Source organism: Ruegeria sp. CH10 (assembly GCF_056537125.1).
In genome coordinates this window covers 335,167-388,904 of the sequence record NZ_JBQFQY010000002.1, presented here as the reverse complement: position 1 = coordinate 388,904, position 53,738 = coordinate 335,167, and the positions used below count along the sequence as shown (strand labels likewise).

Below are 53,738 nucleotides of genomic sequence, written 5' to 3'. Positions count from 1 at the left end.
TGTAGCCGCTGTTGGCGAGATGAATGACGAGATCGTGCCGGAGCTTGCGCACATGATGGGACGCCCCGTGCGGTATGGTGGTGAGTTTGGCGGCTTCAATGAACGCGCCAGTCACATGGCTGAGATTGCCGAGGCATCGCTGGCCGAAATTGAAGTGGGCGAGGATGAGACTTTCAAGCGTTACATCAAACGTATCCCGCATGGGGTGGTGTTTGTGGTGGCACCCTGGAACTACCCCTATATGACGGCGATCAACACGGTGGCGCCTGCGCTGATCGCGGGTAACGCTGTGGTGTTGAAACACGCCACGCAGACCTTGTTGGTGGGCGAGCGGATGGCACGGGCCTTCCATGCGGCGGGCGTGCCCGAGGATGTGTTCCAGAACGTGTTCCTCAGCCATGATGTGACCAATGATCTGATCGCGGGCAAGGCGTTTGATTTCGTGAATTTCACCGGCTCGGTCGGTGGCGGGCAGGCGATGGAGCGTGCGGCCGCGGGCACCTTTACGGGTGTGGGAACCGAGCTGGGCGGCAAAGACCCGGGCTATGTCATGGACGACGCCGATCTGGATGCGGCGGTGGATACGTTGATCGACGGGGCAATGTTCAACTCGGGTCAGTGCTGCTGCGGGATTGAACGGATTTATGTGCATGAGAGCCTTTACGATGACTTCGTCGCCAAGGCCGTTGAAGTGGTGAAAGGCTATAAGCTGGGCAACCCGCTGGACGCCAAGACGACGATTGGTCCGATGGCCAATATCCGCTTTGCTGATGAAGTGCGCGCGCAGATTTCTGAGGCGGTCGCTGCGGGTGCCGTCGCCCATATCGAGACCTTCGCCGAGGATGATGGCGGGGCTTATTTGACCCCGCAAATTCTGACCAATGTAAATCACAATATGCGCGTGATGCGGGATGAGAGCTTTGGACCCGTGGTTGGCATCATGAAAGTGACCTCGGACGAAGAGGCCATCGAGTTGATGAATGACAGCGAATTTGGCCTGACCGCCAGCCTCTGGACCAGCGACGTGGATCGCGCGGCGCGGCTGGGTGATCAGATCGAAACCGGTACTGTGTTCATGAACCGGGCCGACTACCTTGATCCGGGCCTGTGCTGGACCGGCTGCAAGAACACCGGGCGCGGCGGCGGCTTGTCCGTCATTGGATACCACAACCTGACACGTCCCAAATCCTACCACCTTAAGAAGGTCACAGGCTAAGGACGACCGGCCTGCTCTGGACACACCCCCTCGCCAGAGCAGGCCTCAAACGACAAAGGAACGCTGACATGACACTTGTTGGAAACTGGTCCTATCCGACCGCGATCAAATTCGGCGCTGGCCGGATCAAGGAACTGCCCGAGGCCTGCGCTGCCGCTGGGATGAAACGCCCGCTGCTGGTCACGGATAAGGGTTTGGCCGATCTGCCGATCACCAAAGCCACATTGGACATTATGGAAGCCGCAGGGCTGGGCCGGGGTCTGTTCAGCGACGTGGACCCGAACCCAAATGAAAAGAACCTCGACGCCGGGGTTGCCGCCTACAATGCGGGCGGCCATGACGGGGTGATCGCGTTCGGAGGTGGCTCAGGGCTGGATCTGGGCAAGATGGTGGCCTTCATGGCTGGTCAGACGCGCCCGGTCTGGGATTTCGAGGATATCGGTGACTGGTGGACCCGTGCTGATGCCGATGTCATCGCGCCCATCATTGCGGTGCCGACCACTGCCGGGACGGGGTCCGAGGTGGGGCGCGCGAGCGTCATCACCAATTCGGAAACCCACGCGAAGAAGATCATCTTCCATCCCAAAGTGCTGCCGACGGTCGTGATCTGCGACCCGGAGCTGACGGTGGGCATGCCCAAATTCATCACCGCAGGCACCGGTCTGGACGCCTTTGCCCATTGTGTCGAGGCGTTCAGCAGCCCGCATTACCACCCCATGTCGCAGGGCATCGCGCTGGAAGGGATGCGGCTGGTCAAGGACTACCTGCCGCGCGCCTACGCAGATGGCAGCGACATCGAAGCGCGTGCTCAGATGATGAGCGCGGCGGCGATGGGGGCGACGGCGTTCCAAAAGGGCCTCGGCGCGATCCACGCCATGAGCCACCCGATTGGCGCGGTGTTCAACACCCATCACGGCACCACCAACGCGGTCTGTATGCTCACCGTGCTGGAGTTCAACGCCCCCGCCATCGCCGACCGGTTCCAGCAGGCGGCGGCCTATCTGGGCATCGACGGTGGCTTTGATGGCTTCCGCGCCTTTGTGCAGGAGTTCAATGACAGCTTCGCCATCCCACACAAGCTGTCCGATCTGGGCGTGACCGAGGCATCGATCCCCGAGCTGGTCAAAGGCGCAATCATCGATCCGTCCTGCGGTGGCAACCCGATTGAACTGACCGAAGACAACCTGACCGCGCTGTTCAAAGCCGCCCTGTAACAGGCTTGCCGAACGTATCCCTCACCTCGCATACTTGTGCTGAGGTGAGGGAGATTTTCATGACCAAAGACATTGTTCTGATCCACGGGGCCTTTGCCGGGCCGTGGTGTATGGAAAACTACGCCGGGTTCTTTCGCGCGCTTGGCTGGACGGTGCACACCCCCGCGCTGCGCTATCATGGCGGAGACCCTAAGGCCGAGCCCGATCCCGGCCTGACTGACACCAGCGTCATGGATTACGTCGACGATATCGCTGCGTTTGTGCAGGGGCTGGACAGCAAACCGGTTCTGCTCGGCCATGCCATCGCGGGTGTGGTGGCGCAGCAGGTGGCCTCGCGCGGATTGGCCAGCGCAATTGTCCTGATCAACCCAAACGCGGCCTGGGGGACGTTGCCCGAAACCGATGACGAACGCGCCGTGCCGCGTGCGTTGATGGAGGGCGGGGCGTTCTGGAAACAGCCCATGCGCGTCGATTTCGACCTGATGGCCCCCTTTGCGCTGAACAAGATGCCCGAGGCGCAGCAGCATGAGGTCTTCGACCAGCTTGGCCCGGAAAGCGGGCGGGTGATGTTCGAGATGTTCTTTTGGATGTTCGACGACCACCACGCGATGAAGGTCGATATCGACAAGGTCGACTGCCCGGTTCTGATCGTGTCGGGCACCGAGGACCGGGCCGTGAACCCCAACACCTGTCGGGCGTTGGCGAAGCTCTACGGAGACCGCGCGACGTTCCTGCCCGTCGATAACCACGCGCATTTTCTGTTCATGGAGCCGGGGTGGGAGGAGCCAGCGGGGCAGATCGCCGACTGGCTGGGTCAGAAATTGGACGCTAGCGGCTGATCTGAAAGCTGCTTTGGGGCTTCCAGCTCATCGTGCCATCGTCGTTTTTGACGCATCGCAACAGATGCTCCTCGCGCGCGCCAGAAGTGGCGGTGACAGTGTTGTCGCCAAAGATTACCACAAACGCATCCATCGAATACGCCATGCCCGCGTAATAGCAGAACTTGGTATCAGCCCCGTCAGGGATCGGGGAGGCGGTGGTCAGGGTCTGCTGCGCGGTCACTTGGCTGGCCAGCAGGGTCAGAGCCAGCCCGAGGGTAAGTGTGAACGAGATCAACGGGTTAGGCAAGGGTTTTGAGTGTGCAGCGATCAGGCCCGTAAGCCTGATGGTCACAAGGAGAGCTGGTATCTTTGTGTCAAGTTGCGGGCAATTGAATGTTTTTTCAATTCGCTGGGTAGCTTGATGGTTGTGTTGCGAAAACGATCATAGGTTTCATCAACTTGACTGGAAAAACTGACTTGAAAGCCTTCAGGTGAAATTTTCATCAAATCGCGGTCGAATAGCCTATGCAGATCAATTCTGAGTAATATTCCGTTGTCAGGATCGTCACACCCGTCAGCGCCTACAGGTATGATATGAGCTGCCTCGAGAGCTGGTAAGGTCCTGCATTGAGTAACGGGGCAAACCCCGCGCCAAAGCGAAATAGCTTCAGCACGAAACTTTGCCTGATTAGGTCTCGCTAAGGTGGGTTGAAGTTTTCTGTAGCGTTCGCAATCTCTTATGATGCTGTCTGCTCTGTGCGGAAGTTGAATCCATTTAAAGTCCAAACCTTCCAGCCAGGCACGTCCATTGTGTGATGTAAACTCACGCCTTACCGGATCTTGAGGATTTATTCCTCTTAGCTCCATTGCCTTCTTGATTAGCGCTTTTAGCGGGAAGAACTCGCCATCCGAAATCACAAAGTGATCTTTTGGCTTGCCTGCGCCAGCGGTGATCTCGTGTAGTTCTTTACCCTCTATTCTGGCTTTCTTAGCGATCTCGATTGCGTCTTCAATTGCAGATTTGTCAATGCCGTCGAAATACTTGCTCAAACATCCAACTCCTCCACAAACCGCGCGTTCTCCTGAATGTACTGGAACCGCAGTTCAGGCTTCTTACCCATCAGGCGCTCGACGAGGTCGCCGGTTTCTCCGGGTTCGTCCTCATCAATCGTGACGCGGATCAGTTTGCGCGAGGCGGGGTCCATCGTGGTCTCTTTCAGGTCCTTGGCGTCCATTTCACCCAGACCCTTGAAGCGGGACACGTCGATTTTGCCCTTGCCGCCCAGACCTTTTTCCAGCCACTCGTCGCGCTCGGCCTCGTCCAGACAATAGACGCGTTTGGCGCCCTGGGTCAGGCGATACAGAGGCGGGCAGGCCAGATACAGGTGGCCCGCGTCGATCATCGGCCGCATCTGGGTGAAGAAGAATGTCATCAACAGGGACGCGATATGCGCGCCGTCCACATCCGCGTCGGTCATGATGATGATCTTGTCATAGCGCAGGTCGTCGACGTTGAACTTGGTGCCAAGGCCCACACCCAGCGCCTGCGTCAGGTCGTTGATCTCGGCGTTGGTGCCCAGCTTGGAACTGGCCGCGCCCAGCACGTTCAGGATCTTGCCGCGCAGGGGCAGCAGCGCCTGCGTTTTGCGGTCGCGGCCCATTTTCGCGGAACCACCGGCCGAGTCGCCCTCGACAATGAATAATTCGGTGCCGTAGCGTGTTGAACTACTACAGTCCACCAACTTGCCGGGAAGACGAAGTTTCTTAGTGGCGGATTTGCGTTGTGTTTCCTTCTCGGCCCGTCGGCGCAGGCGTTCCTCAGCCCGCAGTATGAGGAAATCCAAGATCGCGCCGGCGGATTTCGTGTCCGCGGCCAGCCAGTTATCGAAATGGTCGCGGACCGAATTTTCCACCAGCCGTTGCGCCTCGACCGTGGCAAGGCGGTCTTTTGTCTGGCCGACGAATTCGGGCTCGCGGATGAAGCAGCTGACCAGCGCGCAGCCACCGGTGATCAGGTCATCGCGGGTGATCTGCGCGGCCTTTTTGTTGTTGATCAACTCGCCATAGGCTTTGATCCCCTTGAGGATCGCGGCCCAGAACCCCGCCACATGGGTGCCGCCTTCGGGCGTGGGGACGGTGTTACAGTAGGATTGAATGAACCCGTCGCGCGAGGGCGTCCAGTTGATCGCCCATTCGACCTTGCCGGGGGTGCCGAATTTCTCGGTAAAGTCCACGGTGCCGGCAAAGGGCTGCTCGGCATAGGTGGACGAGCCGTTCATCGTCTCTTTCAGGTAGTCCGATAGGCCGCCGGGGAAGTGGAACGTGGCCTCGGTCGGGGTTTCGCCGTCGTCGATATGGGACTTCCAGCGGATTTCAACGCCCGAGAACAGGTAAGCCTTGGAGCGGATGGATTTGAACAGCCGCGCCGGTTTGAACCGGTGTTGGCCAAAGATGTCGGGGTCGGCGTGGAACGTCACAGTCGTGCCGCGCCGGTTGGGGGCGGCGCCCACCTTTTCAACCGGGCCCTGCGGAATACCGCGTGAGAACCGCTGCTCGAACAGCGTTTTGTCGCGCGCCACCTGAACGACCATCGAATCCGACAGGGCATTCACGACCGACGCCCCCACGCCGTGCAAACCGCCCGACGTCTGATAGGCCTTGCCCGAGAATTTACCGCCCGCGTGCAGGGTGCACAGGATAACCTCAAGCGCGGATTTGTCAGGGAACTTGGGGTGCGGATCGATCGGGATACCGCGCCCGTTGTCGCGCACGGTCAGGGCGTAATCCGCGTGCAGCTCAACCTCGATCCGGTTGGCGTGACCGGCGACCGCCTCGTCCATCGAGTTGTCGAGGATTTCGGCTACCATATGGTGCAGCGCGCGCTCATCAGTGCCGCCGATATACATGCCGGGGCGTTTGCGGACGGGTTCCAGCCCCTCCAGCACTTCGATGGAGGAGGCGTCGTAGGTCGTGGTCGCGCTGGGCGTCAACAGATCGTCGGGCATCGGTGCTGCTCTTGTTCTTGGGTTTGGTCCCATTATGGCAGGTGATGTGGTCCGGGGGAAGAGGGGCGCGAGGTGTTGTAGTTGGTTTAGTGGCGCAGATTATCATCTGCGCCAAAACAGAAACCTCTCCGAAGGCGTGACTTGATCTATTCTAGGACTTGCTATTCGTAGGCCCTTATTGCGGCTTTCAGCGCATCAGTGTGCAGATATAGGTCTTCAACCGATGAAATTTTGTGTTTTTGTTCATTCTTCATTTCATCAAAAATGACGATGAACTTATTTGTTGGAGAGTTAAAGAACAGACGGCAGACGGGGCGACGGTTGTTGTCATCCATCAGAATTGCACAGTAGCTTTTGGCATCGCGTATGGTAATGCGCTCGACCCCCACAATTTTGGCGCCTATCGCGCGAATGATCCTGTGTGCCTCAATCTCTTCTTCAGTTGTGTTGATGTCACTATCGGGTGCGGTTTCGTCCCGTATATCCTCTGAGGAGGGGTTGGCTTTTTCTCCGAGTGTTATTGACAGGCGGTCCTGTATTCGGTTTCGGATCAAATCATCCATTGCCGATTGGATCGCGGGTTTGAGTTGCTCGGCAACACTTTTCGTAATCGGACCATCGTGTATTTGACGGCCAACAAGGCGAATGAACTCGTCGTCGGGTTCATCAAGCTGTTTCTTGAGGTAATTAGAAGCCGAGCGTGTGTATTTCAAAGTGGAAGCAGCTTCAATGATCTGATCAATCGCGAAGTTTTTCTTTTGAAAGCGCGACAGTTCGTCAACCTGATTTGCGTCGTGGGACTGAAAGTCAAATTTGAAAAAAGGTCGTTTGTCCATCTTGTTTGGCGCGTCAGTGTCGGAGAAGAACCAAGCCTCGCGCCCATTGGTCAGAATGGCCAGCCGCGCCTCGGTTACCGAGAAATAGCGGAATAACTGGTTGAACTGCGCATCGCCGAGCTTGGAGGAAATTGGTTTGACTTCGACCAGCATGGCTAACTTTCCGTCGATCTTAACGGCAAAATCGACCTTTTCTCCTTTCTTCGTTCCGACATCTGCGACAAATTCTGGGATAACTTCACTTAGGTTAAATACGTCAAAGCCCCAAGCTTGCAATAACGGCAGCACGACGGACGTTTTCGTCGCTTCTTCTGTGATTGCTTGCCGCTCTGCCATTTTGGATCTTTGGGCAAGCTCTTCAATCTTTTGATAAAAATCACTCATAGTGTCACCTTGATATTATTTACTACACGTTCTGATGATCAAGGGGTGTAGGTCAAGGCAGTATTCTCCTTTGCATCGTTAAGAGCCAAGAGATGATGTGCAGCCGTCGGGACTCGAATTTCCAGTCCAACTGCGCTTACTGTGATCCCGATTTCAAAACGGAGAAGATACTACATGAGCTGGATCAAAACCGTGCCGTTTGATGAGGCGACCGACAAGTTGAAAAAGCTGTACGCGCGTGTGACCGGTCCCGACAACAACGTGGACAACATCATGATGGCACACAGCCTTCGGCCGCATTCGATGGAAGGCCATATGGTGTTGTACAAGAACGTGCTGCATCACTCGGCCAACAAGGTGCCGAAGTGGTTTCTTGAGGTGTTGGGGGTCTGGGTCAGCTCGCTGAACCGGTGCGGTTATTGCGTCGAACATCACTTTAGCGGGTTGCAGCGGCTCTTGAACGATCCCGCGCGTGGGAACGCCATTCGCGCCGCGATTGAGGCGGGTGCGCCCGACACCGCGCCGCTGGATGCAGCGCAGATCGCCGCGATGGGCTATGCCCGCAAGCTGACCGAGGCCCCGGCAGAGATGGTTGAGGCGGATGTGCAGGCCCTGCGGGATGCGGGTTGGGAGGATGGTGAGATACTCGAGATCAATCAGGTCTGCGCGTATTTCTCTTATGCCAATCGCACGGTGCTGGGTCTGGGATGTTCGACCAAGGGGGATATTCTGGGGCTGTCCCCAAACAACTCGGATGACCCGGACGATTGGGGGCACACATAATCAGGCCGCGATCCACTCCAGAATGGCCCGTGCCACGGCGTCGGGCCTTTGGTGATGCAGCCAATGGTCCGTATCGGGAATGTCGATGCGGGTCAGGTCGGGGGCGAAATCCTCTAGCCCGGCGGTGGACTCAGGCAGCAGCGCCTTGTCCTTCGGCCCCCAAAGCAGCAGGTGCGGGCAACGGACCATCAGGCGGTCCAACGGCAGGTCGGGCAGGTCGGTTCGTGGCGCTCCCGGTTCGGCGACGATCAGGGGTGAGGCGCGGTACCAGTTCAGCATGGCCTCAAGACGTCCGGGGCGGGCCCATTCGGTGCGGTATTCCTCCATCCGTGCATCAGACAGCCAGTCGACACCCATACCGAACCGAAAAAACTGTTGCAGCCGTGCGAAATTGTTGGCCGAGAACTGAGATGCGGCATCCGGCGCACGCAGCGCGTGGATGTATTGCGAGGCGGCGGACTGCGCGCCTCCGGTCGCCATGGCGCGCTGAAACGGGACGGGGTGGACCCCGTTTGCGATGATTAGCCGGCTGACCAGATCAGGCCGAAACATCGCCAGCCCATAGGCTACGGACGCGCCCCAATCGTGGCCCAGAACAGTCATCGGAGTGTCAAACCGCCCCGCCAGCTTTGCCATGTCCGACACCAGCTGAGACAGCGTGTACTGACCGACCCCTTCGGGGCACCAGCTTTGGCCATAGCCGCGCTGATCCGGGGCGATGCAATGGAATTGGTGGGCCAAGTGTGGGGCCAGATCGCTCCAGCCGCCGCCGTATTCCGGGAAGCCGTGCAGCATCAGCAGCGGTGGCAGGTCAGGGTTCCCCCAGCGGCGCAGAAAGAAGGGGTTGCCGTTCAGTGCGATGACCTCGGTGTCCACAAAACCCTCCTGACCATTGGCGAAATGATGCGTTTTTCGCGCATCAATTTGACACCAATCAAAGCGCAAAAATACCTCTTCTGCTAGCCGTGTCCGCAGAGAACGAGAAAAGGACAAATTGAATGGACGCAGCGATCAAAACCGAAGAAAAGAAATCCTCTGTCACACTGGTGCCGACGCCGAAACCTGAGCCGTCGCCGCCCAGCCATGAAAAGATCCGGCAGGCGTTTGAAAGCGGCAAATACCCCTATGGCCGCAAGATGGCGCGCAAGAGCTATGAGGTTGAAAAGGCGCAGCTGCAGGCCGAATTGCTGAAAGTTCAGTTGTGGGCGCAGGAAACCGGCCAGCGTTTTGTGCTGCTGTTCGAAGGCCGCGATGCGGCCGGCAAGGGCGGCACCATCAAACGCTTTATGGAGCATCTCAACCCCCGTCAGGCCCGCGTGGTCGCGCTGAACAAGCCGACATGGGAAGAGAAGGGACAGTGGTACTATCAGCGCTACATTCAGGAACTGCCGACTGTTGGAGAAATGGTGTTCTATGACCGCTCGTGGTACAACCGCGCGGGTGTGGAGCGGGTCATGGGGTTCTGTTCGCCCAACGAGTATCTTGAGTTCATGCGCCAAACCCCCGAGCTGGAGCGGATGCTGGTTCGCTCGGGCATTCAGCTTTACAAATACTGGTTCTCGGTCACGCAGTCCGAACAACAGCGCCGTTTCAAAAGCCGTGAAACCGACCCGCTGAAGCAGTGGAAACTGTCGCCCATCGACAAGGCCAGCCTGAATAAGTGGGAGGATTACACCGAGGCGAAAGAGGCGATGTTCTTCTATACCGACACCGCCGATGCGCCCTGGACCATCATCAAGTCCAACGACAAGAAACGCGCGCGGCTGAATACGATGCGCCATTTCCTGTCGACATTGGATTATCCCGATAAGGACCATGATATTGTCGGCGAACCCGATCCGCTGATCGTCGGGCAGGCGCATCACGTGATCCATCGGTCCGAGCATATTCTGGGCAATACCCTGCACCCCGAGGCGAAATAAGCGGCGGCTTTGACTGCCCGAGCGGCAGGTCTCATATTGAAATTTCATTGATCCCCTCTTGTCCCGGCCTCTGGCCGGGCATATGGCTGGGTCAATGAACAAGGTGATGACATATCGCGGCCATTTCCGGGCCATCGCTGTGCTGGGCTTTCCGCTGATAGGCGGGCATCTGGCGCAGTTTGCCATCGGTCTGACCGATACAATCATGCTGGGCTGGTATGGGGTCGAGGCGCTGGCCGCGGTAACGCTGGCCAGCAGCTATTACTTTGTGCTGTTCCTGTTCGGGGCCGGGTTTGGTTGGGCCGTCATGCCCATGGTCGCCACCGCCGCCGCCGAAGAAGATGAAACCAGCATTCGCCGCTCGACCCGCATGGGGCTGTGGCTGTCGCTGATTTATGCGACCTTGATGATGCCGCTTTTGTGGTGGTCTTACCCGATCTTGATTGCGTTGAAGCAAGACCCGCAAGTGGCTGAAACTGCTGCGCAATACCTGCGCGTGGCAGGGTGGGGACTGTTCCCGGCGCTGATCGTGATGGTGATCAAATCCTATTTGGCGGCGCTTGAACGGACGCAGATCGTTTTGTGGATCACTGTCACCGCCGCCGTGGTGAATGCGTTGACCAACTATGCGTTGATCTTCGGCAATTGGGGCGCGCCGGAACTGGGCGTGATGGGCGCGGCCATCGCGTCGGTCGTGACGCAGATCGTGTCGCTGGTATTTGTGGTCATCTACGCGGTGCGTATATTGCCCGAACACAGCCTGTTCCAACGCTTTTGGCGCCCCGATTGGGAGATGTTCGCCAGCGTTCTGCGTCTTGGCGTCCCCATCGGTCTGACCACGTTGGCCGAGGTCAGCCTGTTTGCGATGTCGGCCATTATGATGGGCTGGCTGGGGCAGGTGCCTCTGGCGGCGCATGGGATTGCGCTGAACCTGGCCTCGGCCACGTTCATGGTGCATCTGGGCCTGTCCAACGCGGCGACGATCCGGGCCGGGAACGCTCTGGGGCGCAAGGACCGGCCGCATCTGGAAAAGGGTGCGATTGCGGTGACGGGGATGTCGTTGGTGATGTCAGTGCTGACCGTGATCCTGTTCCTGACCTGCGCCGAGCCTCTGATTTCGCTGTTCATGGAGCCCGACGATCCGCAGCGCCCGCAGATTTTGGCCATTGGCACCGGGTTGCTGGCAATGGCGGCGCTGTTCCAACTGGTGGACGGGGCGCAGGTGATTGCGCTGGGCCTGCTGCGCGGGTTGCAGGACGCCAAAGTGCCGATGGTGATGGCCGGGCTCAGCTATTGGGTCGTGGGAATCCCGGCATCTTACTACTTTGGCTTTGTGCGCGGGATGGACGGAATCGGGGTCTGGCTGGGCCTCGTGCTGGGTCTTGCCTTTGCAGCCGTGCTGTTGATGGCGCGGTTCTGGCTGCGCTCGGTTCGGATAATCGCGGTGCCCGCCCAATAGGGGTGGCGCTAGCCTTTGGTCAGCCGGTCCGCCTTTTTGCGCACCAGAACCGTGCGCAGATCATGCATGGCCAGCAGCAGACGGTCCGTAACATCCTCTAGCTGATCATCCGTTGCCTTGGACTGGGCCCATTGCGTGGTCAGGTTCATGTAGTCGACGGCGCGGTGAATATCGTCGAGGTCGCGCTGCGCCAGCAAGGCTTTGCGCGCCTTCATCCAGCGGCTGATCTCGGCCTGATCGGCATCGGTGAGGGTACGCTGCCCTTGCGGCTTGACCTCACCGTTGCGGATGTTGATGACCGCGATCTGCTCCATCTCGATCCGCTGCTGACGGTTTTCAGTGTCGATCCTGAAAACCGCCGCGCCATTCTCGCGGATGCGAAAGTAATACTCGGGCAGATCTGCGGTCATATGGTCCTCCGGCGTCAGGTCAGCGCAGCGCAGAAGTTTTGGATGCGGGTGCAGGCCTCGGTCAGCGCTTCGTCCGATGTAGCATAGCTAACCCGAAAGTTCGGAGACAACCCAAACGCGGCACCAAAGACCACGGCAACGTCGGCCTCTTCCAGCAGGGCCGTGGCAAAGGCTTCGTCCGAGTCGATCACGGTGCCCGCCGGGGTGGTCTTGCCGATCAGTCCTGCAATGGACGGGTAGACATAGAATGCGCCTTCGGGCGTGGGGCATGAAATCCCGTCGATTTCATTCAGCTTGGACACCACCAGATCGCGACGGCGTTTGAAGGTTTCGGCGTTTGGCGCAAGGAAAGACTGCGTTCCATTCAATGCCTCAACCGCCGCCCATTGACTGACCGAGCAGGGGTTCGAGGTCGACTGAGATTGTATCTTGCGCATGGCCGCGATGATCTCAACCGGGCCCGCCGCATAACCGATGCGCCAGCCGGTCATGGCATAGGCTTTGGACACGCCGTTGCAGGTCAATGTGCGGTCATAAAGACCCGGCTCAACCTCGGCCGGGGTGCAGAATTCGAACCCGTCATAGGCCAGATGTTCATACATGTCGTCGGACATGATCCAGACCTGCGGATGGCGCATCAACACATCGGTCAGGGCCTTCAACTCGGCCCGGCTATAGCCCGCGCCGGTTGGGTTGGATGGCGAGTTGAAGATGAACCATTTGGTCTTGGGCGTGATCGCGGCCTCGAGCTGTTCGGGGCTGAGCTTGAAACTGTTCTCAAGCGTTGTCTCGACAACGACCGGAGTGCCCCCCGCCAGCAGCACCATATCCGGGTAGCTGACCCAATAAGGCGCGGGGATGATGACCTCATCGCCCTCATTCATGGTTGCCATCAGCGCATTGTACAGCGTCTGCTTGCCGCCTGTACCCACGGAAATCTGCGCAGGCGTGTAGTCCAGCCCATGATCGCGCTTCATCTTGGCGCAGGCAGCCTGTTTCAACTCGGGGATACCGTCGGGCGCGGTGTATTTCGTCTTGCCCGCCGCGATGGCCGCAACAGCCGCGTCCTTGATGTTTTGCGGGGTGTCGAAATCCGGCTCGCCCGCGCTCAGGCCGATGACATCGCGCCCGGCGGCCTTCAGCTCGGCCGCTTTCGCTGTCATGGCAATGGTCGGAGAGGGTTTAACGCGTGACAGTGTCGCAGACAGGAAACTCATGGTCGGCCTCGGTTTGTATGTTCAACTTGACTGTCATAGGGTGCGCCTGAACGACGATCAAGCTGTATGAATTTGAAACCAGGAGACCCCGATGAGCGACGAAACTGACTGGTACGGAGCCGAGGCTGCAACATTCGGGGACAGGCTGGCCGGTGCACGCGAGGCGGCAGGGATGACCCAGACCCAGCTTGCCCGCCGTCTTGGGGTCAAGAAGGCAACGATTGTTGCCTGGGAAAACGATCTGTCCGAGCCGCGTGCGAACCGGTTGTCGATGATGGCGGGCATGATCAACGTGTCGATCATGTGGCTGTTGACCGGCGAGGGCGAGGGCATGGACGCGCCTATCGACGAAAACGCGCCCGATATGGAGATGGGGGACGCCGTGGCCGAGTTGCGCGCAATCCGCGGCGAGATGCGCGCCTGCGCCGAGCGCGCCGCACGTTTGGAAAAGAAACTGCGGCTGATGTTGGAGCAGAGCCAGTGACCGAGACACGCGAGGTTCGGATCAAACGCATGCAGATGCGATCCATGCGACGCGGTATCAAAGAGATGGACTTGATCCTGTCCGCCTATGCCCAGCGCAACCTTGATCAGATGGATGCAGACGGTCTGGATGTGTTCGATGCCCTGCTGCATGAAAATGATCAGGACCTCTATCAATGGGTCACGGGGCAGGTGGCCCCGCCCGCGGTTTTTGGTGATCTCATCGCGGATATCGCGCAGACCTTTCAAAAATAAAGAAAATCCGGCTTAACCGATTTTTCGGGATTTCGATTCATGCTGCCTGAAACTGCGTGACTGAATCGGAGGATCGGATGAGTATGGAAATGCAGGTCTCCGGGCCGGAAACCAAGGGCTTCATGAACAGCTACCTTGAGGCACTGGCGCTGGTTGAGCGTTTGCACAGGCTGTTGCTGGACGTCATCAAGGATGAGTTTGAGCGGGTTGGCGTCTTGGAAATCAACGCGGTGCAGGCCCTGCTGCTGTTCAATATCGGCGATCATGAGGTCACGGCGGGCGAACTGAAAAGCCGGGGTTACTATCAGGGCAGCAATGTCAGCTATAATCTCAAGAAGCTGGTGGAAATGGGCTATATGCACCATCAGCGATGCGAGATTGACCGCCGCTCGGTCCGGGTGCGGTTGACGCCACGTGGGCGCGAGATTCGGGATATTGTCACACAGCTGTTCTCGCGCCATGCCGAAGGGCTACAGTCGCGCGGGGTGCTGGGGTTGGACGGGATCGACGACATTGCCACCTCGCTGCGCCGGGTTGAACGGTATTGGACGGATCAGATCAGATATATCTACTGATCAGCGTAAGGGGTGCCTGCGTCGGACAGGATCAGCCCCTCCAACTCGCGCAGCAGCTTGCGGGTCATCGCCTCCTGATAGGCTTCGAACCCCAGCGCGACCTCGACAAAGGCATCGGGGCCCAGAATGACCGAGGTTTTGTAGTAGGCGGACAGCTCGCTAATCTGCACAAACCGCATGTCGCCCGGTCGGGGGCTGTCTGTGCCAATGACAAGCCCGTTGATCGTGATACCCAAATGCGCCAGTTCGGCTTTGGTCGCATTGGGATGCGGGCCCAGATTGTGTTTCCCATCGCCAGACAGGTCCAGCGTGCGTATCCAGCAAAGCGGTTGCTGCGACAGCAGATCGGCCCCATAGGCCATTGCGGCACCGACAGCAGTGCCCTGCGGCGCCGCGCTGCGCAAGGTGGAGTTGAGCCGGGAGCTGATTAGATTCAGATCGTCAGAGGATCGGATTTCGGTCCAGTTGAGCAGCAATCTTTGATGGCCCGGTTCGCTCCATTCGAACACGGCCAGTCGCACGGGGGCCGACGGGTTGGACAGGATGAGCTGCGCCACCTCTGGGGCTTGCAACGCAGCGGCCAGACCATCCAATTGCAGACGGTATTCGCGGCTGTCGACCGAGCCTGACACATCCAACCCCAGCGCCAGGGCCTGCCGACACTCGGCCACGGCTGGCCCGGCGGTCAGGGCAAAGAGGGTTGCCAGCAGTCGGATCATTGCGGCGCGTTGTTCTGAAGGGCCCCGATCTGCAGACCCTGCAATTCACGCTCCAACTTGCGCCGCATCGCGCGTTCAAAGTCCTCGAACCCCTGCGCGATCTCAAGAAAGGCTCCGGGGCCGTGCAGCACGTTGTTTTCAAAGAAGGGGATCAGAAACAGCTCACCTTCGAAATCGGCGGCGTTGATCACCAGCCCATTGACCACGACGTCCTCAAAGGGGAAATGCCGATAGGCCGACTGGGGACCATAGCCGTCATTATTGGATCCATCCCCCGACAGATCGATGGTTTGGAACAGGCAGGGCGGGGCCTGCTGCATCAAGGTCGCGCCAAAGGCCAGCGCATAACCCATCGCCGTGGCCGACCCGCTGTCAGAGCGCACGGATTGCTGGATTGTAGTGGCCGCCGCAAGCAGATCAGCCTGCGTTTCGATCATGCTCCAGTTCAGGATAACATGCTGTGTGGACCGACCGCTCCATTCATAGACGGCCAGCGCGACCGGCATCTGGGATGAGAAAAACGCCTCGGTCACTTCGGGTGCGACCAGTGCTGCCGCCAGGCCCTGACGCTGTAGCGCGTCTTCGGCCGCATCGACCGAGGTCGAGATGTCTATCGCCAAAGCAAGGGCAAGGCGGCAGGTCTCGGCCCGAAGCGGGCTGGCCAGGACGGCCAGCCCCAATACTGTCAACCAGCGGATCACCAGTGACCGGTGCTTTCCATGCTGACCCAGGGTTCAGCTGGGTCCAGCGCGTCGCCGTTTTGCAGCAGTTCGACCGAGATATTGTCGGGCGAACGTACAAATGCCATCCGACCGTCACGCGGCGGGCGGTTGATCACAACACCATTGTCCTGCAGTTTCTGGCACATGTCGTAGATGTTATCGACGCCATAGGCCAAATGGCCAAAGTGGCGGCTGTCGCTGGGCAGGGCATCGTCGCCATCCCAGTTATAGGTCAGCTCGATCGGCCGATCCTCTTGCCGCGGAGGCGCCATGAAGATCAGCGAAAACCGGCCCTGTTCGCTGTCATAGCGGCGGGTTTCCTTCAGGCCCAGCAGTTCATAAAACGCCATCGACTTCTCCAGATCCTTCACGCGGACCATGGTGTGAAGATATGTCAGCCCCATTGCGGCTTCCTTTTTTGTTCAGGTGATGCCAAGCACCTTAGCGCGCGATTGATACGAGTCGAGGGGTCGCACGGACACAATTTGGCGCTTACGCGATCATGCGCACATATCGCGGTTCCTGTCTGTGTCTTGCCGATATATAGTGGTGCGCGACTCATTGCTGGAAAGGAAATTTCATGCCGCTGTCCCCAGACCAACTGGCCGAGATCGAAGCGCAACGGGCGCAATCGCATCCAACACGCCGCGTTGTGGCCGCCGGGATGGAGGATCATCTGTACACTGCCCATCAGGTTCTGGACCATGGTTTCGTGCGGGTCATCGACTATATGGGCGATGATGCGGCGATCTGTCAGGCGGCGCGGGTGTCTTACGGCAAGGGCACCAAATCGGTGCAGAATGACGAAGGGCTGATCCGCTACCTGATGCGCCATTGGCACTCGACCCCGTTCGAGATGTGCGAGATCAAGCTGCATGTAAAACTACCCGTTTTCGTGGCCCGTCAATGGATTCGTCATCGGACGGCCAATGTGAACGAATACTCGGCCCGTTATTCGATTCTGGATCGTGAGTTCTATATCCCCGCACCCGACCACGTGGCGGCGCAATCCGAGGTCAACAATCAGGGGCGGGGTGAGGCCCTGCAGGGGGAAGAGGCTGCGCGTGTGCTTGAGATGCTCAAGGCCGACAGCGTGCGGTGCTATGACAATTACGAGGCGATGATCAGCCAGAATGGTCAGCAGGGGTTAGCGCGCGAACTGGCGCGGATGAACCTGCCCGCGAATATCTATACGCAGTGGTACTGGAAGGTCGACCTGCACAACCTGTTCCACTTCCTGCGTCTGCGCGCGGACCCGCATGCGCAGTACGAAATCCGCGTATATGCCGACATGATGTGCAAGATCGTCGCCGACTGGGTGCCCTTTGCCTACAAAGCGTTCGAGGATTACCGCCTGGGCGCGGTCAACCTGTCGGCACAAATGGTCGACAGCCTGCGCCGGATGCTGGCGGGTGAGGCCGTGACGCAAGAGAATTCAGGCATGACCGCGCGGGAATGGCGCGAGTTTGAGGCCGTGATCCGCAAGGATTGATCGCATATCGTTTGTCTATACAGAGTGTCATGATTTCGTTACAATCGGGACATGACCCTGTTCTCTGCACTCCGCCCCGTTTGCCTGCTGGCCATGCTGGCGCCCGCCGTTCAGGCAAAATCCCCAATTGCCGAGGTTCTGTGTGAACCGACGTCGCGGATGCACGAAAAGCTGGAGCGGCAGTTCGGATCGGAACGGGCGGCGACGGGCATGCGCGGACCCGAACAAGTGATGGAGATCTGGACCAGCAAGTCAGGCGATTGGACGATGGTTGTCACCTATGCGACTGGCACGTCCTGTATCGTGGCGATGGGCGAAGACTGGTTCACTCATACCGGGCACGATCCGGCATAAGGGAAAGGTCTTGGAACCTTGGGGAATTGGTCAACGGCCGGAAATTGGCCGTTGTCCTGATTTGCTGAGCCGCCCAGGGGCGGTGGTCTCTTACAACGGCTTCAAATCAGCGGCCATTTGGCGGCCATCACGTCCGTCTTGCAGCTCGTATGAGACTTTTTGATTGTCGGCGAGCCCGGTCAGACCGGACCGTTCAACGGCCGAGATATGAACAAATACGTCCTTGCCACCTTCATCGGGGGCAATAAACCCGTAGCCTTTCGTGGTATTGAACCATTTCACGGTGCCAGTTGGCATTTCCCGTGTCTCCTTCTACTTACACGTTGTCCCACAAATTGGTGGGGGCAGTGATTGACGCCGCCGCAACACATCACAGTATCGCCCACACGATGCTGCCCGAATTGCGTGTTTCGTCTTTTTCAACATTGCACGGTGAAGTAAAAAATCAAGAATTACCGGAACACACAGGCAAATTTGCCCAAAAATTGAACCAAAGACAGGACCCCGTCAAAATGCAGCTTTATGGCCTGAAAAACTGTGACACCTGCCGTAAGGCCTTGAAATCCCTTCCAGATGCCGAATTTTTGGACGTTCGCGCCGACGGTGTGCCTGTCTCGGTGCTTGAGCGGGCTTTTGAAGCTTTCGGCGGGGCTTTGCTCAATACCCGTTCCACCACATGGCGCGGATTGGATGAGGCCGAGCGCGCGCGTCCCGCGCTGGACCTGTTGGCCGAGCATCCGACATTGATGAAACGACCCTTGATCGAGCGGGACGGCACGCTGTTTCTGGGTTGGACTGCAGAAACCAAGGCAGGGCTTGGTGTTGCGTGATGGCATGCCTATGTGAAGAGGCGTAAGTCAGAGGATTTTGAATGCGCAACGCAGCTATGATTTTGGGTGTCATCGCCGGCCTGATCGGTATGATCGTGGGCTTTGTCGGCTATGGCTATGTCGAACTGGTCGACCGCTATGGCGAGATTGAGGGGCTGGCCGAACAGGTAGACAACGCACAGCTTATACAGATCGCGTCGATCCTTGCGCCACTGTTGGCGATCGCCGGGGGCGCGATGGCCCATGCACGGGCGTTGATCGGGGGGCTTTTGCTGCTGGTTTCAGCGGCGGGGATGTATTTTGCCTTTGGCTTTAACGTCTTCACCATGTTCCCGGTGGCGTTTGCCGCAGTGGCGGGGGTCCTTGGGCTGGCCGCGGGTAAACCGGACGAGCCCAAGGCACATTTCTAAATCACTTGATGCGCAGGATGCGATCCACCGACAGCGGTCCTGCGCCATTGATCACGATCATCAGCAGCAGGAAGGTCCACAGCGTGCGCTGATCCAGAACGTTCGGTGCCGCAGTGAACCAGCTACCCAGTGCAGCTCCGTGGCCGGACACGTCAACAATTGTCTGAACCCAGACAAATCCAATCATGCCCAGCGCCGCGACGCGCGACAGCAGGCCGATCACCAGCAAAGCGGGCAGGATGAACTCGGCCCAGGTTCCGGCCAGGGCGACAATCCAGTGGCCAAAGCCCAGCTGCGAGCTGTCATAGCTGACTGCTTCCATCGCTTTGGGGAAGATCTGCACATAGGCCCCGTCAGACGGGCGCAGAAAGCCGAAAATCCCGTTGCCCAGTTTCGTTGTTGCCGAGTTCCAGTAGTAAATCAGCAAGGTTGCCGCAAAAACCAGCCGGGCGAGGGTCGGGGTCAACCAGCCAGAGGTCACCTCCAACCGTCCCAGGGTGTTGTTGTGTAATGAGATCAGCGCGGTCATGTCGCCAGCCTTTCGATAGTCACAGAGTTTATTGCGCCGCCCTGCAGAAGCAGCGCAAGAGTGGCCCCCAGATCAAATTGGGGAAATGTCGCCGCCGTTTCTTCGTATGCGGCACCAATGGTTCGCCCTGCCTGAAGGCCAGCAATCCACGATGCACCGCCTTCGGGCAGCAGGTTTGGAATAGGATCGTAATCGGGCCGGGTGATCAGAACGGCCTCGGGGCCGGGCTCTGGTTTTGGCGCACCCTCTTTCGAGTTGTACTGCCAGATCGAAAACACCGGCCAATCTGAGTTTAAAATCTGCATCGCGGGGGCAAAGGTCAGTTGCGCCCGCATAATTTCTTCTGGTGGCAGGGCCAGCGTATCAGCCGGGGCCGGGGTACTGTCTGCAGCATGGTAAGACCGGCGCAGGGCCAGTTCCAGTCGCGCAACATCCGGCAGGTAGCCCAGATGGGACAGCTGCTCCATCCCTGCAAGAAAATCTGGAAACGCCTCGCCGTAAAACATCATCAACGGCGATGTGGGCGGGTGCTTGCGCAGGAACATCCCCGACAGGCCATCCATATTCTGGGTGCCCAGCAATTTGGTGATCACGGGAAACGCCTGATGCATCGCCTCGGTCAGAGACACGGCGACATTGTTGCGATAGACGCTGAACCGCCGCCCGGCTGGTCGCGCCTGTGCATCCTGCAGGCCATCGGGAACCGTCTTGGACGGGTCCAGCAGGGCAGAGTGGAAAGTGTCCTGTGAGACGCTCATGCCGGGATGCGATCCAACGCCAGCTGGGCGCGCTCTGCCTCGGCCCGCAGAACGGGCCAGTCCGGCACATCGGTGTCCCATTCGATCAGCACAGGTTTCGGACCTGACCGTTCCAGCACATAATCCAGAAGGGCCCAGACGGGATCAACCACCTCGCGCCCGTGGCTGTCGATCAGCAGGGGGCGGCCGTGGTCGTCCTCGTCCTCGTCATGACCGCCCAGATGAATCTCACCCACCTGATCCAGCGGGTAGGCATCGATGTAACCTTGCGGTGAGAAATCCAGATTTGTGGCCGAAACAAAGACGTTGTTTACATCCAACAGCAGGCCACAGCCGGTACGGCGCGCGATTTCGCGCAGGAAATCAGGCTCGGACCAGGTGCTTTCCTCAAACGCCAGATAGCTTGAGGGGTTTTCCAGCAGCATCTGCCTGCCGACCGTGTCCTGCACCAGATCGATATGTTCGCAAATCCGCGCAAGCGTTGCGTCGGTATAGGGCAGGGGCAGCAGGTCGTTCAGAAAGTGACTGTCATGGGTCGACCACGCCAGATGTTCGGAAAAACTGGCAGGGTTCAGCCAGCCTACAAGATGTTTCAGCCGGGCCAGATGATCTGCGTCCAGCGGGCCTTCGCCGCCGATGGACAGGCCAACACCGTGGACCGAGATCGGAAACTGTTCGGACAGGTGCCGTAGTTGGGCCAGCGGTCTGCCGCCATCGCCCATGTAGTTCTCGGCATGGATTTCAAGCCAGGCAACCGGCTGCGCATGGTCGAGAATCTGCGCGAAATGCTGCGGCTTGTATCCAACCCCGGGCGCCGCAGGCAGCCGGTTTGGTCGGGTTGTTTGGTCCAACATGTGCTTGCCCTCCAGTCACGAAAAAGAGGCGGGCGATATGGCCCGCCCCTCGGTCTTGGATTGCCGTGGCTTATGCCGGCAGGTCGCGGTCCAGCGGCTCCAGCGAACCTTTGCGGTTGTCCGGCAGTTCGATATCGGCGCAGGTGCCCGCGTCGACCAGAGTCCAGGCGTTGCCCTGGTAGTCTACGGTCGAGGTGCCCGCACAGGTGGTGCCGGGGCCAGCGGCGCAGTCGTTCTGACCGGCCAGCGAAACGCCATAGCATTTCTCTTTGGCTTGGGCTGATGCGGTGGTGGCAACGCCAGAAACGGCGGCTGCGACTGCGCTTGCGATAACCAGTGTTTTTGCGGTGTTCGACATCTCGGTAATCCCTTTTGATGACTGCGTATGTCTGCTTGTGACAATGACAAAGGTAGTGCTTGTGAGCCAACAGTTGAATTCACGAGCCCGTGTCTCACAACCCCGTCAGGATATGTCATGGCCTATTGCAGGTTAACATATTGTTTTTGAAATCGAAAATGGAAAATATTTCAATCCGGCCCCTATTTGGGGGCCGGATTCCCGGCGGTATGTCGCCGAATGTTACAGCAGATCGGGCGGAGTTGCCGCATCGGAAAGCTCAATTGTTACAGCCTCAAGTGACTGAACCTGCGTCTGTTTTTCACCCAGACGCCGAACGCTGACGGTGCGGTCTTCAACTTCGCGGTGACCGACGGCCAGAATAACGGGCACTTTACCGACCGAATGCTCGCGAACTTTGTAGTTGATCTTCTCGTTGCGAATATCGGCCTCGGCCCGCACGCCAGCGGCTTTCAGCGTTTCGACCACCTCGGCCACATACGGGTCCGCCTCGGACGTGATCGAGGCGACGACGATCTGACGCGGGGCCAGCCAGAACGGCAGCTTGCCCGCATGTTCTTCGATCAGGATGCCGATGAAGCGCTCGAAAGAGCCCAGCGTCGCCCGGTGCAGCATGAACGGGCGGTGTTTCGCGCCATCCGCGCCGATAAAGCTGGCGTCCAGACGTTCGGGCAGGTTTGGGTCAACCTGCAGCGTACCGCATTGCCACGTCCGGCCGATCGCGTCGGTCAGGGTGAATTCCAGCTTGGGGCCGTAGAACGCGCCTTCGCCTTCGAGAATCTCATAGTCGTACCCGGCGGCCTTACAGGCATCGCCAAGGGCCTTTTCCACCAGATCCCAACTTTCATCCGACCCGATCCGCTTTTCCGGGCGGGTGGACAATTTGATCGTCCAGTCATGGAAGCCCAGATCGGCATAGACCTTGGACAGGAAAGCGATGAACTTGGCGGTTTCAGATTCAATCTGATCTTCGGCACAGAAGATGTGGCCATCGTCCTGCGTAAACCCGCGCACCCGCATGATCCCGTGCAGCGCGCCCGAAGGTTCATAGCGCGCACACGATCCGAACTCGGCCATGCGCAGGGGCAGGTCGCGATAGGATTTCAGACCCTGATTGAACACCTGCACGTGGCAGGGGCAGTTCATCGGTTTCAGCGCGTTGATCGCCTTTTCGCGGGCATGATCTTCGTCAACCTCGACGATGAACATGTTTTCCTGATACTTGTCCCAGTGGCCCGACGCCTCCCACAGCTTACGGTCGACAACTTGCGGGGTGTTCACCTCGACATAGCCGTCGCGTTCCTGCATCCGGCGCATATAGTCCTGCAGGGTGGTGTAGATTTTCCAGCCATTGGGATGCCAGAAAATCTGGCCGGGGGCCTCTTCCTGCATGTGGAACAGGTTCATCTCGCGGCCCAGCTTGCGGTGGTCGCGCTTGGCGGCCTCTTCCAGCATGTGTAGGTGGGATTTGAGCTTTTCCTTGCCGGTGAAAGCCACGCCGTAAATACGCTGGAGCATGGCGCGGTCGCTGTCGCCGCGCCAATAGGCACCGGCGATGGACATCAGTTTGAACGCATCGCCGGGCAGTTGGCCGGTGTGCTGCAGGTGCGGGCCGCGGCACAGGTCCTGCCAGTGGCCGTGCCAATACATGCGCAGCGGCTCATCGCCGGGGATCGCTTCGATCAGCTCAACTTTGTAAGGTTCGTTATTGGCCTTGTAGAACTCGATCGCGCGGTCACGGTCCCAAACCTCGGTGGTGACGGGGTCGCGCTTGTTGATGATCTCTTTCATCTTTTTTTCGATGAGGCCGAGATCTTCGGGGGTGAAGGGTTCTTCGCGGTCAAAGTCATAGTACCAGCCGTTGTCGATGACCGGGCCAATGGTGACTTTGGTCGCGGGCCAGATTTCCTGCACGGCGCGGGCCATGACGTGGGCCAGATCGTGGCGGATCAGCTCATTGGCCTGATCTTCGTCCTTCATGGTGTGGATGGCGATGTCGGCATCGGCATCGATGGGCCATTGCAGGTCCCAGTGCTTGCCGTTCACCGTGGCCGAGATTGCCTTTTTCGCGAGCGAGGTTGAAATATCGGCAGCGACCTGCGCGGGCGTTACGCCTGCGTCATAGGAACGTGCATTGCCATCGGGAAAGGTGAGAGAGACGGATTTTGAATCCAGGGCCATGTTGGCTCTCCTCGTCGGTTTGGCGCCCACTGAACGCCCGGTTGCGGGTTATTTGCGTTTGGCTGCTTTGGCAGTTGGGGGGGAGTGTGTCAAGTGGTGGAGCGAGGGGCGCCGCCCCTCGCGCTCCCCGCCGTATTTGGAACAAGAAGAAGCAGGGGGCGATTGCGCTTGGGAGTGGCGCGTGCATGATGCGGTGAAAGCAAAGAGGGTTTTATGGCAGCGACTGAATTTCTGGAGACGGCGCAGGGGCGGCGGTTGGCGTATCACAAAAGCGAGGGCGCTGGTCCGACGGTGGTTTTTCTGGGCGGCTTGAAGTCGGATATGGAGGGTACAAAGGCCATTCATCTTGAGGCGTGGGCGCAGGCGCGAGGGCAGGCGTTTTTGCGGTTTGACTACTCGGGGCACGGCGAAAGCTCGGACCGGTTCGAGGACGGCTGTATCGGAGATTGGCATCAGGACACGGTTGCGGCTGTGTCGGCGCTGACCGAGGGGCCTTTGATCATTGTCGGGTCGTCCATGGGCGGATGGCAGGCGCTGTTGCTGGCCAGGGTGATGCCTGAGCGGATCGCCGGGATGGTCACAATCGCGGCGGCCCCGGATTTTACCGAGGACGGATATTGGGCTTCGTTTGACGACACGCAGAGAGCGGCGCTTGAGACGGTTGGCCAGGTGGAATTGCCGTCAGATTACATGGAGCCCTACATCATCACCAAACGGATGATTGAAGACGGGCGGCAGCAACTGGTATTGCGCGATGCGCTGGAGCTGCCCTTTCCGGTCCGGTTCCTGCAGGGCACGGCAGATACGGCGGTTTCTACCGAGACTGCCGTGCGGTTGCTGGACCATGCCACCGGCGCGGATATGCGTTTGCTATTGGTCAAGGATGCCGATCATCGATTTTCCGACGGGCCGTGTCTGGGGATCATCGAGGACGCGGTTCTTGCCGTGATGGGGGCTGACTAATGCGGCGCTTTGGCTGGGTTCTGGGCCGTGTCTTGCTGGCGCTGGTCGTGCTGGGTGGGTTGATTTACTGGTTCGGTCCGCGCGAAGAGGTCGATCTGCATCCACGTTTTGATCCGCGCAAATTCGGCGAAGGGGTTCAGGTCTATTTCGAAAGCACCGAGTCCGCCTTTGACGATATTGTGCCCGGTGTCGAAAAGCGGGTTATCTGGCAGGACGGGTTCAAGGAACAGCGCACGCCAATCTCGGTCCTTTATGTGCACGGGTTTTCGGCATCATCCGAGGAAATCCGGCCCGTGCCCGACAGGGTGGCCGACGCGCTGGGGGCCAATCTGGTCTATACCCGGCTGCAAGGTCATGGCCGGGACGGTGACGCCATGGCCGAGGGGACTGCGTCTGGCTGGATGCGGGATATGGCCGAAGGGTTAGCTGCGGCGCGGGCCGTCGGGGACCGGGTCGTCGTCATGTCGACCTCGACCGGCGGGACGCTGGCGGCGGCAGCGGCGCTTGATCCTGAACTGAGCCATTATGTGGCGGCCATGGTATTTGTTTCACCGAATTTCCGGGTGAACACGCCGGGTGCTTGGATTCCCGGTCTGCCATGGGCGCGGCATTGGTTGCCGATGCTGATGGGCGAGGTGCGGGATGTCTCAGGCCCGGACCCGGAAAAGAACACCTATTGGACAGCGGTCTATCCGTGGGAGGCTGTGGTGCCGATGACCGCGCTTGTGGAGACTGTTTATGCGCTGGATTTCGCGGGCGCACAGGTCCCTGCACTGTTCTGGTTCTCGGATGATGATCAGGTGGTGCGCCCCGATCTGACCCATCAGGTGGCCAACAACTGGGGCGGCCCGGCAACGGTTCACCTTGTCACGATGGGGCCGGGGGATGATCCGTCCTCGCATGTGGTTGCGGGTCGGTTGATGTCACCCGGGCAGACGGATTCTGCGGTGGCGGGCATTCTGGGCTGGCTCAAAAGCGCAGGTGTGGAATAGCGATGCGCAAACCCGGCAGCATGTGGAGCCTTGAAACGCTTGGCCGGGTGCGCCTGTCGAGGCACTTTTTCATGCGGGATTTTCTGTATTCCGAGATCGGGAATTTCCACGAAAAACAGAACCTGCCTGAAAACCCCGATCTGGCCATCGAAACCGGCCGCGCCTTTTGCCAGACCCTGCTGGACCCGCTTGAGGAAACCTTTGGGCGGGTTGCTGTGCGGTCGGGATACCGCTCGCCCTCACTGAACCAGTTCGGCAATGAGAACCGGCTGAACTGTGCCCGCAACGACAACCCGTTGGAGTGTCATATCTGGGATCGGGGTGAGGGAGAGGCGCGGATTGCAGGCGCCTCAATCGTCATCCCGTGGTTTGCCGATCAGTATGAACAGGGGCGCGACTGGCGCGATCTGGCGTGGTGGATGCATGACCATCTGGATTATTCTGAGATCTGGTTCTTTCCCAAACTCTGCGCCTTCAATCTGGTCTGGAGACCAACACCACATCATCGCATCGACAGCTATATCGCGCCGCGCGGCTGTTTGTTGCAACCGGGGGCGGAGCCGGGCGAAGAGCTGTCTGTCCGCCGCAAACGCTATGCGGATTTCCCGGCGTTTCGGGGTATCGCTTACCCTTGAAGTTTAACTTGCCCGCGGGTGCAAAACGTCTCATCCTGCTACAAAAGAGTGCCGGCCAAAGAGCCGAAGTTTGAAGAGGCCCCGCGTGATCGAGCCGCTGGTTTTACTGCCCGAAATGATGTGCGACGCACGGATTTTTACCCCTCAGGTCCAGTGTCTGTCGCGGCAGCGTGCGGTGACGGTTGCGCCTGTGTCGCTGGGCGAAAGGGTGGAAGAGACCGCCTCGGCCCTACTGGATCAGTTGCCGCATCGGTTTGCCTTGGGCGGCTTGGGAATGGGCGGGGTTGTCGCGTTGGGGCTTGTGCGGCGGGCACCGGACCGGGTGTCGCGCCTGTGCCTGATGGCATGCGACGCGCAGGCCGATACACCGCAGCTGGCCGCCGCCCGCGAAGAGCTGCTGGTCGGGGCCAAGGCCGGACGGCTTGAGGATGTGATGCGCCGGGTCATCGGCTCGGATACGCTGGCGCCAGGGCCGCAACGCATCCCAATCCTGAATGAGCTGATCGAGATGGCCGCGGACTTTGGGCCCGACGTATTCGAACGGCAAATCCGCGCCTTGCAGCGGCGACCGGATCAGCAGGGCGAGCTGCGGCACATTAAGGTCCCAACGCTTGTGCTGTGCGGTGCCCACGACAAACTGACGCCGCAGCGCAAGCATGAGTTCATGGCTGACCTGATTCCGGGTGCTGAGCTGAAAGTGTTTGAGGATGCTGGACATTTGCCAACGCTCGAGATGCCCGACGCCGTGAACCAAGCCCTGACCGAATGGCTCAGCACACCCGTGCGGGCGCTCTATGTGTAAAGCTTTGCGCGCTCTGCCTTGGTCAGGACTTTCGGGCGGGCCACGGGGGTGCCGCTGTCTTCGTTGAAAAAGGGCGTCTTGCGCCAACTGCCTGACAGCCAGGACTTTAGGCACCGCGTCAGCATCCCGATGGCCGCATAGCGCAGTTTCTCATGCGCCTGTTTGCCGTTCGGTTGCGGCGCAAAGCCACGTGTCATCATGGGGCCGAACGCTTTGGGGTCAGCGATCCGGTTCACATCGAACCCGGCAAAGGGAACCTTGGCGCTGCGCGCTGTCGTGGCCAAGGGGGCGTTGCAGCAATTCGCGTACCACCGCAGCATGCCTTTGGGGCTTAGCTGCATAAAGGCCAGATGCTGGACGCCGCTGTCAAAGCGGATTTCCTCGGGGCTCATATGCAGGATGTTGACCGGGCCGGGGGCCGGGTCGGGTTGTCCGAAATACAACTGAGCCGCCCGGCAGTCGTGGCAATAGCAACCGACGTGGGTGCCCGTCTGCAGACCAGCGGTCGTGATATGGCCGGTCATTGCACCACAAGAACAGGAAAACGGCATGTCCTGCACCGATTTCCCGCGCATTGGGATCAGGCGACCTTATTGCTGTTGGCAGCGCGACGTTTCGGCTTGCGCGAATTGGCGTTCATGAAGTCGATCACCAGCGGGCGAATGTTGTCGCGCCAGCTGCGTCCGGCAAAGATACCGTAATGGCCCGCGCCGGGTTCGACATGGCTGGCTTTTTTCTTATCAGACAAGCCGGTGCACAGGTCCAGTGCCGCGATGCACTGACCGGGGGCCGAGATGTCGTCATTTGCGCCTTCGACTGTTTTGACCGCCACATCGGTGATCTTACCGATGTCGACCTTGTGACCTGCCACGACAAATTCGTTCCGTGCGATCTCACGGTTTTTGAAGACACGCTCGACCGTGGACAGGTAGAACTCGGCGGTCATATCCATCACCGCGAGGTATTCGTCGTAAAACCGGTTGTGCGCATCGTGGTCAGACGCTTCATCCCGCATCACGCGGTGGATTTGATCCGTGAACGCCTTACTGTGGCGGTCTGCATTCATCGACATGAACGACGCCAGTTGCAGCAGGCCGGGATAGACCATACGACCCACGCCCTTGTACTTGAAACCAACGCGCTGGATCATCGTCTCTTCCAGTTGGCCCATCGTGACGCGACGGCCGAAATCGGTCACGTCGGTCGGGGTGGCGTCGGGGTCAACCGGGCCGCCGATCAGAGTCAGAGTGCTGGGCTGCGCCTTGGGCTCGACCTCGGCCAGATAGGCGGTGGCGGCCAACGTCAGAGGGGCAGGCTGGCACACGGCGACCACATGGGTGTCGGGGCCAAGCTCTTTCATGAAATCGACAAGGTAGAGGGTGTAATCCTCGACATCGAACTTGCCTTCTGACACGGGGATGTCGCGCGCGTTATGCCAATCGGTGATGTAGACTTCGCAATTGACCAGCAGGCTTTTGACGGTCGAGCGCAGCAGCGTGGCGTAGTGGCCCGACATGGGCGCAACCAGCAGAACCTTGCGCGGCTGTTCCTCGCGCCCGTTGACGCGGAAATGCAGCAGATCGCCAAAGGGGCGTTCAACAACGGTGGTGATATCGACCAGGTGGTCCTTGCCATCTTCGCAGGTAAAGGTGCGAATGCCCCAGTCCGGTTTGACAACCATGCGCTGGAACGTACGCTCGGTCACTTCGCCCCATGCAGCCATCATCGAGAAGGCGGGGTTAGGTACCATCGAAAACATCGGGTAAGATGCAAATGCGCTGGCGGTCGCACCCATCCACTGGTTGGTGTTGCGCACCGTTTCCATCAAATCGTACGTCATCATGTAGCGCATTGGAAAGGGGTCTCCTGAGTGTCAGCCTTAGAGTTCGGACGATTCGCCGCTTTGCCCCCCGAGACACACGACGTTATTCTGCATAGCAGCAAGAGTAGGCGGGAATTGTTAAAATGACAACAAGTGACGAAAAAATGTCGGAATTGACCGAAGAAAGCATTGAACGCCTTAAAGAAAATATGGAGCGGGTCGAAGCGCTCTCAAAACGGATGATCGAAGTGATGGCGGTGAAAAAGCCGCATACGCCCGCTTTGGACGCTCCGAATCAAGAGCTTTTCGCACGAGCAGCAACAGCCTATTGGACAGAGGCATGGCAAAATCCCGCCAAGATGCTGGAACAGCAGATAGAATACTGGGGCAAATCGGTTCTGAACTTTGCCGAAGCGCAACAGGCGCTGACCAAGGGTGAGGTTGAGGACGAAGACCCCAAGGCCAAAGACAGACGATTTTCCAACCCCTTGTGGGAGACCAACCCCTATTTCCGCCTGATCCGCCAGCAATACCAGACAAACGCGGATGCAATCGCGCAGGCGGTGAATTCGGTTGAGGATATGGATGCCAAGGACATGCAGCGCCTGCGGTATTTCTCGCAGCAGATTGTCGACATGATGGCGCCCACGAATTTCCTGGCGACAAACCCGGACGCCCTGCAAAAAGCGGTCGAGACCGAAGGCGAGTCCCTGATCAAGGGGCTTGAGAACCTCGTCTCAGACCTTGAGGCCAATGATGGTGAACTGGTCGTAAAGCTGGCCGACGAAGACGCGTTCGAGGTGGGCGGCAATCTGGCAACCACGCCGGGCGATGTGGTCTATCGCAACCGTATGATGGAACTGATCCAGTACAAGCCTGCGACCGAGACGGTGCATGAAACGCCCATCGTCCTGTTCCCGCCCTGGATCAACAAGTTCTACATTCTGGACCTGAAAGCGCAAAACAGCCTGATCAAATGGGTGACCGAGCAGGGCTATACCCTGTTTGTGGTCAGCTGGGTGAACCCTGATGAATCCTATGCCGATGTGGGGATGGAGGATTACATTCAGGACGGTTTCCTGACCGCCATCGAAGAGGTCAAGAAGATCTGCAAGGTCAAGCAGGTCAACGCCGTTGGCTACTGTATTGCGGGCACCACGCTGAACCTGACCCTGTCGCTGCTGAAACAGCGGGGGGACAAGTCCATCAAATCGGCGACCTTCTTCACCACGTTGACGGATTTTGGGGAGCAGGGGGAATTCACGCCTTTCCTGCAAAACCACTTTGTCGACGGTATCGAAGATCATGTCGCCAAAGAAGGCGTCCTGAACGCGTGGATTCTGGGGCGCACCATGTCCTTCCTGCGCTCGCGCGACCTGATCTATACGCCTGCCATCCGCAATTACATGATGGGCGAGACGCCGCCTGCGTTCGATCTGCTGTTCTGGAATGGCGACGGGGCAAACCTGCCGGGTAAGATGGCGGTCCAGTATTTGCGCGGTCTTTGTCAGAGCAATGATTTTGTCGGCGACGGGTTCGATCTGATGGGCCACAAACTGCATATCAAAGACGTGGACGTGCCGATCATGGCCATCACCTGCGAGACAGACCACATCGCCACGTGGAAGGATTGCTATCGCGGCTTCCAGCAGGCCGGATCGAAATCCAAGACTTTTGTTGTTTCGGAATCCGGCCATATCGCAGGCATCATCAATCCACCCAGCAAGAAGAAATACGGCCACTATTCCAACCCGGACCTGAAGGCCGATACCGAGACCTGGCTGAAAGAGGCGGACTTCCACGAAGGATCGTGGTGGCCGATGTGGGAGGCGTGGCTGAAGAAACGGTCAGGCAAGCAGGTCCCGGCCCGCGATACCGGCGATTCGGATCATCCGCGCCTGTGCCCGGCACCGGGGACCTATGTTCTGGTCAAAGCAAACCGCTGATTTCATTTTGAAACTGAAATTTTTCTGCGTCGCAGCAAGAAAAAACTTGAAATGCTGCGTCGCAGCATTCATATTGTCCTCAAGCTGATGAAAGCCGGGGTGGGCCCGGTTCGGCAAAAGGATTAGGACAATGGCAAAGACTCAAGACTTTACCGCCACAATGAAAGACATCATGGGCGCGTTCCCCGTTGACACCACCGCTCTGGAAGGTGCCTTCAAATCCACCGCAAGCCTGAACGAAAAACTGTCGGGCGTTGCACTGGAAGCTGCAAGCAAGTCGGCTGAAGTGTCCAACAAATGGACCAAAGACACTCTGTCCAAACTGACCGAGATGTCGAAAGCCAAGGCTGAGCCTGCTGACTACGCCAAAGCTGCAACCGACTTCGCAAGCGCGTCGGCCGAAGTTGCTGCTGAAAACATGGCTGCCTTCGCCGAGATCGCGAAGAAACTGCAGACCGAAACCGTCGAGCTGCTGATGGCTGCTGGCAAAGAAGCTGCGGAAGACGCAACTGCTGTTGTCAAAAAAGCAACCAACGACGTAACAGCTGCTGCCAAGAAAGCCGCTGCTGCAAAGTAAGTTAATGCCGCGAGGCGCACCCGTTCCTCCCATCTGGTGCAATCGCGTTGGGCAGGTCTTTTGACCTGCCCTTTCTTTTTGTTCTGCGCTCGCATAATCTCTGCTGCAATGCATCATCCTTGGGGAGGGTAAACAGTGTCAGAACAAGAAAAACCGCTGTTGATCAAACGCTACGCCAGCCGTCGGCTGTACAACACCGAGACCAGCGACTATGTCACGCTGGAGGACATCGCGACCTTTATCCGTGACGGGCGCGAAGTTCAGATCATCGATCTGAAAACCGGGGACGACCTGACCCGCCAGTATCTGCTGCAAATCATCGCCGAACATGAAAGCCGGGGCGAGAATGTCCTTCCGGTGAACGTGCTGAATGATCTGGTGCGCAGCTACATGATCCCGGGTGGGGGGATGATGCCGCAATTCCTGCAAAGCTCGTTCGAGATGCTGCGGGAAAGCCAATCCAAGATGATGGAAAACATGAACGCCATGAACCCGATGTCACAGATACCGGGGTTCGAGGCGATGCAGGCGCAGCAGCAGGCATTCCTCAAGGCGATGACCGGTGGCCTGTCCGGCGGCTGGTCCGGACCGGGTCAGGATGATGACAAACCCGAGCCCAAAGAGGATCTGGACGACATCAAAAAGCAACTGGCCGAGTTGCAACAAAAACTCTCCAAGCTGAACTGACGCGCAAGGGATGCGCTGGCTGGCTCTGACTGTCTTTCTGTTTTGGGTGCAGCCAGCTTTTGCACAAGGTCTGTTTTCCGACAATTGGTCTCAGGTCTGCACCTTGGGTGCGCAGGCGTCTGACGGATGCGATGCGATCCGCGCGCGTGAGATTCTGGACGCCGCGCAAGCCCCGTGGCGGGCCATCGGGCGGGTGAACTTTGCGGGGCGGGATCAGAGGTCTCATTGCACCGGAACCCTGATATCGGACCGGTTGGTTCTGACGGCTGCGCATTGCCTTTTCAACACGGCCCGCAAGCGATGGATCGTGCCCTCAAGCATCCGCTTTGTTGCCGGATACCAACGGGGCGAGGCCGCAGCAGTGTCTGGTGTCAAAGCCTATCACCTGCCATCTGGGCAAAGCGTGGATGAGGTGTTCGACAACAGCACGGAACTGGATTGGGCGGTTCTGGAACTGGCTGAGCCTATTGGCAATCAGGTTGGATTCTTACCCTTTGCTGACAGTGAGGTGCCCAAAGCTTATGTCGCGGGCTACCCCGGTATACGTCCACATGTCCTCAGCCGGACACAGCTGTGTCCGTCACAGCGACGCGCTGGTGGCCTGGTGTTGGCAACTTGCCCGGTGATGATGGGGGATTCCGGCGCGCCGCTTTTGATCGACGGGCCGGACGGGCCGCAGGTTTTTGCCATTCTGTCCCGCGTCGCAGCGACCCCCGAAGGAGTCACCGCGCTGTTTTTGTCGACCGATCTTTTTGATCTGCCGTCGCAGTAATGATCAGGTGCCGTAAACCGGAACCGGCCCGGTCACATCCCCGACCGAGGCCAGCAGGATGTCTGCGATCACGTCCAATTCCGCGCGTGTCAGACGCACGGGCAGGCGCACGTCACAGGCTTTCATCAGCATGTCGCGGGTTTGCGGCAGATCGAATTTCTCGGGCAGGAACTGCCAGTTCCAAAAGGCGCGGGCATTGTCCTCACTCAGGCCAAAGACCTGAACCTTGACGCCGCGCGCCTCTGACGCGGCGGCAAAGGCGCGGATTTCATCCTCGCTCAGCCCGACCAGATTGAACTGGATCGAATCCGGCGCACGACGCTCGGGCGACAGCGGGTCCGGAACGTGGATGTAGTCCGAGTTGTTCAGACGCTCGGCCACATAATCGTGGTTCGCCAGCCCGTCCTCCACGCGGCGCGCCAGTTCAGGGATCTGTGGGCGGATCACGGCGGCGCTGAGGTTGCTCATCCGCAGGTTATACAGCGGCAATTGGTTCTGCCAGCGGGCAAAGGCTTGCCCCAACTCGGGCGAGTTATCGCCATGCGGGCCTTTGTGTTTCTTCCAGTTATGCTCGTACGCGCCCGACATGATCACGGCCTGCGCAACCAGATCGGCGTCGTCGGTGACCAGAATGCCGCCTTCGCCCGCGTTGATCATCTTGTAGGACTGGAACGAGAAGCAGCCGACCTTGCCGATCGTACCGATATTGCGCCCGTGCCAGGTGGTGCCCAGCGAATGGGCCGCGTCCTCGATCACCGGGATGTTGCGGTCATTGCACAGGGCCATGATCGCATCCATGTCCGAGGTGTGGCCGCGCATATGGCTGATGATCACCGCCTGCACGTCATCCAGTTTGGCGGCGAAATCCTCCATGTCGATGCGATAGTTTTCGCCCACTTCGCACAGCACCGGAATGCAATCTGCGTGTACAACAGACGAGGGAACGGCGGCAAAGGTAAAGCCGGGGATCAGCACGCGCGCATCGCGGGGCAGACCCAGCGCCTTGAGCGACAGGAACAAAGCGGCCGAGCAGGACGACACAGCCAGAGCATACTTCGTGCCCAGAAGTGCGGCGAATTCGCTTTCCAGCAGCGCCACCGGCGCATCCTGCGGCGCGGTATAGCGGAACAGGTCGCCCGACTGCATCAGGGCGTCGATGGCGTCACGTGCGGCTGCGGGGATGGGTTCGGCGTCATGAACGTTTGGAGGAAGCGTCATATTTGGTTTTCCCGAATTCTATCTTTGGAAAAGATAAAGCTAAAGCGATCCCGAGAAAACCCCCCAATTGCGAGCTGGGCGAAATTTCACCAAACTGTCGCACTCCTCGGAACGCAGGTCACAGGACCGCCCGGATTATTGTCCTTGCAACTTTGAGGAAACTGCGGTGCCAATGGCCAAACTCTTGAGTTGCTCTAAAGTTGGACCATCGTTTGCTTAAACTTCGCCTCGCATGCGCATTTGCGCTGTTCTCATTCGCGCCAGCCGCTCAGGCTGATTACACTTTGTCTGACGGAACCGAAGTCGCGCCACTTGAGATGTTTCAGGAATGCGACCTCTGCCCCGAGATGATCGTTCTACCGCTGGGTGAATTCATGATGGGCGGCCCTCCCGGCGAATCCAAACAGAACGTCAAGTTCGACGAGGAAGGCAACTGGATACCTGTCACGCCGGACAACCCCTATATCGCTTTTCATGAGGGGCCGGTGCACAAGGTCACGGTTGATATGCCTGTCGCCATGGGCCGCAACGAGGTCACCCATGACCAGTGGATGGCCTGTGTGCACGATGGCGGCTGCGGCGGGTATAAGCCGCAGGACTATATTTTGCTGCCCGATTCCAAGCGCGCAAAGGTCAGGGGCAATCATCCTGTTATCAAGGTCTCTTATTTGGATGCCGTTGCTTACAGCGATTGGCTGAACAGTAAGGTCGGGATGGATGTCTACCGCCTGCCGACCGAGGCAGAGTGGGAATACGCCGCCCGCGCCGGAACGCAGACGCCCTTTGCGCAGGGCGAAGAAGTCACCACGGATCAGGTGAATTTTCTGGGCAGCGCGACCGAGATCATGCTGGGCGAAGAGCGCCCTGACCTCGTTTCGCGCGGCACGCCTGTGCCTGTAGACCAATTGGACGCCGCAAATGCATGGGGACTGCGCCACATGTCGGGCAATGTGATCGAACGCACGATGTCCTGCTGGACCGACACTTATGCGGGGTGGGGAACATCCAGCCGCTATCTGGAAATGGCTCTCGAAACCCCTTGCGCGAAAACAGTGAGCCGGGGTGGAGCGTATCCCTTTGCAATGGACGCTTCTCGTGTTGCCAATCGGGGTAGAGCTTTGCGGGATACCCGATCAGCTTTGGCGGGATTCCGTGTTTTGAGAGAGTTCAAACAAACGCCTTAGCGTCACACACCCAATCGATCCCGCAATGCAAACCATGTCATCGCCAGAACCAGCAGAGGGCTACGCAACGCAGGCCCGCCGGGAAAGGGCAGGGCGGGGACGCGGGCCATGGTGTCGAAGCCCTCGGACTGCCCCTGAATGGCCAACGCCATCAACTGCCCCGCCTGGGTCGCGGTGCCAACGCCATGGCCGGAATAGCCCGAAGCGGACAGGATATTGGGCGCAACCCGCGCCAGGTAAGGCATCCGTCGCATGGTGATCGCCAGCGTCCCACCCCAAGCGTAGTCGATTTTGACATCCCGCAGATGCGGGAAAATCTCGATCATCGGTTTGCGCACCTTTGCGGCGATGTCGGACGGGAAACGATAGCCATAGCTTTCGCCGCCACCAAAAAGCAGCCGGTTATCGGCGCTAAGGCGAAAGTAGTTCACAACGAACTTGGTATCGGCCACCGCCACATCGCGGCTCAGAATACGAGCGGCATCGGTGCCCAAAGGCTCGGTCGCGGCGATGAAGTTGTTGATGGGCATGACCCGCGCGGCGACCTTGCCATTCAGCTTGCCCAGATACCCGTTACAGGCCAGAATGACGTGATCGGCAGTCACCTTACCTTGCGCCGTGCGCACAACCGCGGGAGTGGCCTCATCAACCCCCGTAACCTCGGTGCCCTCGTAAATGCGGACGCCCGCGCGCGCCGCCGCCTGCGCCAGACCCAGAGCATAATTCAACGGATGCAGATGCGCCGCGCCCATATCCAGATACCCCCCGCGATAGGCGGGCGATGGGCACAGACCGTGCCCCGCAGCTTCGTCCAGCAACTCCATCTGGTCATAGCCATAGCGGTCGGACAGATGCGCGGCGTGGTCGTGCAACTCTTGCTGCTCGTCAGCGGACAGGCCCAGAACGGCCACGCCCGGTTTCAGGTCACAGTCGATCTGATGCTTTGCGATCAGCGATTTGACCAGCGCCTTCGCGTCCTCGGCCAAATTCCACAGCTTGGCCGCATCCTCATCGCCCACCAGCCGCTCAAGGTCTTCCTGATCCATCCGCTGCGCGCTGCCCAGCTGGCCGCCATTGCGGCCCGACGCGCCAAAGCCTACGCGATGCGCCTCCAGCAACACCACGCTGAACCCGGCCTCAGCGAGATGCAGTGCGGCGGACAGCCCTGTATAGCCGCCGCCAACCACGCAGACATCCGCCTTTTCGTCGCCCTGTAAAACAGGAAAACGGTCTATGGGATTGGCCGTCGCGGCATACCAACTGGCCGGATACTCGGCCTTGCGGTCATTCGCGTACAGAAGGTTCATGGCGCAGACCCCATCTTCTTCTCGTTCCAAATACGGAAATCCTGCCCCCGGCCAAAGGCTCAGACGTTTATCAGCAGATGCTCGCGCTCCCACGGAGAGATGACCTGCAGGAACTCCTCATATTCCGCCCGTTTGACGATGCCATAAACCCGCGCGAATTCTGGGCCCAAAACCTCGTGCAGTGCGGTTGCACCATCGAACAGATCCAGCGCATTGCCCATGACCTGCGGAATATCGCCTTCGCCCTCGTACGCATCGCCATAGAACTGACGGCGCGGGCGCTCCTGCTGGGTCAGGCCCAGATAGCCACAGGCCAGCGACAGCGCGATGCCCAGATAGGGGTTGCAATCCATTCCCGCGATGCGGTTTTCCACCCGGCGCGCCTCGGGGCCGGACAGGGGTACGCGGATGCCGGTGGTGCGGTTGTCCCGCGCCCATTCCAGATTGATAGGCGCCGCATGGTCTTTCACATAGCGGCGATACGAGTTCACATAAGGCGCCATCACCGCCAGGCCTGCGGGCAGGTGGTTCTGCAACCCGGCGATGAAATTGTAAAACGCGTCCGTCTCACCGCCTTGCGGGCCGGAAAAGATGTTCTGCCCACTCTCCATGTCGATGATCGAATGATGGATGTGCATGGCAGATCCGGGCTCATCCTCGATCGGTTTCGCCATGAAGGTGGCAAAGCAATTGTGGCGCAGGGCGGCCTCGCGGATCAGGCGTTTGAAGTAAAAGACTTCATCGGCCAGCTTCACCGGGTTGCCGTGACGCAGGTTGATTTCCAACTGACCCGCCCCGCCTTCTTGGGTGATGCCGTCAATCTCGAACCCCTGATGCTCGGCGAAATCATAGATGTCGTCGATCACGGGGCCGAATTCGTCAACGGCAGTCATCGAATAAGCCTGACGCGCCGCCGCCGGTCGGCCCGAACGGCCCATCATCGGCTTGATGCCCTGCGCGGGGTCGACATTGGGGGCGACCAGAAAGAACTCCATCTCCGGCGCAACGACCGGCTTCCAGCCCTTGTCGTGGTACAGCTGCACGACGCGTTTCAGCACATTGCGCGGGCTGAACGGGATCGGGTTGTTATCGCGGTCATAGGCGTCGTGGATCACCTGCAGGGTCCAGTCGCCCGTCCACGGCGCGGCCGACGCGGTCGAGAAATCGGGTTTCAGGATCATGTCCCGTTCGATAAACCCGTCTTCGCCTGCGGCCTCGCCCCAGTCGCCGGTGATTGTCTGGTAAAAGATGCTGTCGGGCAGGTGGAAATAGGCTTGCTTGGCGAATTTCGAGGCCGGCACCGCCTTGCCCCGCGCGATGCCGGGCAGGTCCGAGATGATACACTCGACCTCATCCAGTCGGTGGCCGTCAAAATAGGTGCGCGCGGCCTGCGGCAGTTGTTCGGTCCAGTCGGCCATCAGGCCCTCGCTTTCTTCAGGAAGTCCGCCATAAACCGCCCGATTTTCGGATTGTCGTCATTGGCAGGCAGCCGGTCTGCTGCGGCCTGCATCAGCTCATCGGGCACCACACCCTTTCCGCGGGTCTCCATCAAACCACGAATGAACCCGTCGCCATATTCCGGGTGCGCCTGTACCGTCCAGATTGAATCTCCATAGGCCACCATGGCGTTCTGGCAGAAATCATTGGTTCCGACGACGCGCGCATCCTCGGGCAGGGCAACGACCTGATCCTGATGCCATGCGTTCAACGTGACCGATCCGCCATCAATGTCATAGTCGGTTCGTCCAACAGCCCAGCCGCCTTTGAACTTTTCGACCTTGCCGCCAAGTGCCTGCGCGATGATCTGATGGCCAAAGCAGACGCCGATCAGGGGATTTCCGCTGGCCCGGATCGCGCGGATCAGATCCTCCAGCGGAGGGATCCATGGGTGATCCTCATAGGCCCCATGGCGCGAGCCGGTGATAACCCAGCCATCCGCCTGAGCGGCATTTTCAGGGAACTGACCATCTACAACCGCGTAGCTGTCAAAGGTAAAGCCGTTCCCATCCAGCAGTGCGCGAAACATCGCGTCATAGGTGCCGAACTGCGCGCGCAGCTCATCAGGCGGGTGGCCGGTCACAAGGATGCCGATTTTCATAGGTCACCAAATTTGATCAAATTCAATCTAACGCAGCGCATTCAAGCGGGCAAGAGGGGTCATACTGCTTCGAGATAGCTGAGCCAGTGCTCCTCGGGCGGGCGCTCGGCAAAGCGGCGGATTTCCTGTCGTTTGGTCATCGCGAAATAGCGGATCAGTTCAGCCGGAAAGATGCGCGCCACATGGGGATCGGTTTCAAACGCTGTGACAGCCGCGGCCCAGTCGCTGGCCAGCTGTGGCAGGCCGTCGATCTCATAGGCGTTGCCCTGGATTGGTCGCGGCGGCTCTTGCTGGTCGTCGATGCCGTTCAGCGCGGCCCCAAGAACGGCGGCAAGCATCAGATAGGGGGTGATGTCACCCCCAGCGACGCGATGCTCGATCCGCCGCGCAGCAGGGGCACCACCGGGGATGCGCAGGGCGGCGGTGCGGTTCTCATAGGCCCAACTTGCGCCCGTGGGCGCATGGGCGCCGGGTACAAGGCGGGTATATGAATTGCCATGGGGCGCAAAGATCAGGGTGCATCCCGGCATCGCCGCCAAACACCCGGCGATGGCGTGGCGCAGCAGGGCGGTGCCCTCGGGCCCGCCATTGTCGAACACGTTGCGCCCCTGATCATCGACCACCGAGAAATGCACATGCATCCCGTTGCCCGCATCATCGGCATAGGGTTTGGCCATGAACGTTGCGGTGAACCCGTGTTTGCGGGCAAGCCCACGCGTCAAGGTCTTGAAAAGCCACGTATCATCGGCACAGCGCATGGCGTCCTGATGGTTCAGGTTGATCTCGAATTGACCAATGCCGCTTTCGGAAATGGCGGTCTGGGCCGGGATGCCCATCGCGGCACAGCCATCGTAAAGGTCGGTGAAAAAGGCGTCGAAGGCGTCCATCTCGGCCATCGACAGCACCGCCTCATCCGCCAGCCTTCGCCCTGTCACCGGGTTGATCGGCGGCTGCGGTTGCGCGCCCGAGGCATCCAGCAGCGTGAACTCCAGCTCGGTCGCGGCGATTACGGACCAGCCGCGCTGGGCATAGCGGTCCAGCACGGCGGCAAGCGCGTGCCGGGGGTCGCCGGGAAAGGGCGTGCCCGCGTCATCCTGCAACCACATCGGCACCAGAGCCGTCTCACCGCCCAGCCAGGGCATCGGCACCGGCCCGCGATCGGTGGGGACTAACACGCCATCCGCATCGCCGCTTTCAAAGACCAGCGGGCTGCCGTCAATATCAGCCCCCCACAGGTCGACGTTCAGGGCGGAAAAGGGCATGCGCACCGCGCCTTTGTCCAGTTTGCCGGCATATGAGGGCGGCACGCGTTTGCCGCGCATTTGACCGTTCAGGTCACAGGCGGCAACGCGCAAACTGTGCAGGGCGCTCAGATCCATGAAAGTCTCCCTCTTCCAGATTGTCCGAGATGTAGTCGAGCCTGCGCGGTTTGTCACGAAATTTGATCAAATTATTGCGGCGGTTGTTGGGTCGGCAACCCATTGTGTATAGCGCTTGTCCCCCAAATGGTGTTACACGGCGGTTTCGGTCGAAACACGCAACGCGGAAACAAGCAGATGTCAGCGACAACGGATCAGAACACGCCAACCCGCGCCGATCTTTGGCGCGCGGCCCGCCTTTCTGTTGCGCCGATGATGGACTGGACAGATCGACACTGCCGGTATGTGCACCGGCTGCTCAGCCAGCAGACATTGCTTTACACCGAGATGGTGACCGCCCCCGCCCTCGTGCGCGGCGGGGCGATGCATCTGCTGGACTATAGCCCGCAGGAACACCCCATTGTCCTGCAACTTGGCGGATCGGACCCGGAGGAGCTGGCGCAGGCCGCGCGTTTTGGGAACGATGCGGGCTATGATGAGATCAACCTGAATTGCGGCTGCCCGTCGGACCGGGTGCAATCCGGCACGTTTGGAGCGGTGCTGATGAAAGACCCCGGCCGTGTGGCCGAGTGCGTGGCCGCCATGCGCGGGGCGGTGGATGTTGAGGTTACCGTAAAGTGTCGTATCGGCGTCGATGATCAGGACCCCGAACAGGTCTTGCCCGCATTTCTTGAACACATCCGCGCGGCGGGGTGTGGCCGCGTCACGATCCACGCGCGCAAAGCGTGGTTGCAGGGGCTTAGCCCCAAGGAAAACCGGGATATTCCACCGCTCGATTATGATCTGGTGCACCGGATGAAGGCGGCATTTCCCGACCTTCATATCTCGCTCAATGGCGGCATCGCCTCGTTGACCGAGGCACGCCAGCATCTTGAGGCCGGGTTGGATGGCGTGATGATCGGGCGTGCGGCGTATCACCAGCCCACCGACATTCTTGCCGAGGCCGATCCAATGATCTTCGGAACGGGCAGCGCAGCGGACCCGCATGAGGTTGTTCAAAATATGGTGCCCTATATCGAACGCCATCTTGCCAATGGGGGGCGGTTGCACCAGATCACGCGCCATATGTTGGGCCTGTTCGCCGGACGCCCCGGCGCGCGGGCGTGGCGTCGGACCCTGTCCGAGGGCGCGGTGCATGACGGGGCAGGCCCCGAGGTGATGCTGAAAGCGCTGGATTGCGTAACACCTCTGGCCGAGGTCTGAACGAACAAAAGGTGCGGGGGGAAGATGCCCGAGACGATGTTGCTGGTCCAGATGTTGGGCCTATTGCTGGTGATCGGAGCGCTGGCCGGGGTGCTGGCCGGATTGCTGGGCGTTGGAGGCGGCATCGTTCTGGTACCTGCCTTTTTCTATGCGTTCCAGACGCTTGGATATGGCGGGCCACAATTGATGCAACTGTGTCTGGCCACCTCATTGGCGACGATTATCGTCACTTCGATCCGGTCCGTTCTGGCGCATAACAAGAAAGGCGCGGTCGACTGGGATATCCTGCGCGGTTGGGGTCCGGGTATTGCCGTGGGTGCGGTCATCGGCGTCATGGTGGCCTCTGCCCTGCGGACCGAGGCGCTGCAGGCGTTGTTCGGTATTCTGGGGATCGTCATAGGCGCCTATCTGGGGCTGGGCAAATCGGAATGGCGTCTGGGCGATGCGATGCCCAAGGGCCTTAAACGCGCCGCACTGTCCCCGTCTGTTGGATTTCTGTCCGTGCTGATGGGGATCGGAGGCGGCAGTTTCGGTGTCCCGTTGATGAGCCTCTTCAACACGCCGATTCACCGCGCCGTGGCCACAGCCGCCGGGTTTGGTGTGATTATCGCGGTGCCGTCGGTTCTGGGCTTTCTGTTTCTGCACATCGCGCCGGAACACCGCCCACCCCTGACCATCGGCGCGGTCAATCTGGTGGCTTTTGCGATCGTCGTGGCGATGACGCTGATCACCGCCCCCTGGGGGGTGAAGCTGGCCCATGCGATGGACCCCAAACCGCTCAAGCGGGTCTTTGCGGTGTTCCTGACGCTGGTGGCCCTGAACATGCTGCGAAAGGCGCTGGGGTTATGAGCGGGTTTCGCGACAAGGGATGGATTAAGTTCCCCTTTGATCCGGTGCTGGCGGACTGGGTACACCATGCGCTGCCTCTGGCGCGTGCCTCGGTCACGGACCCTGCGCATGCGGGCTGGATGGATTGCGACGGCACGTGGTTCATCGGCGTGGATGCGCTGAACAACGACCCTCAGGGGCGGGTGGGGCAATCCGGGGTTCTGTCCGGTGACGCCATGGCGTTTCTGACGGACCTTTACGGAGAATTGCCTCTGCACAAAGGGCAGGTCTCGGTCATCTATCCGGGCTATCCCAAACCCCGGCGCGGCGAAAGCGAAAGCGCGGGGCGGTATCGGCTGAAACGCGACGCGGCCCATGTAGACGGGCTGCGGCCGACAGGACCGGATCGGCGGCGGCGCGTGGATGAGCCTCATGCGTGGATTCTGGGCATTCCACTGACCGAGGCCAATGCGCAGGCTGCGCCGATGGTCCTGTGGGACGGCAGCCACAAGATCCTGCGCGCGGCCTTTGCCGACGCGCTGGCAGGGCACCCGCGGGACTACCTGCACGAGGTTGACATCACCGAAATCTATCAGGCCGCACGGCGCGAGGTGTTTGAGACCTGCCCGCGCATCGAACTACCGGCCAAACCCGGTGAGGCTTATCTGCTGCATCGGCACTGTCTGCACGGCGTTGCCCCATGGGGTGAGGGCGCGCAGGCCGGGCCGGATGGTCGGATGATTGCCTATTTCCGCCCGGAATGCGCCGGTGGTGTAGCCGAATGGATCGAATCTGCCTAACCTCCTGACCTTATTCAGGTTTGGAGGTTTGGTTCGATGATTACTGTTCACAGAAACTCTGACGGGGCGCTGCTTGAGGCTGAACTGTCCGGTGAGGTCACCAACCGTGACTATACCGAGGTGCTGATCCCTGCGATTGAGACCGCTCTGGCCGAGAATGACGCCATCCGTTTGCTCGTTGTTTTTCAGCCCGAATTCAAGGGCTATGAAATGGGCGCGGCATGGGCGGATACCAAGCTGGGTCTGAGCCATTGGCGCGGGTTTGACCGGATTGGGGTGGTTGCAGATCAGGGTTGGGTGCGTACCAGTGTGCGGCTTGCCTCACCGATCCTGCCATGCCCGGTTCAGGTGTTCGACCTGTCCGATCTTGAAGCCGCCCGCCGTTGGATGCGCGAATCTCTGGGGGCCATTCACGTGACCGATCTGGGCGGTCCCTGCGTGCAGATCAGCCTGCTGGGTAAGCTTGACCCTGATGAATACACACAGGCCGAAGAGGCGCTGGACCGGCTGTTGGAGGGAAAACCTGGGTTCCGCCTGCTGGTCGACCTGCGCGAGTTCGACGGCTGGCAGGGGCTGACGGCCTTTGCGTCGCATTTCAACCTTGTACGCAAACATGCCGGACTGTTGGATCGCGCTGCCATTGTCGGAGACAAGACCTGGCAGAAGGTGGCACAAAAGGCCGCCGGTCACATCCTGGCAACACGGACCGAGTTCTTTCCGTCCGAGGAAATTGAAGATGCCAAAAGCTGGCTTGCCGTTGGATAGAGGCGTCTGCTGTGGCGGTGCAAATCGGTTTACGTCGGGTTATTCGACTTGAGCGTCATCGCGTTGTTGACTGACGGGTCAAATAAAATCAAAACAGAGTTCTGATCTTTTGTTAACCACTTTGAAAGGTCGACCAACCTGACGTGCGCCGCTGTGGGTCACCACTCACTCAGACCCAGAGTTCGAACTTAACCCCCCTCGAAGTTCATACCAGCCTGCAGCGGCGCAAAGTCAGGGTGAGGTTTTCAGGTGTTTTTCATCCGCGCAGCACGACCGCCGCGCCGTTTGGCAAGACGCGGTTTGCGCGCGGGCAATTCGTCCATGATCTCAGCGCGTTCAGAGCTGTCCATTTTGGACCAGCGCGAGATTTCATCGATTGTGCGATAGCAGCCGGTGCAGATGCGCTCTGTCGGGTGAACGACGCAGATCTGGACGCACGGGCTTTCGACCTCGTTTCTTTTCCAAACCATGTTCGTCATCGACGGTCTCCGAACGTTACAAAAAGCGCAGCCTGTCCAGCGCTCCTTGCAAGATATACCCTGCGGCGACGTGATCAATAACCTGTCCGCGACGTTTTCGTGTCGTATCCGCCTCAAGCAGTGCTTTCTCGGCAGCAACCGTGCTGAGACGTTCATCCCAGAACCCGATGGGCACATCGGTCAGACGCGACAGGTTGCGGGCAAAGGCGCGGGTCGATTGGCAGCGAGGTCCTTCGGTTCCGTCCATGTTTTTCGGCAGACCCAGAATGACGCCACCAATCTCGCGATCTGCGATGATCTCAAGCAAACGCGCGGAATCGAGGGTGAACTTTTTTCGCCGTACCGTCTCCAGCGGGCTGGCCACGCCGCGCATCCGGTCAGACACTGCGACACCAATGGTCTTTTCGCCCAAGTCCAACCCCATCAGGGCGGTCATCGGTGATAATGCGCTGGCAAAATCCTGAAAGTCATCATGGATCATTGCGCGATCCCAGCCTGCAATGCAGCTGCGTCGATGATCTCCAGTGCTTCGGTATTGCCAGCAAAGACCTCCATGGCCTCGTTTCTTACATCAATGGCGCGCTGCCCTTCGCCCAGAACACCCAGCGCTGCGATCAGCCGGGCCCAATCTTCTGGCGGGCCACCTTCAGAGGCCAGCCGGTCAGACAACTGGTTGACCATGCCAACGATCATTTCTTGCCGTTCTTCCGGTGTCAAAGCTGCGGCAGCGTCCACATCATCCTGGCTGGGCCCTGCTGCGGGGGGGATGTCCGGGGCGTTGAAGACGCCGGCGCGAAAGGCCAGCTCGTCCAATTGCGCGCGAATTGCGTCACCCCATGGCGCTCCGGCTGGGGCGTTACGCACAGCATCCACCCAGATGCGATAGGCGATGTCAGGCCGCCCGATTTGAACCATCATCTGACCCAGGTAATACTGAGCCGGGCCATGGCGTGGGTCGCGCTGCAATGCCTGTCTGAGAGCCTCTTCTGCCTCGGGTGAGACATAACCACCTGCGGACAGGATCATCATTTCAGCCAGATGCGAATAGGCATCGGCGGGGGCCGCATCGCCGGACAGTTCGATCACCCGTTGCTGTGCCTTGTAGGCGGCTGGAAAATTGCCTGCGTTCGCCTCGTGCTGGGCCAGAAGAATCTGACCCTGCAGGTCATCGGGACGCCCGGAAACTGTTTCACGCAACTGTTTCAACAGATTGGCGTAGCTCTCTTCGATTTCAGGTTGCGGGGCAGGTTGCACAGCCGCCTCGGCCTCGGCCTGGCTGGGGCGTTCGGCCCGCAAGACTTCGGCCCGTTCCAGCCTCAGCTCCAGCGGTTGGTCCGAAAGTCCGGCCGCGCCCATACGGTGGTACATCGCCCCGGCGCCCCCGACCAGAAAACAGGCGACAACGGCAAACGTGGCAATGGTAACCCCGCGCGGTGGCCCGGATCGTTCAGATGCGGTCTGCAACTGGGCATCCGCCGCCAGAATGCGGCGCGAGATTTCCGTGCGCACCCGGTCGGCATCCGCTTCGCCGATCACACCCCGGGCGAGGTCGCGGTCCACACCGGCCAGCTGTTCGCGATACACGCGCAGATCATAGGCCGCTGCGGGCTCACCCGATTTGCGTCCGCGCAGCAGGGAAAGACCCAGAATAAGCGCTGTCAGCAGCGCGGCCAGGGTTGTCACGACCAGAAACGACATAGCTACTCCGATATGGCTGCCCTGATGTAGACCTCTGGACCGGCCGACAAAAGGGATAAATGGTCGCGCGGGGACGTCATGTCGCAAGAAACGAGCCGATGTCGCAATAGTTCGATATTGTGGCGTTGTCCGGCAGGGTTAAACTGCGTTCACACGGCATACCTGCGCCAATCACCGAACCGGATGGATTCGCCAATGAAACACTACTCAGCCTTTGCTGTGGCGCGCGAAGCGCTGCGCTACCACACCGGATGGGAACGCGCATGGCGCTCTCCCGAGCCAAAGAAGAAATACGACGTCATCATTGTGGGCGCTGGCGGCCATGGTCTGGCCACGGCGTATTACCTTGGTAAGAACTACGGTATCCAGAATGTGGCCATTATTGAAAAGGGATGGCTGGGCGGTGGCAACACCGGTCGGAACACGACCATCATCCGGTCGAACTACCTGCAGGATCCGTCGGCGGCGATGTATGAGAAATCGCGCAGCCTGTATGAAGATCTGAGCCAGGATCTGAACTATAACATCATGTTCAGCCCGCGTGGCGTTATGATGCTGGCTCAGACCCAACACGAAATTCGCGGCTATCAGCGCACCGCGCATGCCAACGCACTGCAAGGGGTCCAAACCGAGTGGATCGGGCCCGAACGCGTGAAAGAGCTGGTGCCGATTATCAATCTTGAGGGTCCGCGCTATCCGGTTCTGGGCGCGCTGTGGCAGGAACGCGGCGGCACCGCCCGCCACGACGCCGTGGCGTGGGGCTATGCGCGTGCGTGCTCGGCCATGGGCATGGACATCATCCAGCAATGCGAAGTGACGGGCGTTCGGTCCGACAATGGTCGTGTTGTCGGTGTCGACACCTCCAAGGGAGCGATTGATTGCGACAAGCTGGGCATCGTGGTTGCGGGGCACTCCGGGCAACTGGCCGAGATGGCAGGCTTCCGTCTGCCGTTGGAGGCGATCGCCCTGCAGGCGCTGGTCTCTGAGCCGATCAAACCCTGCATGGACGTGGTCGTGATGGCCAACACCGTTCACGGCTACATGTCGCAATCCGACAAGGGTGAGATGGTGATCGGCGGCGGCACCGACGGGTTCAACAACTTCACCCAGCGCGGCAGCTTCCACCATATCGAGGAAACCGTCCGCGCGCTGGTCGAGACCTTCCCGATGATCTCGCGCCTGAAGATGCTGCGCCAGTGGGGTGGTATCGTGGACATGACCGGCGACCGCTCGCCCATCCTGTCGAAAACCCCGCTGCAGGGCTGCTTTATCAATGGCGGCTGGGGCACCGGTGGCTTCAAGGCGATCCCGGGTTCGGGTTGGGGTATGGCGCAGCTGATGGCCACGGGCCATTCACCGCTGACCGAGGCCTTCTCGATGGATCGCTTCAAAGAGGGCCGCTTCATCGACGAAAGCGTCGCCGCCGGGGTGGCGCACTGATGAAGATTTTTCGTCGAAAAATCTCGCGCCCGTGTCACATGGAATTTACAGGCCGCTTCGGCGCGCCTGACGAAAAAAGGATGAACGTATGCTGATCCTGAATTGCCCCTATTGCGGCGTCGATGCCGAAGAAACCGAACTGGCTGCTGGCGGTGAGGCGCATCTGAAGCGTTTCGGCCCCGGCTCGTCGGATGATGAGTTCCACGATTACCTGTTCATGCGTGAAAACCCCAAGGGCGTTCACTTTGAACGCTGGCGCCATGCGAATGGCTGCGGCAAGTGGTTCCACGCTGCGCGCTGCACAAACACGCTGGAGGTCTTTGGCACCTATTCCGCGCAGGTGTTCGAGCCGCCGCAAGAGATCAAGGACGCCATCACCGCCAAACGTCCTGGCTGGACCTGGAGAGAATACAAATGATCCGCCCAGCCACCCGTAATTCCGTCTGCGAAAGGTCAGCAACATGAGCACCCGTCTCGCAAACCAAGGCCGGCTGATCGACCGGTCGAAACAGGTCACATTCTCATTCAATGGCACCTCGATGCAGGGCTACGAGGGCGACACGCTTGCCTCGGCTCTGCTGGCCAACGATCAGATGATGGTGGGTCGGTCGTTCAAGTACCACCGCCCGCGCGGCATGGTCGCCAGCGGTGCCGAAGAACCCAACGCTCTGGTCGGTTTGGGTGAGGGCAACCGGTTCGAGCCGAACCAGCGCGCCACCACAACCGAGCTGTTCAACGGTCTGACATCTGTTTCGCAGAACCACTGGCCGAACCTGGAATTCGACGTGGGCGCGATCAACACCCATCTGTCGCGGTTCCTGCCGGCTGGCTTCTATTACAAGATGTTCATCCATCCCAAGCCGTTCTGGAAACACGTCTACGAGCCGTTCATCCGCCAGTCCGCCGGTCTGGGCAAAGCGCCCGACAAGGACAACAGGGATGCGGACACGTATGAGCATTTCTATGCCTTTACCGATGTTCTGGTCATCGGTGGCGGGGTAGCGGGCCTGCAAGCGGCCAAAGTGGCGGCTGCGTCCGGCGCCAAGGTCATGCTGATCGAGCAGACCGCCCATTGGGGTGGCCGCGCTCCGGTGGATGGCGGGACCATCAATGATGAGCCTGTGGATAAGTTCGTGGACCAATTGGTGTCCGAACTGGAAGCCATGGACAATGTCACGATGCGCAATCGCTGCATGGGGGCTGGGGTCTATGACCACGGCTACGTGCTGGGGTATGAGCGTGTGACCGACCATAAACCGGGCACGCAAGGCCCGCGTCACCGTCTGTGGCGCATCCGCGCCAAGCAGGTCGTGACCGCCACGGGCGCCATCGAACGTCCGCTGTCTTTCGCCGGCAACGATGTACCGGGCGTGATGCTGGCCTCAGCTATGCGCGACTATGTCGTAAACTGGGGTGTGACCCCGGGCGAACGCGTTATTGTCGCCACCAACAACGACGATGCCTATCGTACAGCCATCATCCTGAAACAGGCCGGAGTCGACGTGCTGCGCATCGTCGATGCGCGCCCTGCAGCAGGGCTGTTGGCTGATGAAGCGCGCCAGCTGGGCATCCAGGTTGATCCGGGCAAAGCCATCGCCAAAGTCAAAGGCGGCAAACGGGTCAAGAAGGTTGCGCTGTGCAATCAGGAAGGCATCGGGGGCGCTCGCGAAGAAGTTGAGTGCGACGCGGTTGCGATGTCGGGCGGCTGGTCTCCGGTCGTGCATATGTGGTCGCATTGCGGCGGCAAGCTGATTTGGGACGAAACGCACGCGCATTTCCGCCCGGATCCCGCGCGCCCACCGCTGGGCGCAAATGGCGAGGGCTTTGTGGTTGCCGCTGGTTCTGCAAACGGCCCACTGGCGTTGGGCGACGTTTTGACTGACGCACAGGCTGCAGGCGACGCGGCTGCCAAAGCAGCCGGTTTCAAGCCCAAGGCAGGCAAGGCCCCGTCAGGGGAAACGACCGCCGAGGCCCCGATGGCACCAGTCTGGCTGATGCCTTCGAATGCCGAAATCGGTCTGCGTATGAAATCCTGGCTGGATTTCCAGAACGACGTAAAGGTCTCTGACGTTCAGCTGGCTGCGCGCGAAGGTTATGAAAGCGTGGAGCATACCAAGCGCTACACCACGCTGGGCATGGCGACGGATCAAGGTAAACTAAGCAATATCAATGGTTTGGCAATCCTTGCTGATGCGCTGGACAAGGAAATCCCGAAGGTCGGTACCACGACCTTCCGTCCGCCCTACACGCCGATCTCGCTGGCGTCGATCGGCGGCGAGGCGCGCGGTGAAGTGTTCCAGCCCATCCGTCAGACTCCGATGCACAACTGGCACGACAAGAACGGTGCCGATTGGGAGCCCGTGGGCCATTGGCGCCGGACCTATGCCTATGTCCGTCCCGGTGAATCCGTGCATGACGCGGTAAACCGCGAGGTTAAGAACACCCGCGAAAACCTCGGCCTGCTGGATGCCTCGACACTGGGCAAACTGATCGTCAAAGGCCCGGATGCGGGCAAGTTCCTGGACATGCTGTACACCAACATGATGTCCACGCTGAAGGTCGGCAAATGCCGCTATGGCCTGATGTGCTCGGAAAATGGCTTTCTGATCGACGACGGCGTCGTCGCCCGGATCGACGAAGATACATGGCTGTGCCACACAACCACCGGCGGAGCCGAGCGCATCCATGGCCATATGGAAGAATGGCTGCAGACCGAGTGGTGGGACTGGAAAGTCTATGTTGCGAACGTCACCGAGCAATACGCTCAGGTCGCCGTGGTCGGCCCCAACGCCCGTAAGGTGTTGGAGAAGCTGAACGCGCAGGCGGGCGGCGGCATGGACCTGTCGAAAGAGGCGCTGCCCTTCATGGAATGGCGCGACGGCAAGATCGGCGCATTCGACGCGCGCGCCTACCGCATCTCGTTCTCGGGCGAGCTGTCCTATGAGATCGCGGTTCCCGCGTCTCAGGGTCAGGCCTTCTGGGACGCTCTGATCGACGCAGGGCAGGAGTTCGGCGTGATGCCTTACGGCACCGAATGTCTGCACATCCTGCGGGCCGAAAAGGGCTTTATCATGATCGGGGACGAGACCGACGGCACCGTGATCCCGCAGGATCTGGGGCTGCACTGGGCGCTGTCCAAGAAGAAAGAGGACTATCTGGGCAAACGCGCGCATTCGCGCAGCCATATGGCCGATCCGGACCGCTGGAAACTGGTCGGGCTTGAGACTGTGGATGGATCGGTTCTGCCGGACGGGGCTTACGCCGTGGGCGAGGGCGTCAACGCCAACGGTCAGCGCAACATGATCGGGCGTGTGACGTCGACCTATTACTCGGCCAATCTGGATCGCGGCATCGCCATGGGCCTGATCAAGCACGGCCCCGACCGGATGGGCGAGATTGTCGAGTTCCCGGGCACCGACGGCAAAACCTACAAAGCCAAGATCGTCGATCCGATCTTCTACGACAAGGACGGGGAGAAGCAGAATGTCTGAACCCATCAGCGCACTGAACCACGCCAGCTATGATGGCATTGCCAAGGTTGCGGAATGCGGCCTGCAGGGCATGATCACCCTGCGCGGCGATCTGTCGGACAAGGTGCTGGCCAAGGCCGTCAAGGACGCGACCGGGCAGGCTGTGCCCGGTCAGCGTGAGGCTTTGGTGAACGGCGACACCGGCGTGTGCTGGATGTCGACGGATGAGCTGCTGGTGCTGGTGCCCTATGCCGATGTCAACGCCAAGCTGGACGCCATGACCAACGCGCTGAGCGGCACGCATGCGTTGGCGGTGAACGTATCCGATGCCCGCGCCGTATTCAGCATCTCGGGCGCCAGTGCCCGTGAAGTGCTGGGCAAGGTGGCTCCGGTTGACCTGTCACCTGACGCATTCCAGCCCGGAAACTTCCGCCGCTCGCGTCTGGCGCAGGTGGCTGGCGCGTTCTGGATGGATGATGCTGAGACCATCCGCATCGTGTGCTTCCGTTCGGCTGCAGACTACGTGTTTAAACTGCTTAAGGTTGCGGCGCAGCCGGGCAGTGAGGTTGGGGTTTACTGACTTTCATAGTCAGCTTAATCTTATGAATGTGGCCGCTTTGTCTCAGACAGGCGGCCACTTTTTTTGGGGCATTGTGAGTTGTTTTGCAGGCACATAAGGATGATGGCACCACGGCGAATTCTCTTTAAGATTGTGTTTGATCTTAAAGGAAGATAGCGCCGCAAACATTAGTGTTATTGTTGAAGTTGAAGGCTGAATGAAGATGAAAAAAGCGTTAGCTGCCCTGCTGTTGACCTGCGTAGCAACCACCGCGAAAGCTGAGATTTTTACCTATGATTGCACGTTGCACCGCATGGAGCATGGATGGATTTCCGAGCGTGTGATCCTGAGTGTTGACCCGGAAAACAAACGCGCACGTGTCTACGATGGGTATATTCACAATCTTGAGGGCGCGCCGAAGGACGCCCGGTTCAAGATCACCCGCAAGGGCGATTACCGGGTGTCGTGGAAGATGAAAATTCCGGCTTCGAATGGTGGGCTTACATATGTCAGCTACACAGGCGATTTGAACCCGGAAAAACAGCGCCTAGATCTGACGGCGCGTTTCCCTCAGGAAAATGTGCTCAACCGGCCTACTGGCTATGGCGGTTGCTCTGTTCAAACCGGTGAATCGCTGTACGGTTCCTGAGGTTTCGAACTTGCGCCTGTCTGAGAAAAAGCCCCGGATGATCCGGGGCTTTGTTTATTGGGCAACCTGGCAGGTGCCCGTACCACTTGGTTTGTTCGCAAAGTTGCCGTGTACAAATGCCATGCGTACCGCAACTGTGCTTCGATTTGGATCCAGATTGGCCTGATAGCGGACACGGACGTCTCCACCGGCAAGCATCCTTTCGGTCCTGTTCCAGACGATTCTGTATCCTTTTGAACCGCGATTTTTGAATTTGGCGTCGGTCCAGTCCTGAAAGTTGCTGGCCGCCCGTGCGGACTGTTGCGCCGAGTCCACCTGGAACCCGTATTCGCTGGCGATCCAGCCATGCGCATCTTGCTTAGTCATCTTGCACGTGTAGGTCACGGTTTCTGCAAATGCGCCCGAACCCAAAACTGCTGCCAAGGCAGCAATACAAAAATACTTCATTTTAAACCTTTGTTTTCAGTCGTTCGGGGTGAGAATACCTAGCGTTTTTTGCGAAACGCAAGGTGCCTCGGCAAAGCTTAATGTTTCGCCCGCTCGTCCATCAGTTGTGCAACAATATCGTCTTGTACTGCGTCAGGGCCTGTGGTGTCAGCAAGTCTGCCACGGCAATCGTCTCAGCATTTTCCGTAGCGATTTCCGCGTAGAAGCCGAGCATCTCCAACAGGTCCTTCGTGCGCGCCAATCGTTCCCCATCCGGCAGAAGCGGAGCGTGCAGCGACAAAAACAGCGCGGGGCGGCGTTCCTTTAACCAAGGGATCAGCGTCGGCAGCACCGTATACTCCGCACCTTCGATATCCATCTTGACCAGCGATACGCCCGACAGGTCGTTTACGGCTGCGAACTGATCCCACGCGATGGTTAGCGCATCAGTGCCATGCGCGCCGTCATGCAGAAGGGAACTGGTGGAATCGCCGGGCTCACCCCGGACCGAGGCCATGCGGGCCACGCCGAACCGGTCCGACAACGCCACCCCAAAGGCCGAGACGTTGCGGACCTCGTTCAGGTCCAGGTTCCAGGCCAGATGGCGGAATGCGGTGGGGTCGGGCTCAAAGCACCAGACATGTCGGGCCCGGCGCGCGCCATACAGAACCGTGGGCCCAATCCAGGCCCCGATGTCCAGGTAATCGCTGTCAGATGTCAGGTATTTGTCCAGAATGGCGAATGTCTCAGGCTCCCATGCACCGGTCGAGGCTTTGCGCCAGAATTTGGAATGGTAGGGGTCAAGGCGAAACGGTTCACCGTTCAGGGCACCCGCATAGTATCCGCGGGCGCGGTAAAACATCTTGCGCGCCTGTGTCAGCATCGCCTGCCTCCGGGTTTTATGATCTCTGCCCTTGACCTGAGGCGGTTGCCAAAGCATTTAACCCTTGGGAACCGCAACTTATATTTAACAGGGGGCCGAGATGGCTTTTGAACTTCCTGATCTTCCTTATGCACATGACGCGCTGGCAGCCAAGGGCATGTCCGCGGAAACGCTGGAATATCACCACGACCTGCACCACAAGGCCTATGTCGACAATGGCAACAAGCTGATCGCCGGGACCGAGTGGGACGGCAAGTCGCTGGAAGAGATCATCGTGGGCACCTACGACGCAAATGCCGTCGCGCAGAACGGTATCTTCAACAACATCAGCCAGCTGTGGAACCACAACCAGTTCTGGGAAATGATGGG

Annotated in this window: 60 protein-coding genes (2 of these 60 only partly in view); 32 read left to right on the top strand and 28 right to left on the bottom strand. The window is 59.4% G+C overall.

Going from position 1 to position 53,738, the window contains the following annotated elements:
• The 3 genes from ACRZ94_RS08260 to ACRZ94_RS08250 form a co-directional block, all read left to right on the top strand.
• Positions 1–1,216, top strand: partial view of an aldehyde dehydrogenase family protein gene (locus ACRZ94_RS08260; protein WP_480652173.1) — the 3' portion only. Its footprint begins 167 nt before the window's first position; 1,216 of the gene's 1,383 nt are visible here — the last part of the coding sequence; its start codon lies beyond the left edge, outside the window; it ends in the stop codon at positions 1,214–1,216.
• A 68-nt stretch (positions 1,217–1,284) separates the two neighbouring features.
• Entirely contained in the window at positions 1,285–2,430 is a 1,146-nt protein-coding gene (locus ACRZ94_RS08255; RefSeq protein WP_480797100.1) for an iron-containing alcohol dehydrogenase, read from the top strand.
• A gap of 59 nt (positions 2,431–2,489) precedes the next feature.
• Positions 2,490–3,269 (top strand): alpha/beta hydrolase, encoded by a 780-nt coding sequence (locus ACRZ94_RS08250; RefSeq protein WP_480652169.1) that lies wholly within the window; start codon positions 2,490–2,492, stop codon positions 3,267–3,269.
• On the opposite strand, the gene ACRZ94_RS08245 is transcribed toward ACRZ94_RS08250, so the two are convergent.
• From ACRZ94_RS08245 to ACRZ94_RS08230, 4 genes are all read right to left on the bottom strand, one after another.
• Positions 3,259–3,603: a hypothetical protein gene (locus ACRZ94_RS08245; protein WP_480652167.1), complete on the bottom strand. Its 345-nt coding sequence runs from the start codon at positions 3,601–3,603 to the stop codon at positions 3,259–3,261. The two genes, ACRZ94_RS08250 and ACRZ94_RS08245, sit on opposite strands and share 11 nt — an antisense overlap.
• Positions 3,600–4,301 carry an HNH endonuclease gene (locus tag ACRZ94_RS08240; RefSeq protein ID WP_480652165.1) on the bottom strand — a complete coding sequence of 234 codons (702 nt, stop codon included), beginning with the start codon at positions 4,299–4,301 and terminating at the stop codon, positions 3,600–3,602. Before ACRZ94_RS08240 ends, ACRZ94_RS08245 begins: the two co-directional genes overlap by 4 nt.
• Positions 4,298–6,256 carry a DNA topoisomerase IV subunit B gene (gene parE / locus ACRZ94_RS08235; protein ID WP_480652163.1) on the bottom strand — a complete coding sequence of 653 codons (1,959 nt, stop codon included), beginning with the start codon at positions 6,254–6,256 and terminating at the stop codon, positions 4,298–4,300. The genes ACRZ94_RS08240 and parE overlap by 4 nt, the downstream gene beginning before the upstream one ends.
• Positions 6,257–6,417: 161 nt before the next feature.
• Complete coding sequence (locus ACRZ94_RS08230; protein ID WP_480797099.1) at positions 6,418–7,476, bottom strand: type I restriction endonuclease; 1,059 nt, start codon at positions 7,474–7,476, stop codon at positions 6,418–6,420.
• A gap of 174 nt (positions 7,477–7,650) precedes the next feature.
• Here ACRZ94_RS08230 and ACRZ94_RS08225 point away from each other — a divergent pair, with 174 nt between their 5' ends.
• Positions 7,651–8,259, top strand: coding sequence for a carboxymuconolactone decarboxylase family protein (locus ACRZ94_RS08225; protein ID WP_480652159.1), 609 nt, complete (start codon positions 7,651–7,653; stop codon positions 8,257–8,259).
• Here ACRZ94_RS08225 and ACRZ94_RS08220 read toward each other — a convergent pair whose 3' ends face one another.
• On the bottom strand, positions 8,260–9,135 hold the full coding sequence (locus ACRZ94_RS08220) for an alpha/beta fold hydrolase (protein ID WP_480797098.1): 876 nt from the start codon (positions 9,133–9,135) through the stop codon (positions 8,260–8,262).
• A gap of 122 nt (positions 9,136–9,257) precedes the next feature.
• Here ACRZ94_RS08220 and ppk2 point away from each other — a divergent pair, with 122 nt between their 5' ends.
• Together ppk2 and ACRZ94_RS08210 are read left to right on the top strand one after the other, a co-directional pair.
• Positions 9,258–10,181, top strand: a complete 924-nt coding sequence (gene ppk2, locus ACRZ94_RS08215) for a polyphosphate kinase 2 (protein ID WP_480652155.1) — start codon at positions 9,258–9,260, stop codon at positions 10,179–10,181.
• 94 nt (positions 10,182–10,275) lie between these two features.
• Positions 10,276–11,640 carry an MATE family efflux transporter gene (locus tag ACRZ94_RS08210; RefSeq protein ID WP_480797257.1) on the top strand — a complete coding sequence of 455 codons (1,365 nt, stop codon included), beginning with the start codon at positions 10,276–10,278 and terminating at the stop codon, positions 11,638–11,640.
• An 8-nt stretch (positions 11,641–11,648) separates the two neighbouring features.
• Here the strand turns inward: ACRZ94_RS08210 and ACRZ94_RS08205 are convergent, their stop codons facing one another.
• Positions 11,649–12,050 (bottom strand): hypothetical protein, encoded by a 402-nt coding sequence (locus ACRZ94_RS08205; RefSeq protein ID WP_480797097.1) that lies wholly within the window; start codon positions 12,048–12,050, stop codon positions 11,649–11,651.
• Positions 12,051–12,064: 14 nt separating this feature from the next.
• Positions 12,065–13,267, bottom strand: a complete 1,203-nt coding sequence (locus ACRZ94_RS08200) for a pyridoxal phosphate-dependent aminotransferase (RefSeq protein WP_480652148.1) — start codon at positions 13,265–13,267, stop codon at positions 12,065–12,067.
• A 91-nt stretch (positions 13,268–13,358) separates the two neighbouring features.
• On the opposite strand from ACRZ94_RS08200, the gene ACRZ94_RS08195 reads away from it, so the two are divergent.
• The 3 genes from ACRZ94_RS08195 (at position 13,359) to ACRZ94_RS08185 (ending at position 14,580) form a co-directional block, all read left to right on the top strand.
• Positions 13,359–13,751 carry a helix-turn-helix domain-containing protein gene (locus ACRZ94_RS08195; RefSeq protein ID WP_480797096.1) on the top strand — a complete coding sequence of 131 codons (393 nt, stop codon included), beginning with the start codon at positions 13,359–13,361 and terminating at the stop codon, positions 13,749–13,751.
• Entirely contained in the window at positions 13,748–14,005 is a 258-nt protein-coding gene (locus ACRZ94_RS08190; RefSeq protein ID WP_480652144.1) for a succinate dehydrogenase assembly factor 2, read from the top strand. The genes ACRZ94_RS08195 and ACRZ94_RS08190 overlap by 4 nt, the downstream gene beginning before the upstream one ends.
• A gap of 77 nt (positions 14,006–14,082) precedes the next feature.
• On the top strand, positions 14,083–14,580 hold the full coding sequence (locus tag ACRZ94_RS08185) for a MarR family winged helix-turn-helix transcriptional regulator (protein ID WP_480797095.1): 498 nt from the start codon (positions 14,083–14,085) through the stop codon (positions 14,578–14,580).
• Here the strand turns inward: ACRZ94_RS08185 and ACRZ94_RS08180 are convergent.
• From ACRZ94_RS08180 to ACRZ94_RS08170, 3 genes are read right to left on the bottom strand one after another with little or no spacing between them, the layout of a single operon-like run.
• On the bottom strand, positions 14,574–15,299 hold the full coding sequence (locus ACRZ94_RS08180; protein WP_480797094.1) for a DUF1194 domain-containing protein: 726 nt from the start codon (positions 15,297–15,299) through the stop codon (positions 14,574–14,576). The two genes, ACRZ94_RS08185 and ACRZ94_RS08180, sit on opposite strands and share 7 nt — an antisense overlap.
• Positions 15,296–16,000, bottom strand: coding sequence for a DUF1194 domain-containing protein (locus ACRZ94_RS08175; RefSeq protein WP_480797093.1), 705 nt, complete (start codon positions 15,998–16,000; stop codon positions 15,296–15,298). The genes ACRZ94_RS08180 and ACRZ94_RS08175 overlap by 4 nt, the downstream gene beginning before the upstream one ends.
• Positions 15,997–16,425 (bottom strand): VOC family protein, encoded by a 429-nt coding sequence (locus ACRZ94_RS08170; protein WP_480652136.1) that lies wholly within the window; start codon positions 16,423–16,425, stop codon positions 15,997–15,999. Before ACRZ94_RS08170 ends, ACRZ94_RS08175 begins: the two co-directional genes overlap by 4 nt.
• Before the next feature lie 176 nt (positions 16,426–16,601).
• Here ACRZ94_RS08170 and thyX point away from each other — a divergent pair, with 176 nt between their 5' ends.
• Together thyX and ACRZ94_RS08160 are read left to right on the top strand one after the other, a co-directional pair.
• On the top strand, positions 16,602–17,513 hold the full coding sequence (gene thyX, locus ACRZ94_RS08165) for an FAD-dependent thymidylate synthase (RefSeq protein WP_480652134.1): 912 nt from the start codon (positions 16,602–16,604) through the stop codon (positions 17,511–17,513).
• A gap of 51 nt (positions 17,514–17,564) precedes the next feature.
• Positions 17,565–17,867, top strand: coding sequence for a hypothetical protein (locus ACRZ94_RS08160; RefSeq protein ID WP_480652132.1), 303 nt, complete (start codon positions 17,565–17,567; stop codon positions 17,865–17,867).
• A gap of 90 nt (positions 17,868–17,957) precedes the next feature.
• Here the strand turns inward: ACRZ94_RS08160 and ACRZ94_RS08155 are convergent, their stop codons facing one another.
• Complete coding sequence (locus ACRZ94_RS08155; protein ID WP_008758035.1) at positions 17,958–18,164, bottom strand: cold-shock protein; 207 nt, start codon at positions 18,162–18,164, stop codon at positions 17,958–17,960.
• Between the two features lie 215 nt (positions 18,165–18,379).
• On the opposite strand from ACRZ94_RS08155, the gene ACRZ94_RS08150 reads away from it, so the two are divergent.
• Positions 18,380–18,697, top strand: coding sequence for an ArsC/Spx/MgsR family protein (locus ACRZ94_RS08150; RefSeq protein ID WP_480652889.1), 318 nt, complete (start codon positions 18,380–18,382; stop codon positions 18,695–18,697).
• Between the two features lie 41 nt (positions 18,698–18,738).
• Complete coding sequence (locus ACRZ94_RS08145) at positions 18,739–19,107, top strand: hypothetical protein (RefSeq protein WP_480652130.1); 369 nt, start codon at positions 18,739–18,741, stop codon at positions 19,105–19,107.
• A 1-nt stretch (position 19,108) separates the two neighbouring features.
• Here the strand turns inward: ACRZ94_RS08145 and ACRZ94_RS08140 are convergent, their stop codons facing one another.
• The 5 genes from ACRZ94_RS08140 to thrS all read right to left on the bottom strand — a co-directional run bounded on the left by ACRZ94_RS08140 (position 19,109) and on the right by thrS (position 23,787).
• Positions 19,109–19,636, bottom strand: coding sequence for a DoxX family protein (locus ACRZ94_RS08140; protein WP_480652128.1), 528 nt, complete (start codon positions 19,634–19,636; stop codon positions 19,109–19,111).
• Complete coding sequence (locus ACRZ94_RS08135) at positions 19,633–20,394, bottom strand: HvfC/BufC family peptide modification chaperone (protein ID WP_480652125.1); 762 nt, start codon at positions 20,392–20,394, stop codon at positions 19,633–19,635. The genes ACRZ94_RS08140 and ACRZ94_RS08135 overlap by 4 nt, the downstream gene beginning before the upstream one ends.
• The gene (gene bufB, locus ACRZ94_RS08130) at positions 20,391–21,248 is read right to left on the bottom strand and encodes an MNIO family bufferin maturase (protein ID WP_480797092.1); all 858 of its coding nucleotides are present in this window, start codon (positions 21,246–21,248) and stop codon (positions 20,391–20,393) included. Before bufB ends, ACRZ94_RS08135 begins: the two co-directional genes overlap by 4 nt.
• Positions 21,249–21,318: 70 nt before the next feature.
• Positions 21,319–21,606 carry a BufA1 family periplasmic bufferin-type metallophore gene (locus ACRZ94_RS08125; RefSeq protein ID WP_480652121.1) on the bottom strand — a complete coding sequence of 96 codons (288 nt, stop codon included), beginning with the start codon at positions 21,604–21,606 and terminating at the stop codon, positions 21,319–21,321.
• A 222-nt stretch (positions 21,607–21,828) separates the two neighbouring features.
• Positions 21,829–23,787, bottom strand: a complete 1,959-nt coding sequence (thrS, locus tag ACRZ94_RS08120) for a threonine--tRNA ligase (RefSeq protein WP_480797091.1) — start codon at positions 23,785–23,787, stop codon at positions 21,829–21,831.
• Positions 23,788–24,000: 213 nt separating this feature from the next.
• Here thrS and ACRZ94_RS08115 point away from each other — a divergent pair, with 213 nt between their 5' ends.
• The 4 genes from ACRZ94_RS08115 to ACRZ94_RS08100 all read left to right on the top strand — a co-directional run bounded on the left by ACRZ94_RS08115 (position 24,001) and on the right by ACRZ94_RS08100 (position 27,179).
• The gene (locus ACRZ94_RS08115; RefSeq protein WP_480797090.1) at positions 24,001–24,750 is read left to right on the top strand and encodes an alpha/beta fold hydrolase; all 750 of its coding nucleotides are present in this window, start codon (positions 24,001–24,003) and stop codon (positions 24,748–24,750) included.
• A complete protein-coding gene (locus ACRZ94_RS08110) occupies positions 24,750–25,742 on the top strand; it encodes an alpha/beta hydrolase (protein ID WP_480652115.1) in 993 nt (330 codons plus the stop codon). The genes ACRZ94_RS08115 and ACRZ94_RS08110 overlap by 1 nt, the downstream gene beginning before the upstream one ends.
• A 20-nt stretch (positions 25,743–25,762) precedes the next feature.
• Entirely contained in the window at positions 25,763–26,377 is a 615-nt protein-coding gene (locus ACRZ94_RS08105) for a hypothetical protein (protein ID WP_480652887.1), read from the top strand.
• 85 nt (positions 26,378–26,462) lie between these two features.
• Positions 26,463–27,179, top strand: a complete 717-nt coding sequence (locus ACRZ94_RS08100; protein WP_480652113.1) for an alpha/beta fold hydrolase — start codon at positions 26,463–26,465, stop codon at positions 27,177–27,179.
• On the opposite strand, the gene ACRZ94_RS08095 is transcribed toward ACRZ94_RS08100, so the two are convergent.
• Together ACRZ94_RS08095 and phaZ are read right to left on the bottom strand one after the other, a co-directional pair.
• Positions 27,170–27,754: a DUF6151 family protein gene (locus ACRZ94_RS08095; RefSeq protein ID WP_480797089.1), complete on the bottom strand. Its 585-nt coding sequence runs from the start codon at positions 27,752–27,754 to the stop codon at positions 27,170–27,172. The genes ACRZ94_RS08100 and ACRZ94_RS08095 overlap by 10 nt on opposite strands.
• Positions 27,755–27,759: 5 nt before the next feature.
• Entirely contained in the window at positions 27,760–29,031 is a 1,272-nt protein-coding gene (gene phaZ, locus ACRZ94_RS08090; RefSeq protein ID WP_480652111.1) for a polyhydroxyalkanoate depolymerase, read from the bottom strand.
• Positions 29,032–29,144: 113 nt separating this feature from the next.
• Here phaZ and ACRZ94_RS08085 point away from each other — a divergent pair, with 113 nt between their 5' ends.
• The 4 genes from ACRZ94_RS08085 to ACRZ94_RS08070 all read left to right on the top strand — a co-directional run bounded on the left by ACRZ94_RS08085 (position 29,145) and on the right by ACRZ94_RS08070 (position 32,983).
• Positions 29,145–30,947, top strand: a complete 1,803-nt coding sequence (locus ACRZ94_RS08085) for a PHA/PHB synthase family protein (RefSeq protein WP_480797088.1) — start codon at positions 29,145–29,147, stop codon at positions 30,945–30,947.
• A gap of 130 nt (positions 30,948–31,077) precedes the next feature.
• Positions 31,078–31,524, top strand: coding sequence for a phasin family protein (locus tag ACRZ94_RS08080; RefSeq protein ID WP_480652107.1), 447 nt, complete (start codon positions 31,078–31,080; stop codon positions 31,522–31,524).
• A 135-nt stretch (positions 31,525–31,659) separates the two neighbouring features.
• Positions 31,660–32,211, top strand: coding sequence for a polyhydroxyalkanoate synthesis repressor PhaR (phaR, locus tag ACRZ94_RS08075; RefSeq protein WP_480797087.1), 552 nt, complete (start codon positions 31,660–31,662; stop codon positions 32,209–32,211).
• A 10-nt stretch (positions 32,212–32,221) separates the two neighbouring features.
• On the top strand, positions 32,222–32,983 hold the full coding sequence (locus tag ACRZ94_RS08070; RefSeq protein WP_480797086.1) for a trypsin-like serine peptidase: 762 nt from the start codon (positions 32,222–32,224) through the stop codon (positions 32,981–32,983).
• A 3-nt stretch (positions 32,984–32,986) separates the two neighbouring features.
• On the opposite strand, the gene ACRZ94_RS08065 is transcribed toward ACRZ94_RS08070, so the two are convergent.
• On the bottom strand, positions 32,987–34,201 hold the full coding sequence (locus ACRZ94_RS08065) for a DegT/DnrJ/EryC1/StrS family aminotransferase (protein WP_480797085.1): 1,215 nt from the start codon (positions 34,199–34,201) through the stop codon (positions 32,987–32,989).
• A 284-nt stretch (positions 34,202–34,485) separates the two neighbouring features.
• Here ACRZ94_RS08065 and ACRZ94_RS08060 point away from each other — a divergent pair, with 284 nt between their 5' ends.
• Complete coding sequence (locus tag ACRZ94_RS08060) at positions 34,486–35,385, top strand: formylglycine-generating enzyme family protein (protein ID WP_480652099.1); 900 nt, start codon at positions 34,486–34,488, stop codon at positions 35,383–35,385.
• Between the two features lie 2 nt (positions 35,386–35,387).
• Here the strand turns inward: ACRZ94_RS08060 and ACRZ94_RS08055 are convergent, their stop codons facing one another.
• From ACRZ94_RS08055 to ACRZ94_RS08040, 4 genes are read right to left on the bottom strand one after another with little or no spacing between them, the layout of a single operon-like run.
• A complete protein-coding gene (locus ACRZ94_RS08055; RefSeq protein ID WP_480652097.1) occupies positions 35,388–36,692 on the bottom strand; it encodes an NAD(P)/FAD-dependent oxidoreductase in 1,305 nt (434 codons plus the stop codon).
• 59 nt (positions 36,693–36,751) lie between these two features.
• Positions 36,752–38,110 carry a glutamine synthetase family protein gene (locus ACRZ94_RS08050; protein WP_480797084.1) on the bottom strand — a complete coding sequence of 453 codons (1,359 nt, stop codon included), beginning with the start codon at positions 38,108–38,110 and terminating at the stop codon, positions 36,752–36,754.
• Positions 38,110–38,790, bottom strand: a complete 681-nt coding sequence (locus tag ACRZ94_RS08045) for a type 1 glutamine amidotransferase (RefSeq protein WP_480797083.1) — start codon at positions 38,788–38,790, stop codon at positions 38,110–38,112. The genes ACRZ94_RS08050 and ACRZ94_RS08045 overlap by 1 nt, the downstream gene beginning before the upstream one ends.
• Before the next feature lie 59 nt (positions 38,791–38,849).
• Positions 38,850–40,169 carry a glutamine synthetase family protein gene (locus ACRZ94_RS08040; RefSeq protein ID WP_480652091.1) on the bottom strand — a complete coding sequence of 440 codons (1,320 nt, stop codon included), beginning with the start codon at positions 40,167–40,169 and terminating at the stop codon, positions 38,850–38,852.
• Between the two features lie 177 nt (positions 40,170–40,346).
• Between ACRZ94_RS08040 and dusA the strand changes: the two genes are divergently transcribed.
• From dusA to ACRZ94_RS08020, 4 genes are read left to right on the top strand one after another with little or no spacing between them, the layout of a single operon-like run.
• The gene (dusA, locus tag ACRZ94_RS08035) at positions 40,347–41,372 is read left to right on the top strand and encodes a tRNA dihydrouridine(20/20a) synthase DusA (RefSeq protein WP_480797082.1); all 1,026 of its coding nucleotides are present in this window, start codon (positions 40,347–40,349) and stop codon (positions 41,370–41,372) included.
• A gap of 24 nt (positions 41,373–41,396) precedes the next feature.
• Positions 41,397–42,221 (top strand): sulfite exporter TauE/SafE family protein, encoded by an 825-nt coding sequence (locus ACRZ94_RS08030; RefSeq protein ID WP_480797081.1) that lies wholly within the window; start codon positions 41,397–41,399, stop codon positions 42,219–42,221.
• Positions 42,218–43,000, top strand: coding sequence for a hypothetical protein (locus ACRZ94_RS08025; protein ID WP_480797080.1), 783 nt, complete (start codon positions 42,218–42,220; stop codon positions 42,998–43,000). The genes ACRZ94_RS08030 and ACRZ94_RS08025 overlap by 4 nt, the downstream gene beginning before the upstream one ends.
• Positions 43,001–43,036: 36 nt before the next feature.
• The gene (locus tag ACRZ94_RS08020; RefSeq protein WP_480797079.1) at positions 43,037–43,765 is read left to right on the top strand and encodes a SpoIIAA family protein; all 729 of its coding nucleotides are present in this window, start codon (positions 43,037–43,039) and stop codon (positions 43,763–43,765) included.
• A 245-nt stretch (positions 43,766–44,010) separates the two neighbouring features.
• Here the strand turns inward: ACRZ94_RS08020 and ACRZ94_RS08015 are convergent, their stop codons facing one another.
• From ACRZ94_RS08015 to ccmI, 3 genes are read right to left on the bottom strand one after another with little or no spacing between them, the layout of a single operon-like run.
• Positions 44,011–44,244 (bottom strand): DUF1289 domain-containing protein, encoded by a 234-nt coding sequence (locus tag ACRZ94_RS08015; protein ID WP_480797078.1) that lies wholly within the window; start codon positions 44,242–44,244, stop codon positions 44,011–44,013.
• A 16-nt stretch (positions 44,245–44,260) separates the two neighbouring features.
• Complete coding sequence (gene ruvX / locus ACRZ94_RS08010; RefSeq protein ID WP_480797077.1) at positions 44,261–44,725, bottom strand: Holliday junction resolvase RuvX; 465 nt, start codon at positions 44,723–44,725, stop codon at positions 44,261–44,263.
• Positions 44,722–45,942: a c-type cytochrome biogenesis protein CcmI gene (gene ccmI / locus ACRZ94_RS08005; protein ID WP_480652078.1), complete on the bottom strand. Its 1,221-nt coding sequence runs from the start codon at positions 45,940–45,942 to the stop codon at positions 44,722–44,724. The genes ruvX and ccmI overlap by 4 nt, the downstream gene beginning before the upstream one ends.
• Before the next feature lie 195 nt (positions 45,943–46,137).
• On the opposite strand from ccmI, the gene ACRZ94_RS08000 reads away from it, so the two are divergent.
• The 5 genes from ACRZ94_RS08000 to ACRZ94_RS07980 all read left to right on the top strand — a co-directional run bounded on the left by ACRZ94_RS08000 (position 46,138) and on the right by ACRZ94_RS07980 (position 52,060).
• A complete protein-coding gene (locus ACRZ94_RS08000) occupies positions 46,138–47,382 on the top strand; it encodes a sarcosine oxidase subunit beta family protein (protein WP_480797076.1) in 1,245 nt (414 codons plus the stop codon).
• Positions 47,383–47,470: 88 nt separating this feature from the next.
• Positions 47,471–47,800 carry a sarcosine oxidase subunit delta gene (locus ACRZ94_RS07995; RefSeq protein WP_480797075.1) on the top strand — a complete coding sequence of 110 codons (330 nt, stop codon included), beginning with the start codon at positions 47,471–47,473 and terminating at the stop codon, positions 47,798–47,800.
• Positions 47,801–47,843: 43 nt separating this feature from the next.
• Positions 47,844–50,873, top strand: a complete 3,030-nt coding sequence (locus ACRZ94_RS07990; RefSeq protein WP_480797074.1) for a sarcosine oxidase subunit alpha family protein — start codon at positions 47,844–47,846, stop codon at positions 50,871–50,873.
• On the top strand, positions 50,866–51,432 hold the full coding sequence (locus ACRZ94_RS07985) for a sarcosine oxidase subunit gamma (protein WP_480652068.1): 567 nt from the start codon (positions 50,866–50,868) through the stop codon (positions 51,430–51,432). Before ACRZ94_RS07990 ends, ACRZ94_RS07985 begins: the two co-directional genes overlap by 8 nt.
• Positions 51,433–51,628: 196 nt before the next feature.
• A complete protein-coding gene (locus ACRZ94_RS07980; protein ID WP_480797073.1) occupies positions 51,629–52,060 on the top strand; it encodes a hypothetical protein in 432 nt (143 codons plus the stop codon).
• A gap of 54 nt (positions 52,061–52,114) precedes the next feature.
• On the opposite strand, the gene ACRZ94_RS07975 is transcribed toward ACRZ94_RS07980, so the two are convergent.
• Positions 52,115–52,507: a hypothetical protein gene (locus ACRZ94_RS07975; RefSeq protein ID WP_480652064.1), complete on the bottom strand. Its 393-nt coding sequence runs from the start codon at positions 52,505–52,507 to the stop codon at positions 52,115–52,117.
• Between the two features lie 100 nt (positions 52,508–52,607).
• The gene (locus ACRZ94_RS07970) at positions 52,608–53,369 is read right to left on the bottom strand and encodes an FkbM family methyltransferase (RefSeq protein WP_480652062.1); all 762 of its coding nucleotides are present in this window, start codon (positions 53,367–53,369) and stop codon (positions 52,608–52,610) included.
• A gap of 100 nt (positions 53,370–53,469) precedes the next feature.
• Between ACRZ94_RS07970 and ACRZ94_RS07965 the strand changes: the two genes are divergently transcribed.
• Positions 53,470–53,738 carry the 5' end (the start) of a superoxide dismutase gene (locus ACRZ94_RS07965; protein WP_480652060.1) on the top strand. The gene runs 331 nt beyond the window's last position, so the window shows 269 of its 600 coding nt (coding positions 1–269); its start codon is at positions 53,470–53,472; its stop codon lies beyond the right edge, outside the window.

What these genes read in the sequence shown, in the direction of transcription:
- ACRZ94_RS08255 (WP_480797100.1), top strand. Translation starts at nt 1,285, where the DNA reads ATGACACTTGTTGGAAACTGGTCCTATCCGACCGCGATCAAATTCGGC.
- ACRZ94_RS08250 (WP_480652169.1), top strand. Translation starts at nt 2,490, where the DNA reads ATGACCAAAGACATTGTTCTGATCCACGGGGCCTTTGCCGGGCCGTGG.
- parE (WP_480652163.1), bottom strand. Translation starts at nt 6,256, where the DNA reads ATGCCCGACGATCTGTTGACGCCCAGCGCGACCACGACCTACGACGCC.
- ACRZ94_RS08230 (WP_480797099.1), bottom strand. Translation starts at nt 7,476, where the DNA reads ATGAGTGATTTTTATCAAAAGATTGAAGAGCTTGCCCAAAGATCCAAA.
- ACRZ94_RS08225 (WP_480652159.1), top strand. Translation starts at nt 7,651, where the DNA reads ATGAGCTGGATCAAAACCGTGCCGTTTGATGAGGCGACCGACAAGTTG.
- ppk2 (WP_480652155.1), top strand. Translation starts at nt 9,258, where the DNA reads ATGGACGCAGCGATCAAAACCGAAGAAAAGAAATCCTCTGTCACACTG.
- ACRZ94_RS08210 (WP_480797257.1), top strand. Translation starts at nt 10,276, where the DNA reads ATGAACAAGGTGATGACATATCGCGGCCATTTCCGGGCCATCGCTGTG.
- ACRZ94_RS08205 (WP_480797097.1), bottom strand. Translation starts at nt 12,050, where the DNA reads ATGACCGCAGATCTGCCCGAGTATTACTTTCGCATCCGCGAGAATGGC.
- ACRZ94_RS08200 (WP_480652148.1), bottom strand. Translation starts at nt 13,267, where the DNA reads ATGAGTTTCCTGTCTGCGACACTGTCACGCGTTAAACCCTCTCCGACC.
- ACRZ94_RS08195 (WP_480797096.1), top strand. Translation starts at nt 13,359, where the DNA reads ATGAGCGACGAAACTGACTGGTACGGAGCCGAGGCTGCAACATTCGGG.
- ACRZ94_RS08185 (WP_480797095.1), top strand. Translation starts at nt 14,083, where the DNA reads ATGAGTATGGAAATGCAGGTCTCCGGGCCGGAAACCAAGGGCTTCATG.
- ACRZ94_RS08180 (WP_480797094.1), bottom strand. Translation starts at nt 15,299, where the DNA reads ATGATCCGACTGCTGGCAACCCTCTTTGCCCTGACCGCCGGGCCAGCC.
- ACRZ94_RS08170 (WP_480652136.1), bottom strand. Translation starts at nt 16,425, where the DNA reads ATGGGGCTGACATATCTTCACACCATGGTCCGCGTGAAGGATCTGGAG.
- thyX (WP_480652134.1), top strand. Translation starts at nt 16,602, where the DNA reads ATGCCGCTGTCCCCAGACCAACTGGCCGAGATCGAAGCGCAACGGGCG.
- ACRZ94_RS08160 (WP_480652132.1), top strand. Translation starts at nt 17,565, where the DNA reads ATGACCCTGTTCTCTGCACTCCGCCCCGTTTGCCTGCTGGCCATGCTG.
- ACRZ94_RS08155 (WP_008758035.1), bottom strand. Translation starts at nt 18,164, where the DNA reads ATGCCAACTGGCACCGTGAAATGGTTCAATACCACGAAAGGCTACGGG.
- ACRZ94_RS08150 (WP_480652889.1), top strand. Translation starts at nt 18,380, where the DNA reads ATGCAGCTTTATGGCCTGAAAAACTGTGACACCTGCCGTAAGGCCTTG.
- ACRZ94_RS08145 (WP_480652130.1), top strand. Translation starts at nt 18,739, where the DNA reads ATGCGCAACGCAGCTATGATTTTGGGTGTCATCGCCGGCCTGATCGGT.
- ACRZ94_RS08140 (WP_480652128.1), bottom strand. Translation starts at nt 19,636, where the DNA reads ATGACCGCGCTGATCTCATTACACAACAACACCCTGGGACGGTTGGAG.
- ACRZ94_RS08135 (WP_480652125.1), bottom strand. Translation starts at nt 20,394, where the DNA reads ATGAGCGTCTCACAGGACACTTTCCACTCTGCCCTGCTGGACCCGTCC.
- bufB (WP_480797092.1), bottom strand. Translation starts at nt 21,248, where the DNA reads ATGTTGGACCAAACAACCCGACCAAACCGGCTGCCTGCGGCGCCCGGG.
- ACRZ94_RS08125 (WP_480652121.1), bottom strand. Translation starts at nt 21,606, where the DNA reads ATGTCGAACACCGCAAAAACACTGGTTATCGCAAGCGCAGTCGCAGCC.
- thrS (WP_480797091.1), bottom strand. Translation starts at nt 23,787, where the DNA reads ATGGCCCTGGATTCAAAATCCGTCTCTCTCACCTTTCCCGATGGCAAT.
- ACRZ94_RS08115 (WP_480797090.1), top strand. Translation starts at nt 24,001, where the DNA reads ATGGCAGCGACTGAATTTCTGGAGACGGCGCAGGGGCGGCGGTTGGCG.
- ACRZ94_RS08110 (WP_480652115.1), top strand. Translation starts at nt 24,750, where the DNA reads ATGCGGCGCTTTGGCTGGGTTCTGGGCCGTGTCTTGCTGGCGCTGGTC.
- ACRZ94_RS08105 (WP_480652887.1), top strand. Translation starts at nt 25,763, where the DNA reads ATGTGGAGCCTTGAAACGCTTGGCCGGGTGCGCCTGTCGAGGCACTTT.
- ACRZ94_RS08095 (WP_480797089.1), bottom strand. Translation starts at nt 27,754, where the DNA reads ATGCGCGGGAAATCGGTGCAGGACATGCCGTTTTCCTGTTCTTGTGGT.
- phaZ (WP_480652111.1), bottom strand. Translation starts at nt 29,031, where the DNA reads ATGCGCTACATGATGACGTACGATTTGATGGAAACGGTGCGCAACACC.
- ACRZ94_RS08085 (WP_480797088.1), top strand. Translation starts at nt 29,145, where the DNA reads ATGACAACAAGTGACGAAAAAATGTCGGAATTGACCGAAGAAAGCATT.
- ACRZ94_RS08080 (WP_480652107.1), top strand. Translation starts at nt 31,078, where the DNA reads ATGGCAAAGACTCAAGACTTTACCGCCACAATGAAAGACATCATGGGC.
- ACRZ94_RS08070 (WP_480797086.1), top strand. Translation starts at nt 32,222, where the DNA reads ATGCGCTGGCTGGCTCTGACTGTCTTTCTGTTTTGGGTGCAGCCAGCT.
- ACRZ94_RS08065 (WP_480797085.1), bottom strand. Translation starts at nt 34,201, where the DNA reads ATGACGCTTCCTCCAAACGTTCATGACGCCGAACCCATCCCCGCAGCC.
- ACRZ94_RS08055 (WP_480652097.1), bottom strand. Translation starts at nt 36,692, where the DNA reads ATGAACCTTCTGTACGCGAATGACCGCAAGGCCGAGTATCCGGCCAGT.
- ACRZ94_RS08050 (WP_480797084.1), bottom strand. Translation starts at nt 38,110, where the DNA reads ATGGCCGACTGGACCGAACAACTGCCGCAGGCCGCGCGCACCTATTTT.
- ACRZ94_RS08045 (WP_480797083.1), bottom strand. Translation starts at nt 38,790, where the DNA reads ATGAAAATCGGCATCCTTGTGACCGGCCACCCGCCTGATGAGCTGCGC.
- ACRZ94_RS08040 (WP_480652091.1), bottom strand. Translation starts at nt 40,169, where the DNA reads ATGGATCTGAGCGCCCTGCACAGTTTGCGCGTTGCCGCCTGTGACCTG.
- dusA (WP_480797082.1), top strand. Translation starts at nt 40,347, where the DNA reads ATGTCAGCGACAACGGATCAGAACACGCCAACCCGCGCCGATCTTTGG.
- ACRZ94_RS08030 (WP_480797081.1), top strand. Translation starts at nt 41,397, where the DNA reads ATGCCCGAGACGATGTTGCTGGTCCAGATGTTGGGCCTATTGCTGGTG.
- ACRZ94_RS08025 (WP_480797080.1), top strand. Translation starts at nt 42,218, where the DNA reads ATGAGCGGGTTTCGCGACAAGGGATGGATTAAGTTCCCCTTTGATCCG.
- ACRZ94_RS08020 (WP_480797079.1), top strand. Translation starts at nt 43,037, where the DNA reads ATGATTACTGTTCACAGAAACTCTGACGGGGCGCTGCTTGAGGCTGAA.
- ACRZ94_RS08015 (WP_480797078.1), bottom strand. Translation starts at nt 44,244, where the DNA reads ATGACGAACATGGTTTGGAAAAGAAACGAGGTCGAAAGCCCGTGCGTC.
- ruvX (WP_480797077.1), bottom strand. Translation starts at nt 44,725, where the DNA reads ATGATCCATGATGACTTTCAGGATTTTGCCAGCGCATTATCACCGATG.
- ccmI (WP_480652078.1), bottom strand. Translation starts at nt 45,942, where the DNA reads ATGTCGTTTCTGGTCGTGACAACCCTGGCCGCGCTGCTGACAGCGCTT.
- ACRZ94_RS08000 (WP_480797076.1), top strand. Translation starts at nt 46,138, where the DNA reads ATGAAACACTACTCAGCCTTTGCTGTGGCGCGCGAAGCGCTGCGCTAC.
- ACRZ94_RS07995 (WP_480797075.1), top strand. Translation starts at nt 47,471, where the DNA reads ATGCTGATCCTGAATTGCCCCTATTGCGGCGTCGATGCCGAAGAAACC.
- ACRZ94_RS07990 (WP_480797074.1), top strand. Translation starts at nt 47,844, where the DNA reads ATGAGCACCCGTCTCGCAAACCAAGGCCGGCTGATCGACCGGTCGAAA.
- ACRZ94_RS07985 (WP_480652068.1), top strand. Translation starts at nt 50,866, where the DNA reads ATGTCTGAACCCATCAGCGCACTGAACCACGCCAGCTATGATGGCATT.
- ACRZ94_RS07980 (WP_480797073.1), top strand. Translation starts at nt 51,629, where the DNA reads ATGAAGATGAAAAAAGCGTTAGCTGCCCTGCTGTTGACCTGCGTAGCA.
- ACRZ94_RS07975 (WP_480652064.1), bottom strand. Translation starts at nt 52,507, where the DNA reads ATGAAGTATTTTTGTATTGCTGCCTTGGCAGCAGTTTTGGGTTCGGGC.
- ACRZ94_RS07970 (WP_480652062.1), bottom strand. Translation starts at nt 53,369, where the DNA reads ATGCTGACACAGGCGCGCAAGATGTTTTACCGCGCCCGCGGATACTAT.